Source organism: Pseudomonas sp. ANT_J28, assembly GCF_008370005.1.
GTDB lineage: Bacteria > Pseudomonadota > Gammaproteobacteria > Pseudomonadales > Pseudomonadaceae > Aquipseudomonas > Aquipseudomonas frigoris.
Map to the genome: position 1 here is coordinate 56,013 of NZ_VOBM01000014.1, position 56,986 is coordinate 112,998.

Sequence of the window (56,986 nt, forward strand, 5' to 3'; positions counted from 1 at the left end):
TGGGCTTCATGCTGCTGGGCTTGATGGTCCAGAGCACCGTGGCCGGTTTGTGGCTGCTCAAGGTCTCGGGATGGAACCCGAAGGACTCCCTGTTAGCCGTGTATCCGGGTGCACTCGCCGCCGTGTTCGATTTGCTCGAGTCCGAGCGCGCGTCCAGCAAGGTGATCGTCGTGCACCTGGTGCGACTGCTGTCGATCACCGTGCTGGTCAGTTTTTGCATTCCCGGACAGACCGACGTGGCACTTGCCGAGAGCAGCCCGCTGCTCATGAGTACCGCGCTGACCCTGCTGTCGCTGATCGCCTTGTGCCTGTTGCTCGGCCGCTTGCTGTTGCGCGCCGGCGTTCCGGCACCGTTCATGCTCACCGCGATCATCGTCACCGGCGTCTATATCAAGCTGGGCTATCTCCAGGCCTTCCTCCTGCCGTCATGGAGTGTCGACACCGCCGTGGTCCTGCTCGGTGTGCTGATTGGCTCGAAATTCAAAGACATTAGCCTCGCAGAACTTGTCCGCCACGGACGGGCCGGGCTGATGGCCGTCGCCTTGATGTTGCTGATCGCAGCGGCGTTTGCCGCAGTGGCCGCGCGGGTTCTGGGCAGCGATCCCCTGTCGTTGTGGCTGGCGTACATGCCTGGCGCCATCGAAACCATCGCCCTCGTCGCCTTCAGTGGCGGGCTGAACGTGGTGTTCATCCTGACCCATCACCTGGTGCGAATGGTCGTGCTGCACTTTGCGCCAGCGTTGGTCGTACAGGCACGGCGCTGGCGGGAGGATGTTTGAACGCTGGAAGGACTAAGTGGGAGAGATCGTGGCCAGGGCACCAATCAGAATGGTCAACACCAGAAATCCACCCAGGAAAATCGCCATCTTGCCCATTGGGCCTCCTACATTTTGAGTTTGCGGTGCAGCGGTTGCCGCGACTGCGGAGCGTGCCGTTATTGTGAGCCAGCGGCGGTGTGCGTTACAGATGCAGATAGCGCGGGAAAATACGGATCAGAGCACCGAATTGGGGCTAGATCGCCTTTAAACGCCGGTCAATTCAGCCAGGATTTATTTATGCCGCTGAGCTTTCATAAAATGCACGCCAATGGCGATGACTTCGTTATTGTGGACTCGCGAAACGCGGCCAATCCAATGACAAGTACCCTGGCTCGGCGAATGGGTGATCGGCACCGAGGAGTCGGATTCAATCAACTCGCGGTGGTGCTCGATTGCGATGATGCAGATGCGCGTTTGATGTTTTGGAATGCAGATGGCTCCACGCTGGACGTTTGTGGCAGCGCAACGCGGGGCGCCGCGGATATGCTGATGCGCGAATCAAATACCACTTCGATAGCGCTCCGAACCAACCGTGGTCTACTCACTTGCGAACGAACCTCTACCGGCGCAATTTCCGTCAACATGGGGGAACCGCTCTTCAGCTGGTCAGATATTCCCCTGGCTCTGGAACTGGACACTGCTGCTTTGCCTCTTGCTGGTGACCCAACAGCTTGCAGCATGGGAAATCCTCACTGCACCTATTTTGTGGATGATCTAACAGCCCTTGATATAGCGACAATCGGCCCGACAATCGAAACCCATCCCCTATTTCCCCTCAGGACGAACGTGCATTTCGTCCAGATCATTAACCGGAAGCACATTCGGTTGCGCATCTGGGAGCGCTGGGGTGGTATTCCGCTCGGTTCGGGTTCCTGCTCTTGTGGCGCCGCTGTTAACGGAATTCGTCGTGGCTTGTTAGACCATTCCGTTGAGGTTGAATGTGATGGCGGGACCGTAACGGTTCAATGGGATGGTGTGGGACCTGTCTTTCTTATCGGACCGGTAGAGACAACTTTTTCGGGAATGATCACGGATAACTTATTGCAAGGCTTATAGCGGCTATATCGTGGCAAACAGTGGATTTAATATTCCTACAAAGGAGTCGACAAAGGACAAAAGTACACCTTTCTCCCCTGCCGCCACCGACGTCAGCTCAACAACCAGCGCGACATCAGACGCGTCGTCAACGGCATCAACCCGTAGACCATACTGAATGACACCACCCCGGCAACCGCCACCTTGAATAACCAGATCGGCAGACGCAGATCGGACAGTTCAAGCAGAGCCGCCAACACCCAAGGCACAAAAACGGTCAATGGCAATACGATCATCCAGGACAATAACCATTGCTTCCATCGCTCGACGGGCACCCGTCCTTGCAGCGGCTCAAACCAGAATTTTGAATCATCGTCGGTACGGTGGTAGTCCTGCCGCAGCCAGGGCAACGACTCGCGCAACAAGGCATGACGGACCCGGGATTCCAGCCAGGCCGTGACATGCCCCTTGCTGACAAAGCGCAGGATGATTGCGTAGCGCAAGTGCGAGCCGACCGGTTTGACCACATCCGTCGCCAGGTAACCCGGAAACTGCTGATGGGCGTCGATGGCCTTGTTCATCCATTGCTCATACAACGCCTGATACTGCCGATTGACCTCATGCACAATCACACTGACACCGATTTCAGCGTCCATGCTCATGGTTGCTGCCGCCGGAGCATGGCCCGCTGGTAGAGGCGTTCGCGCGCCAGAATCATCGGGTCGCGACTGGGGGCGATGCCATCGGGCAACCGCCCGGGGTTAAAATCAAGGCGCTGCTGGGCGAGCTGTTGTTTCTCGGCCGGGACAAGCGTATCGAGGGTCAGAATCCCCAGCTCGACTTCCTCATGGCTGCGTGACCAAGGGATCGAACCATTCTCGATGGCATCCCCCGGCGCCGCCAGTTGCACCACCAGACGTAACTTCACTGCCCCCCTGGCCAGTCGTGCGCCGATTTCGTCCTGCAAATAATCGGCTGGCATCGCGGCGGCTTGCTGATCACTCAATGCAGGCTCTGCCCGCAACGGTTCAATACGGTAGCGACCGATAAATACTTCACCCTGACGGTTGCTGAACACCAGGGCATTCACGCCAAAGTACTCGACACTGGAGTAACTGCTGGGCGCGGGCTTGGGTGCCTGAAGAAAATGCTCTGCGCGTGGATGACTGGCCAGAAAGGTTTGCAGCGGCAGCGGATCCGGCGGTGTGGCGACGTTGGCGGCAATGCCTTGCAAAAAACTCAGGAAGTCTTCGGGCGTGTCCACTGGAAAGCCGTTGAACGAGTGCGTCACGATATCCGTGAACTCACCGTCCGGCAGCGTAAAGCGAACGGCCAGGCCGTGAGGACTGGCCTGCGGATCGCCGTCCTCGGTGGCGGGCACGCCGCTGAAGTTGGAGAACCTCAGCACCACCGGCACCGGTTGCCCCTGCAAATGGGCAGCCCGGCTTAACATCGGGGCTGATGGAGAAGCCGCAAAGGTTCCGCGTAGCAATACACCCTTGGCATGGGTCGTGCGAAATCCCGGGTGATGGCCGAACGTCGCGGCGAGTGCGTCAAGTAAAGCGTCGTAAAGTCTGTCCTGGGACATGGGGGCACTTCTCATGGGCGACACATTATTCTGGTTGGCGGCAAAGGCAGAGGACGCGGCAAGCGTCCCTGCCAGCAGCATGCCGATCAATAATCGGGGTGGCTGCATTGGATTCAGCCTTGACGCAGGCCAGGATTGAGGGCGATGTGTTTGTACTCGACAAAGTCATCCATGGCCGCCACGCCGTTGAGGCGCCCCTGCCCCGACTGTTTAAAACCCCCTTCTTCGAACTCGTCGTAGACCACGGCCCAATCATTGACCCACACCGTGCCCGCCTCCAGCTCGCGGGCCACCCGCAGCGCGCGGTCGACATCGCGGGTCCAGACACTGGCCGCCAGACCGAACTCGCTGTTGTTGGCCAGTTCGATCCCCTCGGCTTCGCTGTCGAATACCTGCAGCGTCAGCACCGGGCCGAAGGTCTCGCGCTGGACGATGGCCATCTCGGGGTCACTGACCCGCAGCAGTGTCGGGCGATAGAACGCGCCCTTGGCCAAAGGCCCCTCGGTCACCGGGCCACCGCGAACGATGACCTGGGCACCGGCGGTAATCGCCTCCTTCACGATTTGATTGACCCGTTGCACGTTGGGCTTATCGATCAACGGACCCATTTCGCTGGCCGAATCCGCGGCGGGCCCCACACGCACGGCTTCCAGTCGCTCGGCCAGACGATCGGTCAACGCCGTGGCGATATCGCGTTGCACCAGCAGCCGCGAACCGGTCATGCAGAACTGACCGGCGAATACCGTCAGGGCTTTCACCAGAGTGGGTACTGCGGCATCAAGGTCGGCATCGTTAAACACCAGCATGGGCGTTTTTCCACCCAACTCCAGGCCAAAACGTTTGAGGTGCTGCGCCCCCACGGCTGAAATCGCCCGACCTGTGGTGGTGCTGCCGGTAAAACTGATCACCGGGACCCGGGGTGACTCCACCAAATGGATGGAGCCGGCCGCGCCATGCTCGCTGAACAGATTGATCACGCCGCGCGGCAGCGACAGCGCCTCGCTCATGATCCGGGCCACCAGGCAGTTGGTCTGGGCAGTTTGCCCGGGCATTTTGATGACCGTGGTGCAACCGGCCGCCAGCGCCGGTGCCAGCGAGCGAATCATCAGCACCACCGGCGAGTTCCACGGCACGATGATGCCCGCCACGCCTACCGCCTGACGAATCACCAACGATATCTTGCCGGGTTTTGGCTCGGCTGCTCGACCGTATTCGGCACGCGCCAGGGAGGCGTAATAGCGCAATTTGGAGGGCACCATGCTGACCTCGAACTCGGCTTCGGGTCTGATCTTGCCGTTTTCCAGCGCCAGGGTATCGATCAGCTCATCGGCGTTGCGCTCAAAGGCGTCCGCCAGCTCCAGCAAAACCTGAGCGCGCAATTGGCGGTCATCTTTCCAGGGTGTTTCGGCAAACGCCCGTTGCGCCGCTTCTATCCCTTGTTGCGCTTCGTTCAAGCCTCCTTCGGCGTATCGACCAATCAGCTCGTAGGTCGCAGGGTCGATGGATTCTTTGTAAACACCGGAGTCCAGCCATTGGCCGTCGATCCAGTTCAATACCGGAGTGCTGTTCATAGAGGCAGGTTCCTGAAGGTCAAACGTAAAGACGGGCAATGTGCTCGGCGGTGGCAATCACAGTGATGTTGGTGGCGACCGATGGCACGTCGGGGAAGATCGACGCGTCCACCACGCGCAACCTCTGCACACCGATGACCCGCGCTTGCAGGTCGACCACCGCCCGCGCATCCCCAGGCTTGCCCATCGGGGCCGTCGAGGTCGGGTGGTGATAGGTGTCGAGACTGGTTTTGACACTGGCCAGCAAGGCCTCGTCCGAATCGTTGCCTTGACCGGGGTTGAGCTCGGAATGGATCAACGAATTCAGAGGCCCCGTGGTGCCGATTTTGCGGGCCAGGCGGATGCCATCCAGCAGGCGCTGGCGATCCTTGGGCTCGGCGAGAAAATTCAAGTCGATGTTCGGTGCCACGAACGGATCGCGACTGGCCAGCGTCACCTTGCCCCGAGACAGTGGCCGGGTCAGGGCTACCGCGAGCACGAAGCCGACGCCGGTCGGGCTCTGATCATGGGGAAACAAGTGAGTGGCCGTGATATGCAGATCCAGCTCGCCATTCTCGGCAGAACGGCTGTGGGTCCAGAGTTTGGCCCCGATGGCGGGCGATTGGCTGCCGATCAGGTCAGGCCTGGCGGCATAGGCGTTGTAATAGAACGGGTGATCCACCAGGTTCTGCCCGACTGCAAGCTCGGCGACTTGTGGAATCTGCAAGGCACGCAGGTCCTCGCCAGGACCAATACCGGAACGCAACAGAATCGCGGCGCTGCCGTAGCTGCCAGCCGACAGGATGACTTCCCCGGCCAGCAGCTTCTCACCGTTACCCAGTTGCACACCGACCGCACGAGTACCGTCGAACAGCACTTTGTCCACCAGGCTGTCGGTACGGATATGCAGGTTGTCGCGGGCGCGCACCTCTTCGGTGAGATACGCCATGCCAGTGTTAACCCGCACGCCGTTGACGATGTTCATCGGGTACGGGCCCACGCCGTGGGCGTCAGCGCCGTCAAAATCCTCAATCACCCTGTAGCCATTGGCGAAGGTCGCGTAGATGAAGGCCCGCTGCATGGGAGTGACATCGGCCTTGCCGAGTTGATGCACCGGAAGCGGCCCTTCATGGCCGTGCAACGGGCTGGCACCACCGCTGTGGGTTTCCAGTTTTTTGAACGACGGCAGCAGCTCTTCATAGCTCCAGCCAGGCAGATCCCAGCGCTTGAAGTCGCTGGCACGGGCGCGGATGGCCACCGCTCCGTTGATCGCCGAACTCCCTCCCAGCACCTTGCCACGCAAGGTGCCGATGGGATGATCGATGTAACCCGGTCGGCTCTTGTAACCCCATTCGAACTCAGGATTGGCATTGGCACCGACGATGTCACTGCTGGCAATGATCTCGGGGTAGTTGTGTGGACTGTAGCTGTGGCCCGCCTCAAGCAATACCACCTGACGCTGGTTGTTCTCGCTCAAACGGCGAGCCAACACCGCGCCTGCCGAGCCACCACCGACAATAATCACATCAACCGCAGTGCCATGAGCGGCACGCTTGCCGGTACTGCCGCTTGACTCCAACGCCTGCGCCAAACCACTGCCCGTCGCCAACGTAGCGGCGGCCACAACACCGCCGGCCAGAACAGCACGGCGAGCAGGATTGTTAAGGGTACTCTTCATCCGTCTTCTTCCCTGTCAGACGCCAGGATGCGTCTGTTGGGAAAAAGCATATGGGAGGGTGCGCAGACTCATAAGCCGGCAAAAGACGATTCTACGTTTCGTTATTCTCGAACGAATCAACGCTGTGGTTGCGAGTGAGCCGTCAGCATTTGCTCCCACACCGGCGGGCTGCCGATCTGCTCGATGAGGAAGTTGATCAGCGCCTGAAGTTTGGGCGAAGCTCTCTGGGATCGTCGGTAAACCGCCGAGATGTTGCCGCCGCGTGGGGCATAAGGCGCGAGTACCTCCTTAAGTTCACCGGCGACAATCGCCTGCGCCGCCAGGAAGGTCGGCAAAATCGCCAGGCCCATACCGGCCTTGGCGGCTTCCAAAAGTTGATGGCCATTATTGGTGCGCATACGGCAACGGACACGGAAAGATTCCAAGGTGTTGTTCACCGGCAGCGTCCACATGCCGTGGGGTTCGCGATTCACATAGAGCATGGCGAAATGCTGGGCCAGCTCTTGCGGTGTTTGCGGTGTGCCGTGAGCGGCCAGGTAATCCGGACTCGCACAGATGATGTGACGGTTGGGCGTAATGGTCTTGGCGACCAGGGAGGAGTCAGGCAACTCGCCGATGCGGATGGCCGCGTCATACTGCTCTTCGTGCAGGTTGACGTGGCGGTCATCAAACTCGACATCCAGCCGCAACTCGGGGTAACGCACCGCGAAGGACGACAGAATCGGCGTCAGGTAGCGAATGCTGAAGGCCATCGGCGCGGCAAGCCGCAGGACCCCGCGCAAACTCGATTGAAACGCCAACACTGCATCTTCGGCATCTTCGACATCGGCCAGAATACGCACGCAATAACGGTAAAACACCTCGCCCGACTCAGTCAGCCGGGCCTGACGGCCACGCTCCAACAAGATGCTGCCCAGGCGCTTTTCCAATTGCTGGATCCGCAGGCTGACCATTGACTTGGCGATACCCAAACGCCGCGCGGCTTCAGAAATACTGCCGGTGTCCACCACCATGACGAAAGAATGCATCTCGGACAGTTTGTTCAAGTTTTAGTAATCCAGAGAAAGTCGGGAGCATGCCTTCCAGATGGCATGCCCCCTCAAGGTTTTTTATGCGGACTGGCGGGATTTTTTAATGGCATCGGACAACTTTTCCGCCGTCATGATGACGGTCGGGTTCAAGTTGATCAGCGGGATCTCGGGGAAAATAGACGCATCAATAACGCGTAGCCCTTCTATGCCGTAAACACGCCCCTCCTCATCCACCACGGCGTTTGGGTCATCCGGCAATCCCATCGGGGCCGTCGAACTAGAGTGCTGCAAAGTGCCCACACCTTTGGCCAGCGCGGCACGAATTTGCTCATCACTGTCGTCAGTGGATGAGCCTGGATAGAGTTCTTCCACGATCATGCTTTTAAGCGGCTCCGTGTTGGCCAGTTTTCTGGCCAGACGGAAGCACTCGATCATCCTGTTCATATCATCCTCACTGGTCAGGTGATTCAGTTCGATAACCGGTGCCTCTTCGGGATCGCGACTTTTCAAACGCAGGCGACCGTGGGACGTGCAATGCATCAGTTCCAGACCCAGCGAAAACGCGACACCTGTCGGACTGCTGGCGGGATCGAGTAAATGCGAGGGAGAAATAGCGATATCCAGTTCCTTATCCGAACCGGCATAGGATGAGTGGGCCCACAACTGCGCACCCACCACCGGATGATCCTGCCCCTTCAACGCTTCAGTTCCACTGAAATTCATCCAGAAGAACGCATGATCGAGCAGTCGAACACCGACCGGCGCCTCTTTGACCAAGGGAATATCCAATGCTTCAAGATCTGCCCAGGGACCGATGCCTGAACGTAAAAGAATGGCAGCAGAGCCATAGGCGCCAGCGCTTAGAATAACTTCTTTGCCGTGGACTTTTTCACCTCCGGCCAACAACACGGACTGAACCTTGCCGCCTTCAATCAACACTTTGTCGATGAGGCTTTGATCCAGGATTGTCAGGTTTTGGCGAGCGCGTACTTCACGGGTGAGATAGGCCATCCCGGTGTTAACGCGCACACCGTTGATGACGTTCATTGGAATGGGGCCGGCGCCGTTATTGGCCTCTGGGTCATTAAAGTCGTCAACTTTGTTGGCTCCGCAAGCCCATGCCGCCTCGACCATTGCGCGCTGTACAGGAGTGATGTACTCCAATGACATTTGGTGAATCGGCAGCGGCCCGCTGCGGCCGTGCCATTCTTCTTCACCGTGCGGGGTGCGCTCCATTTTTTTGTAATAGGGCAGCACCTCTTCAAAGCTCCAGCCTTTCAGGCCTTTGGCAGTGAAGCGCGCAAAGTCAAAAGGCAACGCACGGCAGGCAACGGCGCCATTGATGGCGGAACTCCCGCCCAATACTTTTCCACGCGGAACGTAGACCGCTTGTGGTTGATCGACCGGCGTTGCGAAATACCCCCACTCATAACGTCCATCCGCGTTGGCGGCGATGATATTGCTGCTGTAGATCGCTTCTGGATATTCATCGGGTTCAAAGGCTCGACCCGCCTCAACCAACAGAACACTAAGTTGTTGGTCTTCCGACAAACGTGCCGCCAATACGGCGCCGGCAGAACCGCCACCCAGAATGACAAAGTCGAATACCTTGCTATTTACAGTCATCTTTCATATCCCTATTTATTGATCTAGCGACTTTGATTTACATCGCAGGTCATGTTCAGCGCGTGGTGTTCAGCGCTTCGGTAATGACCTTGGCCACGTCTGCCGGGCGGGACTGATGCGGCACATGGCTGGTGGGCAGCGCCGTCGTTGTGGCATTTATTTTCCTGGCGAGTGCGCGCTGAAGTTCAGGTGCAATCATGCGATCGCGCTCACTGACGATGTACCACGATGGCTTCTGCTTCCACGCGGCCACGCTGATGCGTTCGTCGAACGCTCGGGTATTGATGGCGCCTTGCGTGGAGGCCATCAATCGGGCCTGCGCGGCGGGCACGTCCGGGGCAAAATCCTGCTCCATACCATGCTGCGTGAGCGACAGATACCCGGCCTTGTCGGCCACAAATTCGCGCATGCCCGGCGACGGCGGATAGTCTTTACCGAGCTCACCCGTGGTCTGCCCGACGTCCGGGGCGAAGGCGGCCACGTAAACCAGCGCCGCTACCTTGTCACTGGCACCGGCTTCAGTGATCACACTGCCGCCCCACGAATGCCCGACCAGCACCACTTTGCCCGGCGCCGCTTCAATAGCGCGACGGGTTGTGACCACATCATCGGCCAGTGAATTCAAACCGTTCTGCACGGCCCGTACTTGCACACCCTTGGCCTGTAACAAGGTGATCACCTTCGCCCAGTCAGAACCGTCGGCAAACGCACCGTGGACCAGCACCACGGAAGGATCGTTTGCAGCATTGGCGCAACACACCGAACCCAGTGCGGCCAACCCCAACGACATGGCGAGAACTGTCCTGCGTAACATCTGTATCTCCTTAAGTGAACCAACCAAACAGCGGCAATCTAGCCGCCGTGTTGCCTGGTCAACTAGGCCCCAATAGTTGGTTTCTCTTTCCCATACAGTGGACGATCCTTCTTGTATAGTTGGCCTCCTTTGGCTGATTGAATGTTGCCCAGTGCTCGATCTCAATGACCTTCAGTACTTTGTTATGGTGGTGGACCACGGCGGCTTCGCGCCGACCGCACGCGCGCTAGGCATTCCAAAATCCAACCTCAGCCGACGGATCGCACTGCTCGAAGAAAGACTCGGCGTGCGCTTGATCATCCGTAACACCCGCAGTTTCAAAGTGACGGAATTAGGGCTGACGTATTACGCCCATTGCCGTTCAATGCTGAAAGAGGCCGAAGCTGCTGAAGCGGCCGTTGCCATGACCCGCTCCGAACCTGGCGGCTTGCTGCGCGTCACCTGCCCGACGGTGTTACTGGAAGAATGCGTAGGCAGCATGATCACGCGATTCATGGCCATGCACCCGCGAGTCGAAGTGCATCTGGAAGCCAGCGACCGTCAAGTCGACGTGGTGGCCGAGGGTGTTGATCTCGCACTGAGAGTACGCCCGCCGCCCCTTCAGGATTCGGACCTGGTGAACCGAGTCATGTCCCAGCGGCCACAATGTCTGGTCGCCAGTCCCGCGCTATTGCAGCGCCTTGGCGAGCCCCTGGAACCGGAAGACCTGTCACGCTTCCCCAGCGTCCATCACGGCAGTCCGCAACGTGATTACAGCTGGACGTTGTTCCACCAAGATGGCGCGGAATTTACGATTCAGCATCGTCCGCAACTCATCACCAAGGGACTGCCGATGCTGCGTTGCGCAGCGATGGACAGCGTGGGTATTGCGCAGATGCCTATGTCGCTGGTGCACGACTACATTGATCGCGGGCAACTGGTGGTGGTTTTGCCAGACTGGGCGCCGAGGACTGAAATGATCTACGCCGTGTTTGCGAGCAGGCATGGGATGCTGCCCTCGATGCGGATGCTGATTGATTTCATGGTGGAGCAATTCAAATTGCTGGATGACCCGGCGCGAGGGATGCGGGTGAGTTCGCCGGTTTGAAGGACACAAAAAAGGCCACTGGCCGTCACTGGCTCAATGGCCTTTTCTTACAAGTAAATCCGCCCCCTTTTTCTCCTTAACCGCTACGCCACAAGCTCGACGTAACTCGACTCCCCACCTCCAGTCGCGCCCGACAGCCAACCCCATACGAAGGTCAGCGTGGTACGTCCTGCGTGATCAACGCCAACTGTGCCCCGGGACCAGCCGGCAAGAATCTCACCATCCGTAGTCAGGCACTGATAAAGAAGCTCAATAGTATCGGGGCCTGTCACGCGCCCGACTTGATTACCCATGCGGATATGGCCGCCCTGGTAAGTACCCCAAATAGCACTTTCCTCGACATGGTAGTGAAATACTGTGCGTGCATCGGATAGCCCGTGGGCGTTGTCTACTACCGAAAATCGGCGATTGTTCAAACGCTCGCTGATTTGAGAAAAGGGGATTTCCATAAATGTCGCGTCCTTTAGTCGAGATAATCCATTCCAGCCTTCGGTGATCTTAAGCCATTTTGTCGCGATGGATGAAGGCACTACTTTGGCTATCTCTGGAGCTGTGAACTCAGGAAACACCACCGTTTGTCACTTTCTCAGCACCTTCCCCGTCCCGGTTTTTCCAACGCTATACACCCCTCACATGGCAGACCTAAATGATGAACAGGACAATGGCTGCTTTCACGATCGCGGGCCTGTTCGCCTGCTCGTTTTTCGCACTTGCTGCCGAAAAGACGACTGGAGAATCTGCTGTGCCGCCTGCCGCGGTTCCCGGAGCCAACCAGGCTCAGGGCACTGAATCCAAGGAGGACAAGGCTGACAAAAAAGGTGAGGAAGCTGCGGGTTCAAACTCCGGCGCAGAGTCGGAAGCGACGGCCAAAGATGCGGCCACCTCTAGCGGTTCGGAGGACGTTGAGCAAAAACCAACGCAGTAATGAGTTAGCGGTCCGCCCGCTTCGGCCTTAGTGTTGCGTAATCTGTAAAGCTGAATTCGGGACACAAAAAAGCCCACTGACCGTCACCGGTTCAGTGGGCTTTTGATCAGGCCTCTAGTTACAGAGCCATATCAGTAGCAGCATTAGCTTTTGGCGCCTTAGCCGGAGCAGCAGCCGGAGCCACCATCTGACCAATCGCCGGCGGCGGAGTGAGCTGCAACACCTTGGCGGTGTAAGCCCACTCCTCAGCCACTTTCTCAGGGCTGCCATTCAATTGAGTGCCATAGCTAGGCACGATCTGGTGCAGCTTTTCCTGCCAGGCTGGCGAAGCAACCTTGTCCTTGAACACTTTCTGCAGCACGGTCAGCATGATCGGCGCAGCCGTCGAAGCGCCCGGCGATGCGCCCAGCAAACCGGCAATGGTGCCGTCCTGCGAAGCAACAATCTCGGTACCCAACTTCAGCACGCCACCGGCGGCTTCATCACGCTTGATGATTTGCACGCGTTGGCCGGCTTGCCACAGGCGCCAGTCTTCGGCTTTGGCGTTCGGGAAGTACTCTTTCAGGGCGTTGAGGCGGTCTTCGTCAGACAGCATCAGTTGGCCGGCGAGGTACTCGACCAGCGGGTATTCCTTGATGCCGACTTTGGTCATTGGCCACACGTTGTGCGTGGTGGTGGTGGTCAGCAGGTCCAGGTACGAGCCTTCTTTCAGGAACTTGGTGCTGAAGGTCGCGAATGGGCCAAACAGGATGACGCGCTTGCCGTCCAGGACACGGGTGTCCAGGTGCGGAACCGACATTGGCGGTGCGCCAACGGAGGCTTTGCCGTAGGCCTTGGCCAGGTGTTGCTCGGCGATAGTCGGGTTTTCGGTCACGAGGAACGAGCCGCCTACCGGGAAGCCTGCGTATTCCTTGGCCTCAGGAATGCCGGACTTCTGCAGCAGGTGCAGTGCACCGCCGCCCGCGCCGATGAAGACGAACTTGGCGTCTGTTTCGGTTTTGGTGCCGTCTTTCAGGTTTTTGTAGCTGACGCGCCAGCTGCCGTCTGCGTTCTTGGTGATGTCTTGCACTTCGCTAGACAGCTTCAAGTCGAACTTTGGCGTGGTTTGCAGGTGCGCGACGAACTGGCGGGTGATCTCGCCAAAGTTCATATCGGTACCGATCGGGCTCCAGGTGGCCGCGACTTTTTGGTTCGGGTCACGCCCTTCCATCATCAGCGGAACCCACTTCTTGATCACAGCCGGGTCTTCGGAGTACTGCATGCCGGCGAACAGCGGGCTCGCTTGCAGGGCTTCGTAGCGCTTTTTCAGGAACTTGATGTTGTCATCGCCCCACACAAAGCTCATGTGTGGCGTGGAGTTGATGAACGAACGCGGGTTCTTCAGCACGCCTTGCTGAACCTGCCAGGCCCAGAATTGACGGGAGATCTGGAAGGCTTCGTTGATTTCAACGGCTTTCGGGATCTGAACGTTGCCTTTATCGTCTTCCGGGGTGTAGTTCAACTCGGCCAGGGCGGAGTGACCGGTACCGGCATTGTTCCAGCCATTGGAGCTTTCCAGGGCGACGCCGTCGAGGCGCTCGACCATTTCCATCGACATACCAGGTTCCAGCTCATTGAGCCAGACACCGAGGGTCGCGCTCATGATGCCGCCGCCGATGAGCAGCACATCGACTTTCTTTGCCTCTTCCGCTTGCGCGGACGCGATCCCCATCGACAAAGCCAGCCCCAGCAGGGCCGTGTTCATTTTTTTAAACATGTGTAGCACCTATGATAAAACGCCATCCGCCCTTCCATCCTCATGCATGAGGCCCCCTGGTTCACGGCATGCAGGCAGCATGCTGTGGGTTGCGCACTGATCAGGATTGGAGGGTGGGCACACAAGGCCGACTTATGCATCGACCTCAGTTTATATGTCCCTACTGAACTGACTTTTTATCATTATTGGCTTCAGCTACTTGAGCGACAGTGATTCTGTTGGCGCGTCTCAAGGACGCGCAAACTGAATAGGTCAAAGCAAGTTGGGGCGAAGAATATCACGACACGACAAACCCGCGCGTCTGTTCCCGACTTGATAGTCCGGGCACGGGCGCTGAGCCCACTATACTCATCGTGATTTTCTCGACGAACCTGTGAGGAGCAGTCATGAGCGACAAAGACGATTTGCGCAAATATTCCTCCCAAGTGGTCGACGGCGTGGAGCGCGCGCCCGGCCGCGCGATGCTGCGGGCCGTGGGTTTCACGGACGAGGACTTCAAGAAACCGCAGATCGGCATCGCCTCCACGTGGGCGATGGTCACGCCCTGCAACATGCACATCGACAAGCTGGCGATAGAAGCCGAAAAAGGCGCGAATGCCGCTGGGGCCAAGGGCGTCATTTTCAACACCATCACCATTTCCGACGGCATCGCCAACGGAACCGAAGGCATGAAGTATTCGCTGGTGTCGCGTGAAGTGATCGCCGATTCCATTGAAGTCGTGGCCGGCTGCGAAGGCTTTGACGGTCTGGTGACCGTGGGCGGTTGTGACAAGAACATGCCGGGCTGCCTGATCGGTATGGCGCGGCTGAATCGCCCGTCCATCTTCGTGTATGGCGGCACCATCCGGCCGGGCGCCGGCCACACCGATATCATCTCCGTGTTCGAGGCCGTGGGTCAGCACGCGCGGGGGGATATCAGCGAGATTCAGGTCAAGCAAATCGAAGAAGTGGCGATTCCGGGCCCGGGCTCCTGCGGCGGCATGTACACGGCCAACACCATGGCTTCCGCGATTGAGGCGCTGGGCATGAGCCTGCCCGGCTCCAGCTCTCAGGACGCCGTCGGCAGCGACAAGGCTTCGGACAGTTTTCGCGCCGGCCAGCAGGTCATGGAGCTGCTCAAGCAAGACATCAAACCGCGCGACATCATGACCCGCAAGGCCTTCGAAAATGCCATTCGCGTGGTGATCGCCCTCGCCGGCTCAACCAATGCCGTGCTGCATCTTCTGGCCATGGCGCATGCCGTGGATGTCGAGCTGACGCTGGATGATTTCGTCGAGCTGGGCAAGGTGTCCCCGGTGGTGGCCGACCTGCGCCCCAGCGGTCAATACATGATGAGTGAACTGGTGGCCATCGGCGGTATCCAGCCGCTGATGAAGCGCATGCTCGCCGCTGGCATGCTGCATGGCGATGCGCTGACGGTCACCGGCAAAACCCTCGCCGAAAACCTGGAAAACGTGCCCGATTACCCCGAGGGTCAGGACGTGATCCTGCCCTTCGACCAACCGATCAAAAAGGACTCGCACCTGGTGGTGCTGCGCGGCAACCTTTCGCCCACTGGTGCCGTGGCCAAGATCACCGGCAAGGAAGGTTTGCGCTTTGAAGGCACGGCGCGGGTCTACCACGGCGAGGAAGGTGCGCTGGCCGGCATCCTCAACGGCGAAGTCAAGGCCGGCGATGTGATCGTGATTCGCTACGAAGGCCCCAAGGGCGGCCCCGGCATGCGCGAAATGCTCTCGCCGACTTCGGCGGTCATGGGCAAAGGGCTGGGCAAGGACGTTGCGCTCATCACCGACGGCCGTTTCTCCGGCGGGTCACATGGGTTTGTGGTGGGCCACATCACGCCCGAAGCCTTTGATGGCGGGCCGATCGCGCTGATTGAAGACGGCGACAAGATCACCATCGATGCTGAAACACGGCAGATTTCGGTCGATGTTTCCGACGCCGAACTGGCCGAGCGCAAGACCCGTTGGGTGCGCCCGGAATCCAAGTACAAACGCGGGGTGTTGGCCAAATACGCGAAGACCGTGTCCAGCGCCTCGGAAGGCGCGGTGACGGATAAGTACCTCTAACGCCTCAAAGCCGAAACCGATCCACCGACTGCGACAGCTTGCTCGCCAAAGTGGACAACTCATCGGTGGTCGAGGCGGTCCGGCCGATGATCTTGCTGTTGCCTTCGGACATGCCGGCAATCATTTCGACCTGATGGGCGATTTCGTTGCTGGCCAGGCTCTGCTCACCGATGGTGCGGGTGATGTCGTTGACCAGTTGCGTGGTGTTCAGCGTGGCGTCGAGGATTTCGCGGATGGCGCGCTCGACGTCGGCGGTCACGGCCATGCCTTTGTCGACCTGCGCCACGCCCGCCTCCATGCTGGTCACCGCCTCACGGGTGCTTTGCTGGATGCGTGACACCATCGTGGCAATTTCCTGGGTGGAGGCACTGGTGCGTCCCGCCAGACTGCGCACTTCGTCGGCCACCACGGCAAACCCACGCCCTTGCTCACCGGCACGAGCGGCTTCGATCGCGGCGTTGAGCGCCAGCAGGTTGGTTTGGTCGGCGATGCCCTTGATCACCTGGATGATGCTGAAAATCCCTTCGGACTCCTTGTCCAGCGTGCGGATCACCTGGGCCGATTGCTGCGCCGAACGCGCAATACCGTCCATGTCGTTGACCACCTGATGGATCACACGACCGCCATCCTTGGCCAGTGCCTCGGCCTGATTGGCCATGTTCAGCGCACGCTCGGCGTGCCGAGTGATTTCCTCGATGCTCGCGGTCATTTCGCTGGCCGCCGCCGCCATGGTGCTGGCAGCTACGCTTTGCTGCTGGCTGCTGCCGGCCACTTCGTGGCAGCCACTGCTCAATTGCTCGCTCATGCCGCTCACGCCGTGGGCGTTACTGCGCACGACTTCGATCATGCCGCGCAAGTCACGCTGCATGGTCGCGAGGCTGCGAATCAGGGCGCTCGCTTCGTCGTTGTGAGTGGGCTCGACAATCGGTTCGCTCAGGTTGCCATGGGCAATGCTGTCGGCGATGCGGCTGGCGGTCTGCAACGGCCCCATGATGCTCAGCATCACCCAGCGCCCTTGGGCCAGCAGCAATAACAGGCTGGCGATCAGGACGCCGCCGAGGGTGAAGTTGGCGTTGCTGATGACTTTTTGGGTGCCGGCACTGGTCTGTTGGGTGTTGGTTTCGATCAGTTCGCTGAGGGCGGCCATCTGATCTTCCAGCTGGCTGAATACGCTACTGAAACTGCCCAGTTGTTGCTGCGCGGCCTCCGGATTTTCCAGCGCCAGCGCGACGATGCGTTCGGCTGCGCTGATGTAGGTATCGAGGCTGGGCTTGATCTTGTTCAGACTCGCTTTAAGGGTGTCGTTGACCGGCAGCTTGAGGTTTTCACCGAGCATTTCACGAAAATGCGCTGCATGTTCCTCGATGGAACTGCGCACCTCCGCTTTGCTGCTGGTGCTTTTGCCCAACCCGACCAGCATCGCGGACAGCACGTCGGCGCGTAATGCGTCGTGCATCATGTCGGCTTCGAGGTGATTGCGCAGCACGGCCATACTGACCTCGTTGTCATTCACCGCAGCAGCCATCTGGGCGTTTCCCAGGTAACTGACCAGGCTCATGATCAACGCGGTAATCAGCCCGGTGCCAATCAGCAGAATCAAACGTAATTTTATGGACACTCTGTGGATCCTCTCTCAGCACGTTTGTCAGTGGCGTAAAGCCAACTGCGGATTGGTTTGCTGAAAAGGTTATCGACTGGCACGAGTGGTTATTGAAGCGAATATCCATACGCGCATGTCTTTACGACATGCGGTATGTTTTTTCGGTTTTGATGGCGCCCGAATCAGGCAGCCGAGAAGAAGTATCGCGTCAGGTGAAAGAAGATCGGCGCTGCGAAGCAAATCGAGTCCATCCGGTCGAGCATGCCGCCGTGACCTTTGATCATGGTGCCCCAGTCCTTGGCGCTCAGACTGCGTTTGATCGCCGACATGACCAGACCACCGAGGAAGCCCATCACCACGATGACGAACGACATCATCAGTGACTGCCAGAAGCTGAAGGGGGTCATCCAGAACATGCAGCCGCCAATCAGCGTTGCGGACAGGCCGCCACCGACCAACCCTTCCACCGTTTTTGACGGACTCACCAGCGGCGCAACTTTGTGCTTGCCGAAGAGCTTGCCGAACACGTACTGCAACACGTCACTCAATTGAACGACGAACACCAGATAGAACAGCAGCAGCGCGTTCTGGCCCGTGAATCCTTCCAGATCCAAAAGCAAAAGTGCGGGCGCATGGCTGATGCAATAGATGCAGATCATCACGCCCCACTGGATTTTTGCCGTCCTTTCCAGAAAGCCGTCAGTGTCCTGACTCAGCACGGCAATCGCCGGCAACAGCAGGAATGAATACACCGGAATCAGCAGCGTAAACATCGAATACCAGTGCGTACCGATCAGAATGTATTGCAGCGGGATCAGGATGAAAAACGCCGAAAACAGCGCGTTATGATCACCCCGTCTGGTCGGAGTCAGGGTGATGAACTCCCTTAGCGCGAACAGTGAGATGAATCCGAACAGGACGACCGTTGCATTGCCGCCCAGCAGGTAGGAAGCGAAGAAGATGATGACCATCCCCCACCAGGCATTCACGCGCTGATTGAGGTTTTCGATGGTCGAGACAGCGCCTTCCGTTTTGGCCCGCCGGGCCAGCAGTCGACCGGCCAGCGAAGCAATCGCCAGCAAGCACGCCAATCCAAAAAAGAACCACAAAAACTTTGCTTCAAGACTCATTTCGACAGCCCCACAATGGCGTTACGCGCGCGGTCCAGAAACACCTGTTTATCCTCGCCAGCAATCCTTTCCATCGGATTGCCGATACGGATCGTGCAGATGATCGGCAGAGGGACGTGTTTGCCTTTGGGCATGGAGCGATGAAGGTTTTCCAGGTAGATCGGCACCAGGTCGACATCGGGGAAGGTTTCGCTCAACCGGTAAAGACCTGATTTGAATTCCCCGGGCAGGGCCTCGGTTGAGCGAGTGCCTTCCGGAAAGAAGATGATCGAATGACCCGCCTGCACCACATCGAAAATGGGCTCCAGCGCGTTTTTACCGGGCGCCGGTTTACGGTCAATCAACACGGCATTAAGGCCTTTCTGGGAGATGTACGACAGAAACCGGTTCTTTCCCCAGTAATCGGCAGCGGCGATCGGCTTCACATTTAACCTGGCCTCGGGCGGCAGGGCCGCAATGATGGCCAAGGTGTCCATGTGGCTGGTGTGATTGGCGAAATAGATTCGCTGACGCGTGAGATCCGGCGGGCTCTCCCATCTGGCCGTGACGCCAATAACCAGTCGAAGCACAGAAATCAGCGCATTACTGATCCACATGGTCGGTCCCCTTCAGCTGCCTGGCGATCGCCAGCGTTCGCGTGACGCAGGTTGCGACTGAGCCAATGGCGATGACAGCCAGCGCGATCAACAGTACGTAGTGAGTGCCATAAACGTTTGCTTCGACGGCATTCAGCAGAAGCCCTGCGGTCATCACGGCCATTCGATGCTGCTTGGCCATAGGGCCGATGAAGGTCTGCTTGAGACCGATCGAGCCGCCGAACACCCGGACATAAGCAGTAAGTGCCGCCGCCAGGGCAGCAAACCATCCGAGGTCGGATTGGCCAATGGCATACCCCAACCCTACGATCAGCAGGCTGTCGGCAATCCGGTCCGGGAATTCGTTGTAGAGACTGCCGATATCGGACTTCTTGCCACCTTCTATCGCCACCATCCCATCGAAGAGGTTGCACAGCAGGCGCAACTGAATGCCGATCGCGCAGCAGATCGATCCAATGACACCGCTATCGATATTGAGCGCCACGACGCCGGCAAACGCGAAGGCGATGCTGGCGACGGATATCTGATTGGGGGAAATGTCTCTTTTTACCAGAATGTCGGTGATGCGTTTTGCCCAGCCCGCAGAGCGCGTCTTGATGGGCCTTCTGTTGTCATCCACTGGCCAATATCCCTATAAGTGATGAGTTACTACGTGTTGCATTGTAATGGCGAGTCGCGCTGACTACACCCCGCAATTGCAGACTTTGCTTCGGTTGTGGTTTTGGGGTTTTTCATTAGCGATCAGGAACCCTAGGCAATACCGAACTTGTCGATGCACGCCTGTAAAGTCAGGGCATTGACCAGTGCAAAACCGCTGGCGGTGTTATCGAAGATGCACCAGGTGGGGATCCCCTCCTGTGCCGCTTTTTGCATTTGTTGCGCCAACGCCTGCAATCGATCCGGCTCATAGTCACTGTGATAAATGCGTGGCGAGCCATGCAGTCGCCAGTATTGAATGCCAGGCCAGCCACCCGGTGTCCCACCACCTGGCATCGGCGACGGATCAGCCGCGACTCGCCCGACTTTCTGCTCCACCAATAAAGCGTCTGCGTTCAGCCAGGTTTCATGCCGAGGCTCGAGTACCAAAGCCCCTGCATATCGCTGCCGCAAAGCCAGGAAGAACTGTGTGGCGGTGCCCTCGTCGTAAGACAGCGACGGCGGCAACTGAACCAGAAGACAACCCAACGAATCGCCAAGCGCCGTGCACTGGGAAAGAAACTCGTCCAGCAGCTGCTCGCAACCCTGCAATCGCTGCACATGAGTGATGAGTTTGGGCACCTTCACCGAAAACCGAAACGGCACCGGCACCGGCACCGATTGCGCCCAGCGTAAATACGTTTGTGGTCGATGCGGTCGATAAAACGAGCTGTTGATTTCTACCGCTGTCAGCTGCGATGCATACCGCTGCAAATGCGTGCCGTGGGCAGGAAACATCGGCCAGTGCTCACGAGGCAGGTTCCAGCCCGCACAACCGATGTGAAACAACGAACCCAGCGTCGTCCCGGCCAAGAGTTTTCACCTTCATTTTTTGGAACAGCGTCCCGACCTTTAACTTCGAGACAGGGTCTCAACGCAAGTTCGTTTTTTCCTTGGTCGCATGCTAGGTTGTACGACGACCGACGAGTGACGTTTTCACTCTCGCTCCGACGACCCAAAACAACAAGGAAACACCCATGAAAAAAGTGAAACTGCTGATTGGATTCTTGTGCCTCTTCAGTGGCTACGTAGCCGCCGCTCCTGCTTCCGGGGACAAGGAGGTTGCGCAAGCCGTCGACCATCTGACGCAAGCCATGTTGCACAAGAACATTGCTGATCTGAAAGCGCTGACCGCCGAGAACCTGACCTACGGGCATTCCAGCGGGAAGATCCAGGACAAGAAAGCATTCATCGACGATATCGAAACCGGCAAAAGCGCGTTCAAAACGTTAGAGATGCAAAACCAGACCATCACCGTATCGGGTGATGTAGCGTTGGTCCGCCATCACTTCTCAGCACAAGCGCTCAAAGGCACCGAAGTGGTTCCGACCGAAATCGAGAACTTCCAGATTTGGCAAAAACAGAAGGGCCACTGGTTGCTGGTAGGCCGACAAGCGTTCAAGTTCTGATTTTTGTGTAACGAAGGGGACGCCGGTTAGCCAGGCTACGGTGTCCCCTACTCTCTCCTTTTACCTGCAAGACAACCGTTGATCCGCGAGTGCGCGGCGGCAATGTCTGTCGATTCAAACTGCGACCACTCGTAGAAAAGGCCAGCGAGCCTGATAACTCCGGGCCTTCTGATCGAACAGATCGGGCTGATGATTCACCGGATTGATCCGTAAAAGCCCTTCTTCGACATCGCTCAAACCGTAAGGCGCATACATCTCGCCGGTCACCACATCCAGACCGATACACGTCCCGGCAATCAGATACCGATCAATGCCGTCCTTTGCCGAATGAAGCTTGGGATAAGCCCTGCCAAATCGCTGACCGTACCAAAGGTGAACCCGTGCCTGGTTCTTGATTTCGATGTTTACGTCGAAGTCGTGAAAGAGCTTCCGGGCGGCGATGATGACTTCATTCTCGGCCTCCCACGACACGTCTTCATCAAAGTAGAAAACGTCGTAATCCTTGATGCCCCAAGCGGCGGGAAGCCCGGTTTGATGATTCCAGACCGCCTGAAAAAGGCAGCCCGCCGTCAACATGCATTGGTTCAAGCCGAGTGAAGGCAAACGCCGGGCAATCTCGGCGTTAGCCGGATTGGCCATCGCGATCTCAATCAACGTTTCAGCGGTTAACGTCATGCTCTCTCCATGGGGTGCATTTCATCCTGGGGCTGACGATACCTTAAAACTGCCTGACGAAAGACCGGACACCTGGGTTTCACTCAACTCGGCAGACCGCTAGAGTGGCGCGACCGACACCTGAGAAACGATGAACATGGATGCGCTTCACCAAGGAAGTTGCCTGTGCGGCGCAGTGAAATATCGAGTGGCCGCCGAGCTGAAAGCGGTTACCCATTGCCATTGCAGTAAATGTCGCAAGGGCCACGGGGCAGCGTTCGCTACGTATGCAAGCGCACCCAGGTCGGCGATTACGATCATTGTGGGGCTCGATACGCTGAAAACCTATCACTCGTCTGAAGGTGTCGCCCGACAGTTCTGTGGCGATTGCGGCTCTTCGCTGTTTTGGTCTGATTCCAAAGGTGAGTTTTCGGATGGGATGTCCGTGGCGATAGGCACGTTGGACACGCCGTTTCTGAGTAAAAAACAGAAACACGTGTGCGTTGCATCGAAAGCGCCGTGGTATGAGATTGAGGATCGCTGGCCACGAATTGAGTGAACTTTTTCGGCCAAAAGGCGAAACCACTTGAGGTACATTGATACCTGATCAGCCAAACCAGACAAAAACCCTCAAAACCTCCTGGGATGACACCGTGAACGCCAATCAGAAGCTGCGGACTTTCGACTTGATTCTTGAGGCCGTGTTGCCGGAGTTCCGCGACCGGGTCGCCGAGTACCTGCCGCTCTACGAGGAAGCGCTACACGACGATAATGCCTGCATTGACGAGCTGCGCGCATCGGCCCATCAGCTCAGGGGCTACCTGCGAGGCCTGAACACGACCAGGGTATTGGGCATGGCGGACTGGGAAGAACTGGACCGCCGTGTTGCCGAATCGTGGTTATGACCGATGCGACGACCCGCGGCCGGACGCTAAACTCACTGATGGGAGGAACCGTACTATGACGACGCGAACTGAAACTGCCATCCTGGCAGGTGGCTGCTTCTGGGGCATGCAGGATCTGCTGAGACGCTACCCCGGCGTAGTGTCCACGCGGGTAGGCTACTCGGGCGGCGATGTACCCAATGCGACTTACCGCAACCATGGCACGCACGCAGAAGCGATCGAGATCGTGTTCGATCCGGACCAGATCAGCTATCGCCAGATCCTCGAGTTTTTCTTCCAGATCCACGACCCGACGACGAAGAATCGTCAGGGCAACGATGTGGGTATGAGCTACCGCTCGGCACTCTTCTATCTCAACGAAGAACAGAAGCAGGTGGCCGAGGATACGGTGGCCGACGCAGATGCATCTGGCTTGTGGCCCGACAAGGTCGTGACTGAAATCGTGCCCGCAGGCCCGTTCTGGGAGGCAGAGCCGGAACATCAGGACTACCTCGAACACTATCCCAACGGTTACACCTGCCATTTCATTCGGCCAGACTGGAAACTGCCTAAACGAGCGTGATGGTCAGGCCAAAAACGGTCTCGCCGACGACTGTCGGCGAGACCGCTTCACGCCGAATACCCATCTGGTTTACCCAAAGCACCCCGTGCAGCCTGCCTTCCCGGCAGGCTGCGCTGGCCACTGCGCTCAATCGTCCTCATGCAACTTGATACCGCGGGCGTGAAGCAGGTGCGGAACCACCAGCACCAGCAGCGTCAGCGCGAGGAACGCGGCCGATATCGGTTGCGTCACAAACACCAGCCAGTCTCCCTCGCTGATGGACAACGCATTGCGCAGCTGTTTTTCAGCCATGGGCCCTAGCAACATGCCGACGATCACGGGGGCGACGGGGAAATCGAAACGACGCATCAGCACCCCGCCCCAACCGATCGCCAACATCAGCAAAAGATCGAAGGAAGAGTGACGCATGCCGTACACGCCAATGGTGGCAAACACCAGAATGCCGGCGTTCAGGTACGGCCGGGGAATCTGCAGGAGTTTGACCCAGAGGCCCACCAGTGGGAGATTCAACACCAGCAGAATCACGTTGCCGACATACAGCGAGGCCACCAGGGTCCAAACCAGTTCCCCTGACGTCTGGAACAGCATCGGCCCCGGTTGCAGGTTGTAGTTCTGGAACGCGGCCAACAGAATCGCCGCGGTGGCGGACGTCGGTATGCCAAGCGTCAGCAGCGGCACCAAAGAACCCGTCGCGCTCGCGTTGTTGGCCGCCTCGGGACCGGCAACCCCCTCGATCGCCCCCTCGCCCTTGCTGCCCGCAAACTCTTTCGGGTACTTGCTCAATTTGCGTTCCGCCGAATAGGACAGGAACGTCGGAATTTCGGCGCCCCCTGCCGGAATCGACCCGAAGGGAAAACCGATCAACGTGCCTCGTAGCCAGGCGGGGACCGAGCGTTTCCAGTCAGCGCGCGTCATCCACAACGAGGTCAAGCGGTGCCGACCGGACGCTTCTTCTTTTTGATAAAGCAGGCTGTATAAGGCCTCGCCCACTGCAAACAACCCGACTGCCACAAGCACGACTTCGATGCCATCGACCAACTCCGGCACCGCCAAAGTGTAGCGGGCAATGCCCGAGGTCGAGTCCAGGCCGATCAAGCCGATGGTCAGCCCAATCCCGAGCGAGGCAAAACCGCGCAGCATTGAAGCGCCGAGTACCGCAGACACCGTCGTGAAGGACAACACCAGAATCGCGAAATACTCGGCAGGACCAAACTTGAGCGCCAGCGTGGCAACAATCGGGGCAAACAACGTCAGCAACACCGTCGCGATGGTGCCGGCAACAAATGAGCCTATCGCGGCGGTGGCCAGGGCCGGTCCTGCCCGGCCGTTGCGCGCCATGAGATTGCCTTCAAGGGCCGTGACCATGGAGGACGATTCACCGGGTGTATTGAGCAGGATGGAGGTGGTCGAGCCGCCGAACTGCGCGCCGTAATAGATACCGGCGAACATGATCAGGGCGCCCGTAGGATCGACCTTGGCGGTGATCGGCAGCAGCAGCGCCACCGTCAGCGCCGGTCCAATACCCGGCAAGACACCAATGGCGGTACCGAGCAAACAGCCGATAAAGCCCCACATCAAATTGATCGGTGTCAGCGCAGCGGAAAAACCTATGGCCAGGTTCGCGAGAGTTTCCACCTTGTTACCTCCTTCAGCCCGGGTCAGATCCAGGCGTTGACAAGGGGCGGCAGGGAAACCCCTAGCCCGGCGTTGAACAGCCAGTAAATCGGCAGGGTCAAGGCAATGCCGATAGCGAGGTCCTTCACCGGATGGCGACTGCCAAAACCCCGCGCCGAACAGGCAAACAGCAGCCCGGCGGCTAATACGAAGCCGATGAGGTTGATCAGCACGGCCACCCCCACAAGCCCCGCCGTCACCCAGGCTGCGCCGGACTTGCCGCCGGGCAGCGCTTTGTCAGCTTCGTCGCTGTGGTCTGCCAACTCGCGGAAACCACCGGTGAAGGCCTGATAACACAGCAACAGACCGACGACGCCCAGGAACACTGCGACGGCATACGGATAGACATGGGCCCCCAGGATGACGAACCCCATCTCGGGAGGAAATAGAAAAGCGCCGTACGCCAACACGGCGCTGATGGCAATGACTCCGGCGCCGATCGCCAGTTGTACCGGCACGATTGCGCGAGGCTGAGTCATTTCGAAACCAGCCCGACCTCGACCAACATTGCACGCAGTCGCACATGCTCTTCGTCGACGAATGTGCCGAACTCATCGCCGGTCAGGACGTTGGGTGACCATTTGTTGGTGTCGATATTTTCTTTCCAGACTTTGCTGTTGGTGGCGGCGACGACGGCGTCAGTGACTTCTTTGCGCTGCTCGGGCGTGAGGTTCGCGGCACCGTAAACACCCCGCCAATTACCGATGGTCACGTCGTAGCCTTTCTCCTTGAGGGTCGGTGCATCGATGCCTTCAATGCGTTCAGGCGCGCCGATGGCGAGTACTCGGAACTGGCCGTTCCTGATGTATTGGCCCAGCTCGGCATAACCACCGGTGATCACCTTGATCTGGCCGCCCAATGCCTGAGCAACGACTTCCCCCCCACCCGAGAAGGCGACGTAATTCACCTTGTTGACCGGGACACCCATTTTCGCGGCCAACTCGGCAATGCCGATGTGATCGATCGACCCCTTGGAGCCACCGCCCCAGGAAATACTGGTCGGTTTGTCCTTGAAGACTTTCAGCAGGTCCTCCAGGGTTTTGAACTCGGACTCCTTGCGAACGGCAATCACGTTGTATTCGGTAAACAGCCGGGCAATCGGCGTCACGTCCTTCAAGGTGATTTGTGGCTTGTTCTGTTCAATGGCAGTGACCATGATCGCACCGACAACCAGCAACGCATTTGGATCGCCCTTGGTGCTGTTCGCAAACTGCGCCAGCCCCAACGTCCCCCCTGCTCCGCCCTTGTTCTCGAAGGTGGTGGATTTGGCCGTGTTGGCCTCGATCAAGGCTTTGCCCAGAACCCTGGCGGTCTGGTCATAGCCACCCCCCACAGAACCCGGGGCCATGAACTTGACGGTGTCCAGCGCAAAGGCCGGTGTCGCAAGCGCAGCAGCGGTAACGGCCGTTGCGATGCAGCGGCTGAATAGACGGAACAAAGCGGACATTAGTTGTCTCCCGATTGCATTATTTTTATAGGTGCCGGGTGAAAATCGATCAGGAAGCGAACCCTGCTCAATGAACATTGGCCTGCGGATTAGCGTAGGCCATGGTTAGGGAGACAGCATTTAACGAATTCGCTATCGTCACGCGATGATTGAACCGGACCCGCTCGAGCCAGGAAGGTGAACACATGGCCAACCCTCATGCCGATGACCGCCGCAGCGCATGGTCGGTGTTTCTGATCTTCCTGCGCCTTGGGCTCACCTCTTTCGGTGGGCCCATTGCGCACCTGGGTTACTTCCGCGATGAGTTCGTCACACGACGGCGCTGGCTGAGTGAGCGCAGCTATGCGGATCTGGTCGCGCTCTGCCAATTCTTGCCGGGGCCGGCCAGCAGCCAGGTCGGCATTGCGCTGGGTCTGTCTCGGGCGGGATACGCCGGGGCGCTGGCTGCCTGGTCGGGCTTCACGCTGCCTTCGGCCCTTGCCCTGATCCTGTTTGCACTGGGCATTTCCCATTACGGCACTGCCCTCGCGCCCGGCGCACTGCATGGCCTCAAAGTGGTGGCCGTCGCGGTGGTTGCGCAAGCGGTCTGGGGCATGGCGCGCAACCTGTGCACGGACGTGCTGCGAGTCACCCTCATGGCGATTGCGGCTTGCGTCGCGTTGCTTGAACCGTCCGCCTGGGGACAGGTCAGCGTGATTGCCGCCGCGGGCGTCGCCGGCCTGCTGTTGTTCAAACCCGATCAGCGTGCCGAGCACGATCCACTGCCGGTCACGATCAGCCCCCGGGCCGGGGCGTTCTGGCTGTCGCTGTTCCTGGCATTGCTGGTTGGCTTGCCTCTCTTGTCGCAGTTGCTGCCCAGTCAAACCGTGGCGATGGTGGATGCCTTCTACCGGTCCGGCTCACTGGTGTTCGGCGGCGGGCACGTCGTTTTGCCACTGCTGCAAGCCGAGGTGGTGCCCTCTGGCTGGGTCGACAACGAAACCTTTCTTGCCGGGTATGGCGCCGCGCAGGCCGTACCCGGCCCCTTGTTCACCTTCGCCGCGTTCCTCGGCGCCTCGATGAACTTCGCCCCGTCGGGCTGGATCGGCGGCATGATTGGCTTGCTGGCGATCTTTGCGCCGTCCTTTCTGTTGATCGTGGGGGCCTTGCCTTTTTGGGAACGCTTGCGCCGCAGTTTGCGCACACAGGCCGCGCTGGCCGGCGTCAATGCAGCGGTGGTCGGCCTGCTGTTGGCCGCGCTGTATCAGCCTGTCTGGACCAGTGCCATTTTCAAGCCGCAAGACTTCGGTTTGGCACTGGTCGCCCTGGTTGCACTGATGTTCTGGAAACTCCCACCGTGGCTAGTGGTTATCGGCTGCGGGGTCGCGGGGTGGCTGTTGCCCCTTATATAAGTCTTGCCAACGCACTCAAGAAAGGGGCAATCATCAGGTATTGGTTTTCCACTGCTGATCTATTTGGAGGCGTGGAAATACTGGACGTAAGGTCTGATTTTGAGCCGCGCCTGCTCGTGACTATGGGACGGCAGCCCCAGGTAATTCAAGGTGATCGGGAGGATCTGCGTAGGGTTATCGATAATCGCCACGCCGCACTGGCTCAGTTTCTTGATGTTGTTTTCATCAAAAAACAGATTCCAGGAATGAGTGACATCGGTGTTGCCGAAGATCGCCTTGATCTTCTCGACGTTGTAGCCAATACCCGCCGTGCCCCACATGTACGGATAACCGTATTGATTGCCCGGATCATTGATCCTCGAGTTTTTTCATCAGTGCCGGATCAAGGTTTTTTCAGTTGGACAGCTGGCTTTTATCGAGTTTCTGAACCGCCCCGGCCTTTATCAATCGGTACAGAAAATGGTTCGAAGGGCTCACCACGTCATAGCCGGTGTTGCCGGTCATCAACCTGGATTCGAGCACTTCGTTGCTGTCGTGAATGTCGTACGTTGCCTTGACCCCCGTTTCCTTGGTGAACGTGGTCAAGGTGTCGTCGGCGATGTAGCCGTTCCAGTTTGAAATATTGACGACTTCGTCAGTGTAAGTGGCAGCCGACAACGTCGCCAGCACGACCGCCAGGGAAATGTTATTGACGCGCATGTTCAATCACGGCGTGTTTGATGCGGCGGCGCGAGGACTGGGGGTCGCCATGACTGACCTGACCCTGGCAGGCGAATCACTTGAACGAGGCGTGCTGGTCGTTCCGTTCGGCCACCCCTTGAAGACCCGCGGCATTTAAGCCTTGAACCTGCAACCTTCCGCCGCCGCTCATCCAGCCTCTTCGCTGATCATGCAGTAGTTTGCCCAACAGGCCGAACAGCCAGCAGGCGAAGTTTGACCACCAGGGTTTGAACACTACGTTCCGCGCCCCAACCCTTGTGTCGCATTGGCAAAAGCAGCGCTCGCCTCTTGAACCAGCTTGCGCCATTCAACGCTGTTGATGAGTCCGGTGCGCTCCATCTCATCGGCAGCCTTGAGCAACTCGTCATATTGCTCTTCGGCATCCATCCGGATTTCGGGCACTTTCAGGAGCTGATACCAGGCCGCCAGGGCTTCGCTCTTTTGATCATCACTCATGCTCAAACTCCCAAAGACACTCTTCGCTTTGAAGTTTTTTCATGGGTGGCGTTCCTCGCTCCCGACATACGGCAGGCATACAGACAGGCGCGCCGTGCATTACAAACTTGTCATTGAGTTTCGAGCTGCCGTCGAGCCACCTGTCTTTGGTCTCTCACTCCAAAAAAATCGCCGACCTGATCCTCGAAGCCGCCGGTCGCCAACCGTAACGTCGGCGCCGTTTCATCACACAATTGTCATTCAACTGTGGGTCGGCTGTGCGGATCGCCTGGTTAACCTGAATTCACTGCCAGGCAACCCATCGGCAGCCAACCCGCCCCTGAATAGAGGGAATCATCATGAAAATGTTAATCCTCGGTTTTGCTGCTCTCCTCGCCACCGGTTCGGCGTTTGCCGGCACCCAGCCCGTCGAACCTGTCATCCACGACAAGACCGGTTTCTTCGTCAACCTGGATATCGCCAAAGACCTGTCCAGCAATATCATCTCGCAAGATTGCGGCATCGTCCCCACGCAGCTGATTTACCTCGACCATCAGGGTCGCAAGCACGTGCTGGATTACCAGGTCCAGGGCATGGGCTGCATTGGCGATAATTGATCACACGCCTGCACTCACAGAGGATCGGGCTACACTGGCGCCACTGGCTGACCTCTGTAGCCCGCCGCCGCGACATGTATGTTGTTGCTGACACCGAACCAGGCAAATCCCCATGAACAACCTCGTAGTCGAAGACGAACCCAAGGCCGGTAACTACCTGCTCAACGGCCTGCAGGAACTCGGCCGGATGCCGACGATTACCTGATCAAACCGTTTTCCTTCGCCGAACTGGTGGCGCGTCTGCGTACCCTGACCCGACGCGGTCCCACCCGGGAAGAAGAACAGTTGCAAGTCGCCGACCTGCAAATCGACGTGCTCAAACGCCGCGTCACCCGCGCCGGCGTGCGGATTTCCTTCACCAACAAGGAGTTCGCCCTGCTGCATCTGTTCGCCACGCACCAGGGGCAGGTTCTGTCGCGCTCGATGATCGCTTCGCGAGTCTGGGACATGAATTTCGACAGTGACACCGACGTCGTGGATGTCGCGGTGCGGCGTCTGCGGCTGAAAATCGACAACCCGTTCCAACTCAAATTGATTCACAGCGGGCGCGGTGGACGAATGATGCCGGACCGGCCTGTCGTATGAACTGAATCTACCCGTCGCTGCTCCGCTACATGTCTCATTTTATTTCCCTGCTTTGACAATCGGTGCTTGAGCTTTAGTCTGTCGCGACCTATAAATACTATAGATAATCATGAGCGACCTACTGCCGTTTCCGCTGCCCAAAAAGAAAGCCTTGGAAATCATTAGGGAGCTTTCGCATAGATCTGAGCGTGTCTTTTACTCTAAGCACTCACGGTCTCGCATGATTGAGCGAGAGATATCCATGCCTGACGTAAAGGATTGCCTCTGCAGAGGACAGATCACTGATGGCCCCTATCAAGCACCCGGGGGCGATTGGAGATTCACTATTTCATGGTTCAGGGCTGGGTCACCCCTCTAAATTGTCGGCGCAATCGATGTCGACGAAGACGGGAGATATCTCGTCATAGTGACCACGATGCAAAGGGAGAGATAATTTGATGTACCACTACGTTGAAAGCGGGCTACCGAACGTCTGGCTTAGCAACGGCTACAGGGTGAAAGAGACTGCCTATGGCGAGTCGGTTGCTATCACGGATGTTGAGGGCCTTCACGACTTTATCGGCAAGACGATTGCGCAAAAACCGGCAGCTCTGACCGGTGCAGAGTTTCGGTTCCTGCGTAAAGAGCTGGGTTTGTCTCAAGAAAGGCTGGCCAGTATTGTCGGGCTGACCTCCCAAGCGGTGGCGATCTGGGAAAAGACTGACAAGATTCCGACTGTAAATGATCGCTACCTGCGCGGGCTTTACCTGGAAGCCAAGACTGGCGAGGCGGAGCTGATGGCCGCCATTAACTCGATCAACGAACTGGATCATGAGCTTCATAAGCTCAACCTTCAGTTTGAAGATGGATGGCACAAGCAAGACCAAACGTGCGCCTGACAAAGACCTGAATTACAAAGCCCGGACGCGTACCGGGCTTTTTTCTTTTCTGCGCTTTTGACCGGATCAGACGGATTAAAAAGCGACTTCAACTGAAATGGCCAAAAACGCCACCCCCCTTGAGCAGTTTTGGCATAGGCCAAAATCATCACGGTGTCTAGACTCACCCCCATATAACAGTGCAAAAGCACACTTGAATCCAGAGCTGTTCCAGGGGAACCCGCATGAACCCATCCGACATTTTTGTTATCAGCGCCGTCCGCTCGGCCATCGGCAGCTTTGGCGGCTCGCTCAAAGATGTGCCGCCCATTCAATTGGCCACTGACGTTTGCCGTGCCGCCATTGAACGTTCGGGGCTGGCACCTGAACACATCGGTCACGTGGTGATGGGGCATGTGATCCCGACGGAAGCACGTGACGCCTACATCTCTCGTGCCGTGGCGATGAATGCCGGCCTGCCGAAAGAGACGCCCGCCTTCAACGTCAATCGCCTCTGCGGTTCTGGCTTGCAGGCCATTGTCAGTGCAGCACAAAGTTTGATGTTGGGAGACGCAGGCGCTGCGCTGGCGGGTGGCGTCGAATCCATGAGCCGCGGAGCCTATCTGTTGCCGCAGGCACGCTGGGGCGCACGCATGGGCGATATGCAAGCCATCGACTACGTGCTCGGCGCTCTGCAAGACCCGTTTGGCGGTTTCCACATGGGCATTACTGCGGAAAACATCGCCGAGCGCTATGGCATCACTCGTCAGGCTCAGGATGAGTTGGCGCTGCTCAGCCAGCAACGGGCGGCCCGGGCGATTGCCGAAGGGCGGTTTACCGACCAGATCGTGCCGATCGAAGTGGCGTCCCGCAAAGGCACCGTGACGTTTGCGACGGACGAGCATGTCCGCGCGGAGGTTAATGCCGAGCAATTGGGCAAGATGAAACCAGCCTTCAAAAAAGACGGCAGCGTCACCGCCGGCAACGCGTCGGGTCTCAATGACGGTGCCGGAGCACTGATCATGGCCACGGGTCAGATGGTTCTCGACCAAGGCCTCAAACCCATCGCACGACTGGTCGGTTACGCCCATGCCGGGGTGGAGCCAGAGCTGATGGGGTTGGGACCGATTCCCGCCACCCGCCTGGTCCTCAAACGCGCCGGCCTGACCGTTGCCGACCTGGATGTCATCGAGTCCAACGAAGCATTCGCTGCCCAAGCGTGTGCCGTGGCGCAGGAACTGGGCTTCGACCCGGAGAAGGTCAACCCGAACGGTTCGGGGATTTCTCTGGGCCACCCGGTGGGCGCGACCGGTGCGATCATTGCCACTAAAGCCATTCACGAATTGCACCGTGTTCAGGGTCGTTATGCCCTGGCAACCATGTGCATCGGCGGCGGCCAAGGCATCGCCGTGTTGTTCGAACGCGTCTGATCGGCCCAAACGAAGACAGCGCCCATTGTGGGCGCCGTCTCGTTTTACCGCGATGGAATCAGTGCGCAATGCACACAAATTTCAGCTCGGTGTAAGCCTCGATCACTGCGCGACCAAACTCGCAACCCATACCCTATTACTGACCAGGCACGACCTTGCTGCAGACACCGCAGACGGCCCTGGGGCAGACCGGTCTGACATCTCGATGGGCTTCATTTTTTCAGGCCCGGTTCTACTAAACTACGCAGAACTTCGCAGATTCCGTGAATGATTTCACAGTACTGCTAAAGTGAAGGTGGGTGGCTAATCGCGGTGACGCCAACGCCCTCAAGCGAGGGCAGCATGAACTGAATCGCGTCATCATCGAGCGCGAGGGGCAGCAGACATGAGGTCTAAATATGATATTTGAGCCCAACAGTACCCGTTCCGTTCTCCAGCGAAGAAGCAGTACCAGTATCGTTATTCAGGCTGGTCTCGATTGTGTTGCGGTGACCGGTGTTGCGTGGTTTTTGATCAATTATCATATCGGCTTCATAACGCAGTCCTATGTCATCCTGCTCCTGTTGCTGCTGGGGGCGCTGGCCGTCGTGTACGACCACTATGCTATTTACCGCAGCAACGTTGGTTTTACCGTCAAAGCCTTCAAGCTTTTGAAAGCGTGGACAGCCACGTTTGGCTTTCTCGTTGCCATGGCCTTTCTTACCAAGCAAAGCGAACAGTACTCGCGCTTATTGGTCGGGCAGTTATTTGTTGTTGGATATTTTGCTCAGTTGCTTTTGCACCTCGCGACACGCGAGATGCAAAAGAAGTTTTTGACCCACCCGACTCAATTGGAAAACTCGCTCATCATTGGCTCGGGCGAACTGGCTAGCTATCTTCACAAGAAAATCAGCAATAATCCCTGGCTCGGTGAGCGCATAGTCGGCTGTGTGTTGATCGGCGCGAACGATGATCGGGGAAAGGAAAGTCTGGAAGGCGCGCAACGTCTGTCGATACTGGGCGATATCTCCGACCTTGATGAGTTAGTTGTTAAACATGCCATTCGAACCGTCTATTTCGTGACCCCTCTGGGTGGCTCAGAGATCATCCAGGATGTTTATTTAAAGCTGTTCGATAAACACATCTCTGTTAACTGGGTGCCTGACATTTTCTCGTTGCGCCTGATCAACCACAGTGTTCGCGAAATTGCCGGCATTCCCGTGCTGACCTTGTCTGAAACTCCGCTGATGGGGATGCGTCTGTTTCTGAAGAATCTCGAGGACAAAGTCGGGGCCTTTCTCATTTTGGTTCTTGCAACCCCCTTCCTGGCAGCCGTCGCCATTGCGATCAAGCTCGATAGCCCCGGCCCCATATTCTTTCGTCAGCAGCGTATGGGGTGGAGTGGAGAAGCTTTTAGGATCTGGAAGTTCAGAAGCATGGTCGTCCATCAGCCGGAAGACGGCATCGTCAAGCAGGCGCAAAAGAATGACCCGCGCATGACCAGGGTTGGCGCCTTTATTCGCCGGACCAGCCTCGATGAGCTACCGCAGTTGTTCAACGTTTTGATGGGGGAAATGTCTCTGGTGGGGCCTCGCCCGCACGCTATTCAACACGATGTGCAGTACTCGCCTGACGTCTCGGGCTACTTTGCGCGTCACAACATTAAACCGGGCATCACAGGCCTGGCTCAGGTACGTGGCTATCGTGGTGAAACGAGGGATATAGAGCAGATGATCCGACGCGTTGACTCGGACATCGAGTACATCAACAACTGGTCGCTATGGCTCGATTTCGTCATTCTTGTACGAACTGTGTTTGCCTTCTCTGGCAAACATGCCTACTAGCCTGACATTATCCAGAACACCGGGGTCGCATGCTGCCCCGGTATGAATTCAATATCGTTGTTGCACTTAACCCCAGCAAACACCCCCTTTATAAACCTATGTGACACTCACTCGACCACGGCCTCAAGAAACCCCAAGAAGCGATCATGACGGAAATAAATCCAGCGTACGCTCAACCTCATCAGGGTCGATACTAAAACCATTCCCCTCTGGTGTACCGACCACAAAACCGAAGTTTTGGTGATCGCGATCCGTTAGATATTTGAAAAAACAGAGGAAACGATTCGGGGGCTGCAATACCAGCAGCGAACCACCTGGCTGCAGCACATTAACGCCATGTATAAGATGGCTCCCCTCAATCCCTACCACGATTCTTGCGCCGGCACAGGCCGCCACGATGGTCGGCACGTCAGATTTCGCAGGATCGATAATACGAAACCCTCTGCTATCACGCAGGCGCTCGGCAAGCTCCATTTCATTGCGTAACAATCGCAATTCACCCGTGCCACCTCGCAGAATGAACACGCCAGGGTGAGAGCAAACGTTTACGTGTGAAAGCAACTTTTCCCCCATCGCACGAAAACGCAAATGCTTATTTCTGTTTTGACATAGATCGTCAAAGATCACGAGTTCACGAAAAAATGCATTACGTAAACGGACCGGTGTCATGCCAAGCCAGTCCTCATAGCCGGGGGCATGAAGTATGCCGGTCGTGACAGTGGAAACAAGGTTGGCAGACGCTGCCGTGGTCACCGGAACGCCCTCCTCACATGCCATTGGATAGGTTATACAATCATCCATTAACCACGAGCCAAACCATTTATTCCCCCCCGCCGTGCAATACAATGCCCCGCGATCAATTTCGTTTTCTACGCGAATCTTTGGTAGCCATCCTGATCTAGGCGACAACGATGCTTTGGCATTACCTTTGTAAAGAGCGCCATCAATTAACCAGACATCTTTAAGCAGGTAGCCTCGTGTTGCGCCATGCTCAACACTACCGATGCCTTCCATTGTGCGACGGGGATGTTCGTAAGGATAAAAAAGCTCCCCTGCCCATCCCGTCACACGTTCGAGCTGGTTGGGAAGGAAAAAAGCCGGCGGAGCATTTGAGATCTCGCCTGGAGCAATTTCCCAGGTTTTCACGGCTTGGCTTTGCAGGGTTAACGACGGTTTGCGTGTGAGCCGTGTGTTAAACATGTGTTTATACGCAGCAAGGCTCCACTTTGATGGGCCGTCACTCGTCAATGCATTGAATTCCGACATATGCACCCCCATCCCAGTGTGATTACACAGAAACAGCCTTCATGGCCAAAACTGCTCTTCTTTAAAATCAGCAACCTGTTCAAGTGGATACGATACCTTCCAGGACAGGGGGCGACTTCAGATGAGCGTAGCGACCACGCAACGTGTCGAGAAGCGTTTCTCCCGGAGTTCTGGAACAATGGATATATATTTTGAACAGTCCGCCAAAACCCATTTCGCGATATCGATTAGCGACGTCCTCATCACTCGGACCGTCCGGCAACCCAAGGTGAAGTGTCAACTTCTTGCCTTCGACAGCAAATAGCGGCGTCTCCCAAAGAAATTGCGCTGCGCCCACTTTGGGGAGTCGAACAAATAAATAGCCGTCATTGCCCAGCGTATCAACATCACCTCCACGCCTTCTTTTCCACTCAAGAAGCCCATCGTCCGGGCGTGCCAGGCAAGTTCCGATATCATAATAGTCAAAACCGTTTTCTATCGCCCACTCAAGTGCCATGAACGTAGTAATTGAGTTAACTTCACGTAACTTTTTAGCATCTGAAAATACAGCGTCGGGATAACCGAAACGGACCGTACTCCAGTAGCGCTTCCCTGCCCGGGTAATTACACACCCAAGATGACATGCAACAATCTCATCCTCCAACAGTACTAAATCGAGCCGCCCGGCATTTTTTGCCACCCTTTGAACCTCATGCGATTCAATTTGGGAGGCGGCTGCGCCATGCCTTGCGCTGGCATAAGGTTTAAGCATTTCCCGATCTGCGATGTCGATTTCGTCATCGTTCAACGCCTGTTTCATACGGTAGCGCAGCCGGTTTTTGCGCAGATTTCGACGTAACTCGGTGTTGTATCTGGCGGTGATATCGTCAATTGACCTGCTCAGCGGCACGACAGCACTCAAATATTGAGGCACATACAATGCCCCCAAAGTCGGTATTTCGCTGATCAACACCGTCCGGCTGGAGTTATCTAGTTTTAACGTGCTATCCGCCACGTGAGCGTCAGCGCCCATGAGAACCTTCACAAATTCCCGTTGTGATTTCCTGCCCACATAAAGGATGTCGTAAGGGCTATCTTCCCGCAGTCGGAATCTGACAATTTCCCAGCGCCAAAAACAGGCTCGCCCACCTATATCCCGCAACCAAGCGACAGCTTTTCTTAGCTCAAATCGCATCGAAGGAGATATTAGCTTACGCAATAATTCTGCTATATATTCTTTCATTTGGTTATTAGCACAATTCAAGGAAGGGGCATTTTAGTTTACAAACCAACAAACTAAATATTTGAAATTAGCGCTCGAAAGCTGAGCACTTTTCTTCAAAATATGTGATGAGTCCTAATTACAGCACCGATACAAACCGCCCTCTATTTTGAACACGTCACCTTTCCTTCTTGAGAAAAACTCGCTACTCCCTCCCTGAAATCAAGATTGTTCGACACCATTTCGTTGACGCCAATCTCAATGAAGAAAACAACCTCGAACACACCCGTCAAGTCGATAAATTCAACATGAGTAAAGGTGCTAAGTCGGGGTTTTGCAAGATATTTCAGCCGTGTTTTTTATGACGCTGGGAAGTCCAGCCAAGTGTCAAATTCCTGTAATGTCAGGAATCCCTGTAGATCAACGTGCGTAACAAGAACATCGGATTACCCACCACATAGCGACTGAATAATCGCTTTGGCTCACCTATTAGCCTGAACAGCCACTCACAACCGAGACGACGCACCCATTGCGGAGCACGAGTCACCTTGCGGCCGAGAAAATCCAGAATCGCCCCTCCGCACACGACCAGACAGGGCACGCCACTGTCGGCTAACCTGGCAGCAACGGCTTCTTGCTTGGGCATGCCCATACCCAACACAACCAGTTCCGGCTGAAACTGCCGGGCAAGGTTTATGTAAGCATCCACTGGCGCGAAACCATGGTGAGCAGAGACTACATTGACCCCAAATAGCGCTTCGCTACGCTGTACTGCATTGGCTAGAAAGGGCTCTTCAGTACCCCAGAAAGCCACGCGTCGCCCCTTGAACGCGGCCAGTAATTTGGGGATGAAATCGGTGCCGTTCATATTTAGCCCAGGCGCCAAGCCGAGGCGACGAAACAGGATGGCCATGCCGGAGCCATCCCGCAATAACACGTCCGCAGCCAGCAGCGCGTTAAAGTAGTCGGTATTGGACGCCACCAGATTCATGGCATGGGCATTCGCGAACCCGAGCACTGTCGTCACGTCAGGTCTGGATAACGCATCAATCAATGCTTGCTCGTCATCAACATCGCTAATCACCCTGAGTTTCTGGGTAATCGTTTGCCAGCTGTGCTGCCAGGATAAAGCACGCATTAGTTGTCATCTCGCTTCGAACGCACCCATTCAACCTGGCGCTTAAGCAAAAATCCGAGATACAGACGGATTTTCTTCACCGCGTAGAACGGCGCATACAACAAGGCTGAAAAAGAAATAATCCCGCGACCAAATTGGCTCCATGCCAGCAAGATAGTCACACCCAATATTGCCACCCCGCATGAAGCTATCAAGGCTGGCGCCAAAGCTCCGGACAGAATAAATACCAACCATGCCAGACCAAATACCGCCCCCAAGGCCAACGTCAATAAGGCTAACGGAGGGACCAGCAAATCCAGCGTCATCGCCAGCAGACTCCAGTTACGCTGGCCAATCGACTCCACCAGCAACTTTGGCGTATCCCCAAGGATCACCCCTAGGTGACCATGTTCCCAGCGCGTACGCTGGGTAGTTAAGCCTTCATCGCTACGCGGAAAATAACTGGTTACCAGAGCATCGGGGCAGAACAAAGGCGGCTTGCCGCTTCGGCATAAATCCAGGCCCATCTTCAAATCTTCAACGATGTGGCCACTTGCTAAATTGATCGACGTCAGATCCCGCCAGACGAAAGCCATTCCCGTGCCCATTAACTGACAGGGCAAACCAAGCCGGGTCCAACCCTGCGGCCGTACCCGATTCTTCACACACCAGGCAAACTCGGCAAGCCGCACTTTTAGCCCGGAACCTGCTGGAGCACGCATTAAATTAAGTGCTTGTGCTGGTCGCCCTGAGTCGATGCAACAGATTGCCAAACGCTCAATAGAACCCTCGGCCACTTGGCAATCCGCATCGACAACAATCATGACGTCCGGCGCATCGCTCGCCAAATGACGCACCCCGCAGTCCAGCGCATAACCCTTGCCACGCTGCTGATCATTGCTGCGCTCCACCACCTCGGCGCCCGCCGTGCGGGCCAGCGCCGCGGTGTCGTCAGAACAGTTATCCGCCACCACCAACAGGCGATCACCCAAAAGCAACTGCGGCCGAATGCTATTTAACGTCGCGACGATGATCGAGGATTCATTGTGTGCCGGTATCAACACCGCCACCTGCGGTCGCGATCCTTGCGCCGACGAGCGCGGCCGTGCAGGCACGCAGGCCATCAGCACCTGCACAAACAGCACCAACACCGGCAGGAGGATGAGTACCAGCAGTGCACTGAACAGCCAATTTAGTAAGGTGATCATGCTTGCGCCTTAAACAATTCAGCCAATTTGGCCGCTTCGGTATCGATATCGTGTCGCTCCAGCACTCTCTGATAAGCCGCCTCACCCATCCGCTGCAAAACCTCGACAGGTTGCGCGAGGCAGTCCGCCAGTGCCGCCGCCAACTCATCCACGGCTCCAGCGGGAAACAACCAACCGTTCACACCCTGTTGCACTAACTCGGGAATCCCTGCCACATAGCTCGTCAATACAGGCCGGCGCAACGCCATGGCTTCCATGATGACCACCGGCAACCCCTCGGCGAAGCTCGGCAACACCATGGCCCGCGCCGCCAGAATTTCCGCCCGCACCTGTTCGCTGCTGATCCAGCCGGTAATTCGCACCCGCGCCTGCAAGCCATGCAGTGCAATCAAGGCTTCGATTTCCGCGCGCATTTCTCCATCGCCGGCCAGTACTATCTCGAACTCCACCTCTTGTGCTGCCAGAATGCGGGCGGCCTCAAGCAGCAAAAGCTGACCCTTCTGCTCACACAAACGACCTACGCAAACCAACCGCGGCGCGAATGGCACGGCAACGGCCGGCACGTCGTGAAACGCCCGCTCCAGCCCACAGTGCACCACCTTTACCCTTGGCCAGTGCGCATGAGCCACCCAGCGAAACAGCTGGCTACGCCCATAAGAGCTGATCGCCGCGACAAAAGCTGCGCGCCGAACTTTTTCGCCCAAATGAATAAACTGCGGTTTGTCGAACTCTTCCGGCCCGTGCACGGTAAAACTGTACGCTGGCCCACCGAGTACATTGGCAAGCATCACCACCTCGGTTGAGTTGGTGCCGAAATGCGCATGCACATGCTCCGCCCCAAACGCCTGCAACCAGGTCAGCACGCGACACGCCTCGGATAAATAAACCAAATGGTATGGCCAGGGGCGATCGGCACGCTGGCCCATGCGTAGCGCCAGCCACAGCGCCGAAAAAAAGCGTCGCGGCTGGGCGCGCAGCACCTGCAGCACAGGCACTAACAGCTCTTTGACTCCGCCCTGCAGCACATACTGGGTTTTATCGCGTTCGGACACGTCCTCGGCATCCACCAATTCGGCATCCCAGCCACGCAGGGCAATGCGCTGCACCACAAACCCCTGCCGTTCCAACGCCAAAATCTCGCGACGAATGAAGCTATGGCTGACTTTGGGGTATTGATTGATGAAATAAGCGATACGCATAGGAACCAGACTTAGTTGTCGTTGCGGTGGATTATTACTGCAAGCAATCCCACAGTAGTACAGGTATCAGGAACGTCAACTTGCCACACGACAGCTGCTATAACTACCTATCAACACATTGTCTATCTTTTTAAAGGTGTCATCCAGCAGCTCATAGCGCCTGCGGTACATGGCACGTTTTTTTGAAGCAATACTGTCGAGCGGCTTCCTGGACAGAATCATGGGAATCTCGAAAAAATCTTCGCGCTCTGATGGAGTCGCTCCATGCTCTAACCAGATCACATCATAATTTGCCGCCAGTTCTAGAGCTTTGTGAGCGCCAAAATACGGATGACGATGGTGGCGATACCCATCCCCTACCGCATAAATTTTTTCAACACCGATATTGATGGCAATGTATTTAATAACTTCGATCAGAAAGCTTCTTGGCCGAAGGCCTTCAAAGTCTTTTGTCAGGCCCCTGTAGATACTCAACGACAGTTCACTCTCAACGCCTTTATGTATCCCTTGAACGGCACCGATAAAAATACATAACTCGGTGTCCGTGCGACACAATGTGAAAGCTATTGATGCAATACGCAGATCACCCTGAAACAAGTTCAACACCAACTCCCCTTCGCGCATAAACCAGAAGGGACGATCCAGCACCAGGGAACAGCCAGCCGCAAACTCCGACAAATCACTCAGCAGCAAACTGTCATTTCGCCCCAACAGCAATAGCTGCGGACAGCTTTTGGTAACCACTTCGTAATGCGAGGCCAACACGCTAAGTTTATTCTTGGGGCTCCAGTTTCTACTGATGTATGGCCAATGAACAACGCCCACACAATCCCCGCCTAACTTTTCAACACCGGACTTGCCCAGAGCGCTCGACATCCGCCCGCAAAACAACTTTAGCTCGGACCAGTTTTTTGCAACTAAAACCAGCATTTTAAACTTATTATTCAATGCCCTTAAGGAATATCCTGCATGCAAAAAAAACACGCTTTTTAATATCACCCAATTATTCATATAAGTCTCACTTGTATTCGATCAACGCCGTCTTGCCGGCACCGAATCTGTTCAGTAGAAACTTGACTTGCCCCAGCATTTCGGGAAACTTCCCCAGCACGAGAAAGAAAGCCCGCAGCCAGTTTTCGCGCGTGGATCTGTCGCCCCCACGGGCGAGGCGCACGACCTGCAATGGATAGACCAGCAGCACAAGCAGCCCAAACCATCCCAACACCAAACTCGCGATAACAGTCGCCAGCGGGACACCTAATCCCCAGAACCAGACACGGCGCGACTCACGCAACCAATGTTGCTCCGGTGCAGCCCCATGTAAAAATGCGCCCTCGGCAAAGGCATAACCACCGCGCAGGGTACGCTGCCACCATTGGCCGAACCGGGTCATGGTTGCATCGTGCAAGGTCATTTCCTCGCCCAGACGCCAGACCTTCCAACCATTCCCACGCAGACGCACGCACAATTCAGGCTCTTCCCCGGCAATAAGGCTCGGTCGAAACCCGGACGCCTCGGCGAAGGCGTCAGCCCGCATCAGCGCATCTCCACCACATGCCTTGGCCTCACCTAGCGGCGTATCCCATTCGAAATCACACAGTAAGTTGTAAACCGAGTGCTGCGGAAAACGTTCACGGCGCCGTCCACAGACCACCGCGACGTCAGGATGCGTATCAAGAAAGGCCTGCGCCTGGGGCAGCCAACCACCAACAACCTCACAATCACCGTCGACGAACTGCACATAACGCATCGCCGGCAATAAGCGTTGTATGCAGGCAAATCCTTCGTTGCGCGCACGCGCAGCCGTAAAGGGAATCGTCATGTCCAACTCGACCACCTCGACCCCAAGCCTCAGTGCCACGTGCACTGAACCGTCCGTTGACCCAGAGTCGACATAAACAACCTTCTCCGCCGAACCGACGAGAGAAATCAGACAACGCTCAAGCCGCAGGCCTTCGTTGCGACCGATAACAACGACACCAATACCCATAGCCATGACGTTCACTCAGCGACGCGATTGAAGTAATCCATCGGGTGGTTCATGAGAATACCCTCGATTCTGCGTACTTCCTTTTCTTGATAGTCGCAGGCACGCCCACTGCCACCGAGTCGTCCGGTACATCGATCAGCACCACGGCATTGGCACCAATCACGACATTGTTACCAATGCGGATATTGCCCAGCACCTTGGCCCCCGCACCGATATCAACATTGTTACCCATCACCGGAGCAATCGGCTCACTCACATTCTTGAGGCCCACGACGACGCCATTGCGAATACGGCAATCATCGCCGAACTGCGCATAGCCACTGATCACGATTCCGCCGAAGTGATCGATAACGAAGTTGCGCCCGACTACAACTTCACACGGCAGCTCGATACCCGTGACAATCTGCACCAGTTTGAAGAGTACTTTGTATATAAAGGAGAACACCTTACGTAACAGTGCCGGTCGCACACAGTAACGCCAGCGCCCAAAGCGATAAACCACCATCACCCAAAACCCCTGAGCCCCCCAGTCTCCGGCGTATGCACGCAAGTCCGCACGTATGTTTTCGAACATAACTGGCTCTACCGTGTTGGTTGGCTAGCGAATTTGGTATCACGCAGCAACGCCCAGGTCACACGAGTATGCTGCCAACACGCCCCTAAAGCGGCCAGACCGCGGCCTTTCAATAGCGCCTTGAGCGCCAAAATCAGATCACCCAAACTCACCAGTAGCATATGTGAGGCCAAACCAGGCAGACCATGGTGCTTGCGGAAGTACAAAAGCTCACTTTCGATTTGTAACGTGGGTAGCTGGCGACCAACCGCATTGAGCTTGTCAACAGACTTGGCACTTTCACCGCCGATATGCACCACCGTGGTATGCGGGTAATAAACCACCTTCCAGCCCGCCTGTTTAACGCGTTTGCAGTGATCTATCTCCTCGAAGTAAAGGAAGTAGCGCGGGTCGAACAAGCCAACCTGGTCGATGACTTCACGGCGGATCAGGTAATAGCACCCGGGCACCCAGTCGCACTCACGCACCGAAGCATGATCCCAGGCCATGTCGTCGACTCTTTTCACCATAGGGAAAAAGCGTTCAAGCCCTGTATGCGAAAGGAAGACATTCAACGGCGTTGGAAAATAGCGACAGGAGGGCTGTAAATCTCCCTCTCGTCCCACCAACCGAACGCCGAGGACACCGCAATCGGGATGAGTCTCCATGTACTCGAGGGTCTTGCTCAGGGTATCCGCAGCAACAAAGGCGTCGGTATTGAGAAGCAACGCATACTTGCCCTGCAGGTGTTCAACCAATTGATTATTGGCACGCCCAAAGCCAACATTGTTTTCATTGGCCAGTTGCAATGCCTCTGGACAAATAGTTGCCATACACTCCAGCGAATTATCGGCAGAGGCATTATCCACCACTAAATAGCGCGTGTGATCCACACTATTTGACTGGCGTAACGCATTAAACATCGGTTGCAACAGCGCCGCTGTATTGTAATTAACTACCAACACGTCAAGGGGAGCGCTAACCATTGGGTTGCTCGCCAAAAAAGTGTTGCGCTCTCATTGCTATAAGCTTCGGTTCAAGTGCCGGGTCGTATACACCACTGCGCTGCCTGATAAGGTCAATCCACGGATAAGTGGCGCTACGCTCTTCTACTTTCGCCAACACCTCTTCCATTGTACAAATAACCTTGGCTGGATTACCCGCAACCACTACTCCAGGCGGAACATCTTTTACGACTACAGCACCGGCTGCAACAATCGAATCAGGACCAATAGTCACACGCGGCATGATGATAGAACCATAGCCGATAAAACAATTATCACGTATATCGATAGCGCCGACAGAGTCAAGTTTTTTACCATAGCGCACCTCGAGCAAGCCGACTATTCCATCGTGACCGAATAGCGTGCAACAAGATAAACCTACATTATTTCCGAGTCGTACTAGCGAAGGGTCAGTTATATTGGCAGCAGGATTGATCCATACGCCTTTACCGATGGAGTGCAGCCCCCCCCACCGAACCATATGTTTAGCCCATTCATATCCGTCCGGCTTACAGAATTTTTTATAGAGCGAGGTCCCATGCCCCGTTGTTTTTGCAATATGAGCAATAATACGCTTTAGTAGACCAATCATCCTGTCAGCCTCAATAATTCAGCGATAGACATCTGTGCCAGAGTTAGATACACCCTGATTCTTCATTACCACTACCCTAAGAGTAGACGCTTCCCTAAAATCCAACACTCAAATAATCCACACATGCTCCCCCCTTCATGAATATCTGCCCACCCCGGGCCCCATCTGATGGTTGAGATAATCTGCCAGCCTTAGAGCGAGTTGCAAAAGAGGCATCGTGGGGTTACAGGCACCGCCTGTAGCGAAAACACTGCTTCCCGCAACGTAAAGATTCTCAACACCAAACACTTTGCAGTTCTCGTCGACCACACCAAACTCAGGCGAAGTCGCCATCCGCGTGGTCCCCATATGATGAGCATGGGGATTGAGCTTCAGTGGTAAATCGACGTCATACACAAACTCTTCCAACTTGACGAAGCCCAGCCCTGTGTCGGCAAAACACTTTGCCACTTCGAGCCCTATAGACTTGACGGTTTCCCTGTCTGCAGGAGTTAGCTCCCAATGAATCTTGACCTTCCTCATCCCTAACGCATCTCGCTCGTCGAGCAATGAGATGCGGCTATCAGGGTTGGGAAACTGCTCGATCAGCGTGCCGAGCACACCATCTCCAGGGCAATCGAACTTGGCAATAAATTCAACCTTGCGCTCCGCACCCACTTCGCAAACGAGGTTCTCGAAAAAGCTCTTGATGGAAGCCATTCGCCCATAGGATTTCACTTCAGCTACAAGCGTGGCCGTCACATTCCCTTTACCTGACTTGTGCTGCATCACGAACGCATCGGTCGTGAAGTACTGCCGAGCATCTGTACCCTGCCCGTCTTTCAGGATGAAGTTTCCCATTTCGACGTTCAGGTGTTCCATGAAACATCTACCGACGAAACCATCCTTGCTTACGATACCGCCAGCTGCCAGGGACTCGCTGTTGAGCAGGTGCCTGGCATTCTCGATCGCGCCTGTCGCCAGAATGAATTGTTTTGCCGTGACTCGCTCTCGATGCAACTCGTAGTCCGAGACGACTATCGTTGTTATGCGGCCGGTCTCGCTGTCGAATTCAAGATCGACGCAATTGCAATGGATGAAGACATCCAGCCCCTCGGTCTCATTAAGTTCCCTGGCATATTTTTGTGCAAATCGCGTCGGCGGGCTTAGCAGAAAACGATCAGCGTCAAAGTCGGTGCCATCCAAAGTCGCATTGATAGCCTTGAATCCGGAGTGCGGCGGAAGATCGACAATATCCATGGCCGCCGACAGATTGCGCTCGATCTCGGAAAACGCGATGGGCCAACCGGGCACGGGCACCGGAGGGCCTACGGTAAAGTCCGACTTTTCGAATGGACGGCATCGCCCGGCCCAGTGATTGGAGGTCCCGCCAAGAAAGCGCAGGCGTGTTTCATGAGCGTAGACCTCGAGGCCTGACGATGAGACCGTGTAGAGGCTCTGCGAAGCCGGCGAATACTCGTGCCCGCCGCCCTCAACAAGCACCACACGCCGACCATTACCGGCTAAACGCAAGGCCAGCGTAATACCGGCCGGCCCACCGCCTATGATGCAGACGTCATAGTGGTCGCGGAGTTCTTTCTGCGATTGGTAGTCTTTGATCATGCTTGTGTTTGCCGAAAATGCCGGGCAGGCAGCACCCATCCGTTGATGACAACAAACTCGGATTTAGCAGCAGAAGGCCGGGCAACGGCTTTGGAAAATCCGAATATGAGCCCTCCAATACTCAATAAAGCAGAAGCCTGGAGGAAGCCTCTGCGCCCCATCACAGAGGTATTCAAATCAGTTTCTCTCATGATTCAAAGCTCCACGACATCAAGATTACGTTGGAAATTTCAACCACACATCAAGGCCATATTTTTTTTGGCGACCGCCATCAATACCTCAATGGCGACGCTGTGCCACAGCTTTGGAAACATCAAGAGAAACAGATCAGATCAAAGCCATTTAAAAAGATCCGTCAATAGTTCCCCACACAAAGCCCCCACCGCCAGCATAGGCAGCACTACCAGCTCACGCTTGAGACTGAACAGCCCCAGACGACAATTGACATAAAAAACCAGGATAAGCGTAGGGAACGTGTACAGGGCAGCGCCCCAAATCGCATATTTGACCCCACCAATCGCCAGCAGCAGAGGCAGCAGCACCCACAACGAGACCACGCGAATAATGTTATCGATAGCCTGGTACTTGGTGAGTCCCAAGGCAATCCAGACCTGATTCGCCAGCAGGTAGCGCATGGTGAAAAAAGAGAGTGAAAGAATGGCCATCATGTTGCCGGCCTCAGCGTAACGCTCATCGTACAAGATGCTGATGAGCAGGGGACTGCCGGTCAGGAACAGTCCACAGAGGAACAGGCAGGCAAGATCGAGCATCAATTTCAAGCGGTAGTACAAAGCGTGGAGCCGTACGGTGTCATTAGTTCTTGAGGCCTCACTGAAGGCCGGCAAGGCCACGGCCCCGACTATCTTTTGCAACGCAAGCTGAACAGCTCCCAAAATCAGCACGGCAATGGAGTAAACGCCCAGTTCAGCGGGCGTCATGCTGCCGCCGAACCAGACACGATCACCGTACATGGCCAATACGCCCACTGCCGACGACAACAGTATCCAACGGCCGAAGCCGACTAATTCATCGAGCGCAGAACGCTCCCACTGCAGACGGTTAGAAGGGCCCTCAAACCAGAAATGCCCCAACAGCGTGTTGACCATCGATTGGATCAGACCTGCAATCACCAGCGACCAGATGGACCTGGTGAAGTAACCGATGCCCAGCATGACCACCAGCCCCACGACCTGAGACCCAAACTCGGTGAGCACCACTTTTTTTTGCTGGAAAGCGCGCACTGCCAGGTCGATTTTGGTCGACTGAAAGCCAACGATGATTGCCGAGAAACCGGTCACGGCCAACACCAGCGGCAACTCGGGTGCGGCGTAGGTGGAATTGGGCGACCACAGATTAATGGTCTGTGCATACCAGGCGAGGGCCGCGAGGAGAAGTGTCGAAGCAAAAAGGATAAAGCCGCGCACGATCTGCACGGTCCAGATGGTATTGAGAAACACCGGATCGTCGCCCCGCGGGCTCTGGATGATGTTCTGGCGCAAGCCGACATCGGAAAGCATGTGCAGAACCAGAGAAACGGTGATGGCGATCATCATGATGCCGAACATCTCCGGCATCAGCAGACGGGCCATTATCAGGTTGCCGCCCAAGCGAAAGGCTTGAGACGTAACCAGCGCCCCCAGATTCCATGCCCCGGCAGAAATCGCTCGCTTACGAAGGCCCAACGTTGGCGACAAATCAACTAACGACATAACATCATCCCCGGACTCAATGGCTCAAAAGGAACTATAGTCGCGTCTGGCCATTCCACTAGTCGTCGCTCATCAATCAATAAGTCCAATCATCCATGCCTGAGCACTTCCGCGCGTTAATCGTCATTCTGGTCCTTGCTGGCATCGTTTTTGCCATGGCACGTCGACCAGCAGCAGACCTGATTCCCGACCGTAATTTCACTCGTCGGCGCAATCTGTGGTTCGTATTGACGCTACTGGCATTTGTTTCGCACAGTTTCTGGGTGTACGCAGGCATTGCCGCGATCATTCTGACCTTCGCACGAAAAAACGAACGCAATCCCGTGGCGTTGTTTTTCCTGCTGCTGTTTCTCATCCCGCCGTCCCCGGCGGAAATTCCCGGCTTCGGCCTGATCAACTATTTTGTTGTCCTTAACCATATTCGTCTGCTGGCACTGTGTGTATTGCTTCCGGCTTTTTTGGCTCTGCGCAAGCGCGCCGACACGGTCCCTTTCGGGCGCACCTGGCCTGACAAACTGTTAGCCGCCTACCTCCTGCTGACGAGTTTGCTTTTGCTGCGCGAAACCACCGTCACCGACACCTTGCGCCAAATGCTCTACCTGCTCCTCGAAGTTTTTTTGCCTTACTACGTTGCCAGCCGGGCGCTGAAGAACCGCAGCGACTTCAAGGACGCTCTGTTCGGTTTTGTACTCGCCGCCATGGTGCTGTCGCTTATAGGTCTCTTCGAATATTCCAAGCGCTGGCAGCTGTACAGCGCGGTTGTCAACGCCATGGGCATGCAATGGGATCCCGGCTACTTGAGCCGTGGTGGCTCATTACGCGCCAGCGCCACTACCGGCCAGGCCATTGCGCTGGGCTTCGTCATCAGCGTGGCCATCGGCTTTTACCTGTACATACAGGAGGAGGTACGTAGCAAATTGCAGCGCAGCCTCGGCGCACTGTTGCTCGCCGGTGGTCTGTTCGCACCGCTGTCGCGTGGCCCCTGGATCGGTGCAGCCGTCATCATCGTCGTGTTCATCGGCACCGGCCGTAAAGCGATTAAACGCCTGATGCTGCTGGCCGCCGCCGGGGGGCTCGCCCTTCCCTTGCTGGCCGTCGTACCGGGCGGGCAAAAAGTGCTTGATCTGCTACCGTTTATCGGCACGGTGGAAGTGGAAAATATCACCTACCGGCAGCGCTTGATTGATAACGCCGTGATCGTTATCCAGCGCAACCCTTGGCTGGGTTCTTTCAATTTCCGCAGCACACCGGAAATGCAGTCCATGATTCAGGGCCAGGGGATCATCGATATCGTGAACACCTATATCGGCATAGCGCTGTCGTTCGGTTTGATTGGTTTGACGCTTTTCGTGGTTTTTTTCGTCAGTGTTCTGCAGGGCATCCGCAAGGGGATGCGTTCGTTCCCCAACGAAGACGATGAGGCACGCCGACTCGGACGTGCACTTCTGGCGACACTGGCCGGGATCCTGATCACCATCGTTACCGTTAGCAGTATCACGGTAATCCCCGTGGTGTATTGGTCGGTGGCTGGACTGGGCGTCGCCTACGCTCAGATGGCACGCAGGCTCAAGCACACCTCGACGGCCGTCACGGCGAGCGCCCACCTCCAACTCAGGTAGAACCCATGATCCAGTTGTTTCGTCGCCCCCGGATACTGCTCCTGCCACTGCTGTTTTTTGCTATTTGGCCGTTTCGTACCTGGGCGTCGGACTGGGTCGTCAGTGTGGATGAGCGCAATGGCCTGCCAATGCTGGCGCGTGGTGGCAGTCCGGTAATTGCTACGACATTCTCGTTCTTTGGGCGCAACTGGGACTGGACGTATTTGCAGACCGAATTCAAGGTACATACCCCTTATCGATACTCCCTTGCAGGCAAAAACAAAGCGCTGGATTTCGACTTGACTGCGCAGATTCAGAAGCAAGACGAGCAAAAGCTGACCTGGACCTTTGCCCTGGATGCACACAGCGGGATGTCGGGCGTTTCAGGTGGCGGCATCGTCTTCGAATTCGACCCCGCTCTTTTCGCTGGAGAAATGGGCGAGCCCACTTTGCTACCCGACAACCGCGGCTGGACCTGGGGCAATGCACAAGGACGACGCATCGAAATGCGCTTCGAGCCCGCACTGGCGGGTGTGTACTTTGAACCGGGCAGTAAATCCGAGGTGCGTGCTTTTTTCTACAAGAACACGATCAAACCTGGCCGCCAGGACTTCACAGCCACCTTGAGCGTTTCTGGCGATGTGGCGGTCGGCCCGACCACAACCGAGCGCTTCGGATTGTCGGACCCAAAGAGCTGGCCGACTGACAAGCTCGACTGGAAAACCTCGCCGGTCGACCTGTCCTTTCTCAACGCTCAGGAAAAACCTGCAGGCAAGCGCGGCTTCATCAAAGCCTCGGGCGAGCAATTGCTATTTGCCGACAACACAGCGGCGCGTTTCTGGGGCACCAACCTTTCGGCCTACACGCTGTTCCTCACATCAGACGATGCAATCAAGCTGCAGGCCAAACGCCTGTCGGCACTGGGCTTCAATCTTGTACGACTGCACCACCATGACTCGCCATGGGTCTTCCCGAACATCTTTGGCGACGGCAGGGTCACGCGCAGCACCACCCAGCAATTGAGCCCGGAATCGCTGAAAAAAATCGACTGGTGGATCAAGTGCCTGAAAGACGAAGGCATTTATGTGTGGCTCGATCTGCACGTCCAGCGAGTCTTTACTGAAAACGACAACATTTATGGCTTCGATGAATTGCCAAAAGAAGAACAGAATTTTACCTATCTCAAGGGCTATTCCTATGTGAATCTCACCATTCAGAAAGCCATGAAGCGCTTTACCGAAGCCTACATGACCCATGTAAACAGCTATACCGGTCTCGCCTACAAAGACGACCCGGCGATTGCCGCCGTACTGATCACCAACGAAAACGACGTCACCAACCACTTTGGCAACGCCCTGTTGCCAGACAAGAATGTGCCGAAGCACAACCGCGTCTACATGGCGGAGGCCGAGGCTTTTGCCAAACAGCACAATCTGTCTGCAAACCAGACCTGGCGCTCCTGGGAGCCAGGCCCCTCCAAGCTGTTCCTTAACGATCTGGAGCGACGTTTCAACGTCGACATGATTCAAAACCTGCGTGGAATAGGCGTGAAGGTTCCCATCGCCACGACCAGTAGCTGGGGCCGCAATGGTCTGAACTCCCTGCCGGCCCTTACTGCCGGCGACGTAATAGATGTCCATAGTTACGGGGGCTCGGGGCAGATAGAGAAAAACCCGCTCTACAGCGACGGCATAGTGAATTGGATTGCCGCCGGCCAGGTCATCGGCAAACCCTTGACCGTCACCGAGTGGAACAATGAGCCCTTCCCGACACCAGACCGCCATTCGCTGCCACTCTATATCGCCGGCACCGCCCGCCACCAAGGCTGGGATGCACTGATGCAATATGCCTACAGCCAGGAGCCATTGGGGGGCCAAGGGATGAGTGCCAACAACTGGCACGCCTATAACGACCCTGCAATGCTGGCCACCCTGCCCGCCGCCGCCTTGCTTTATCGCCGTGCAGACGTTCGCGAAGCAACAACGACCTACGTCTTCGCGCCGACGCCAGGCACCCTGTTCAACCAAATGATCACACCGGCCAACTCTGCTCTACTGCGCACAGCCATGGAGAAAGGCAAGCTGGAAATCGCGATGCCACAGACGCCGGAATTGCCTTGGTTGCAACAGAGCGTTATCCCAAGCAATGCACAGGAATTTCACGACCCTGACCAGTCGCTGCTGGACGCCAATGCCATCGAGTCCACGACCGACACGGGAGAGCTAAAGCGCAACTGGAAACAAGGCGTCTACACCATTAATACACCGCGTACCCAGGCCGCTACGGGCTGGATCGGCGGCGAATCGATCAGCCTGGGCAACATTAAGGTTCAAGTGAAGACTGCCAACGCCAGTGTGGTGGTGCAAAGTCTGGACGACGCGCCTTTGGGCCGATCGCAGGATTTACTGATTTCGTTAGGCACCCGCGCCATTCCCCAAGACGACGACAAAATACCTTTTTACGTTGAGCCCCTCGAGGGCACGCTAACCATCCAGGCGCCGAAAGGCTTGACACTGTTCACCCACGGCATTCTGGGGCAAATGAAGAAGCTGCCCGCGACCTACCTTGATGGCCGCTACACAATCAAGTTCGACGGCTTGCAGGCGTCGAACTGGTTGTTTTTGAAAAAAGACGTCACGCAAGCACAACCTTAGGCGATGCGCAGCCGACCTCAACCTGATGGAACAACGCCTTGCGGCGTTGTTCCGCGAGGGCTATTTAAAGGGCGTCAAAATCAAACGATGGAACATAGCCTGCGCCGAGCAGATGTGGACATTTCGACGATACAAAATCATCACTTAATAAGTCATCCGAACTTCTGTACTTACTCGTGAAAACCCCTGTGATATTTAAAAGAGTATGTGGCAAGGAGGATATGCTGATTTTCTGACTTTCTCTTTCCTTCAACTTTAAAAGCTTGAGCGATTGTTGGCTTGAAACATTATCGGATGCCCAGATAAATGCCGAAACCGAAAGATCATATTTATTGCCAATTCCATGACCCAAGAGCCCTCGACTGTCGTCCATCATGTTTTCACCATGATCCGATGAATAAAATAAGACGGATGGTTTTTTGCTTGACTTCAATCGATCAATAATTGTGCTCAATAGCCAGTCCGTATACAAAATACTATTGTCATATTCCGCGGTAATTTTGTCTTTGAAGCTGTCTGTTGATGGCTTGAATTTATCGACGTTTTCCGGGTATCGGCGTGAATACTCGAAATGACTGCCCTTGACATGAATGAATATGGCTTTCTTTTCTGTACCGCTTTTATTCAGTATTTTTTCATATTCTGAAATCAATGCTCCATCATAGCTTCTCTCAAAATACTGACGGTATTGTGCCTCTGCGGCTATTTGTGGAATTATTCCGGCAAAACTATCAACCTCCTGCACAGACAACCAATAGGTCATGTACCCGGCTGCGCGATAGATACTCACCAATGATTTTGTTGACGCAATGGCGTCCCAATCCGATATAGGCTCAAGGCTAAGCATTGAAGGAACCGCAAACGAGGTATAGGGAGCTGTCGTGCAGATCTGATTAAATTTGAAAAGCCCCGCCTGCTTACCGAGATTCGGGGTTGTTTCCTTGTTATAGCCGTAGAGGGACCAGTTCTGCGGCCGTGATGACTCACCGATTACAAAAACGATGGTTTCTATATTGGATTGATTCGACAGGCTGGTTATTTTTACACCGGATTCCCGACGGCGCTTGATAAGCTCCTCCGTCCCCAAATACAAATTTGCAGTCAGGGCAATCTGCGATAAATAACCTACTGGCGTGCTTTGATCTTTTGCAAGGAGATCCATGACTGCAGATTTCCCGAAAAAATTAAGTTTGACGGTTTTATAAAAATACGCCCCATAGCCCACTAACAAGGCGCTAACAACCAAAACAAAAATACCCTTGTTTTTATATAATTCGCGCTTATGCAGGCCGATTAATCCAGCCCCATAGCAAAATATGAAAATCACCAGAACGATACTAATTGGCTGCCAATAGGTCGGCAGAAATTCGCTTGCCTCCTGATAGTTTGTCATGCCAATAAATATATAGGCAGCTGTTAATCTCGAGTTGAAATTCAACACCAAAAAGAGATCAACAGCTGCAACCAAATAGAACGGCAGCAGAATGATGTGAACTTTGAATTGATTGGATGAAATAAATCTAATTGCCAAAAGCCACAACATCGAAATACCAAGGGTGTAAAAGACCAATAAATCAATTTTAGAGTATTGATAGCTTGTTAGCGCTCTAACAATCAACGGTGATAGCAGAAATGACCACAATACTAAATTTGGCCATTCTGCTTTAAATATTTTTAATGAGTAATCGATAATTTTGGCAGGATTTTTCATTTGATTATTATTCTCGCAGGATGCCCATATGCTTCCTCAGAGGGTAGCTCCAATTGGCGCTCTCGCGGTATCTTGTTCAAAATAATCTCTCCTTTGGCGCTCCAAACGTAGCGAGTCGCAAGGCTTGGCACAGTTCACCCTTGGCATTCTGGAGCAAATGAAGAAGCTGCCCGCGACCTGCCTTGATGGCCGTTATACAATCAAGTTCGACTTGCAGGGTTCGAGCTGGTTGTTTTTGAAAAAAGGTGTCACCCAGGGCAAGCTTGCACAGCGATAGTGCCCCGGAAAATCGGAGATCAGGATGAAATTTTTGGTGGTGGGTGGCGCGGGTTATATCGGCTCGCACATGGTGAAGCAGCTACTGAGTGCGGGTCACGATCTTGTGGTGGCAGACAATTTCTCAACGGGTTATCGCAGCGTGTTGAGGGGCGGGACGTTGGTCGAACTGGACATAGCCGACGAACAGGCGCTGGACGCCCTGTTTGCGGGACACCATTTTGATGCCGTGTTCCACTTCGCCTCCTTTATACAGGTGGGCGAATCCGTCGCTGAACCTGCCAAGTACTATCAAAACAACTTCGCCGCCACCCTGACGCTGCTCCAGGCGATGGTTCGCGCCGGGGTTAAAAACTTCATTTTTTCCTCGACCGCCGCCGTCTACGGTGACCCGGTGTATGTACCCATCGACGAGGAGCATCCCAAGGCCGCAATCAACCCTTATGGTCGCAGCAAGTGGATGGTGGAGCAGATGCTTGAAGATTTCGACCGCGCATACGGGCTGAAATCGGTCTGCCTGCGCTACTTCAACGCCGCCGGAGCAGACCCTGAAGGACAGTTAGGTGAACGCCATGAACCGGAAACCCACCTGCTGCCCCTGATCTTGCAAGCAGCCTCCGGACGGCGCGCAACCATCACCGTCTATGGCCGTGATTACGACACGCCTGACGGCACTTGCATTCGCGACTACGTCCACGTTGTCGACCTCGTTGCCGCTCACGCGCTTGCCGTGGATTATCTGCTGGCAGGGGGTGCAAGCACGGCGTTCAACCTCGGTAACGGTCAAGGTTTCTCAGTACAGCAAGTGATAGATACCGCGCGCTACGTGACCGGCCAGGCTATCACTGTCAGCGAAGCGCCACGTCGCGCGGGCGATCCACCACGCCTTGTGGCCGATCCCCGCAGGGCCAACACATTACTTGGCTGGCAACCGCAATTTGGCTCACTTGAACAGATAGTGACGCACGCCTGGAGCTGGGAGCAGAAGTACCCTTGGCACTGACCGTCGGCGCTAGCCAATAGCGCCGATCTCCTGCGGGTGATGCTCTAGTAGTAAGAGCGGTTTTCGGGCTCGGCTTTGTTCAGCACCGTGCCAATTAGATTGGCTGTCCCAAGATGATGCAGGCTTTCCTCGATCTCTTTCTTGCTGTTCAATCCGTTAGCGACAACGAGCAGGACGCAGTCGAACCTGGGCAGGACGTTAATCACATCATCCGAACTCAACAACGGCGGCAAGTCGAAAATCACGATGCGTGAGTTGTAACGCTCGCGCAGATCAGCAATCAAATGGCTCACTGCAGGCGATGACAACACCTCGGTGGAAAGAGGAATTGGCTCACGCGTCGGCAGGACCACAAAGCGCGGCAAGGTCGGATTGACCAGTACTTCTTGCAGTTCAGCTTCATCTGCCAACAATTCATTAAGCGATTTATCCATCGGCAGACCCAGATACTCACCCACCTTCGGACGACGCAAGTCGAAGTCCACCAGTAACGCCGTCTTGGTCGTGTGATGCGCGATACTCATCGCCAGGTTTATAGCCAACACCGTCTTGCCTGCCCCCGGAGTCGGCGAGGTGATGGCGAGCGTGCGCCAGCCATTTTCTTCCATGATTTTCAGCACTTGCGTACGCAGTAGATCGAATGCTCCGCCCATATTCGAATTTTTGTTGTAAGCCACAATGCGGTTGCGCTCAAGGTGATCTGGTCGCAAAGGTACAACCTTGGTTTGCACATAACTGAGAGCATTCAGACCTGTGGACTGCGCGGTCGGTGTCATGGCTTTTGACGAGGTCTGTTGCTCGGCTTTTTCGGTATCTAGATTGATTATTTCCATGGTTATATTCCTTATGCAAACCGGCCCAGAGCTTTAAACATCAGAAGATCCAGAGGCATGTAGAGGAAGTGCAGGAGCACCAGAAAGATCGCGATTATCGCGACTCCACAGACGATCAATAGCATTCGCCATTTCCTGCGGCGTGCCAGTTCAGCCTTGGTGTGAATGTAGGGAATGGAAACCAATACGCGTCTACCCAGCACGCTGGCCAAGGCCTGGGCACCGCGCACACGCTGACTCATCATCTCGAGAAGCATCACCAGCGCGCCAGCACCCACCGGGGCAAGCAAGAAACCCATGGCAACCACTTTTTTACGGTTCGGCCGTACCGGCTTTTCGGGCATCAGCGGCGACTCCAGAAGAACAAAACGCTCGGCTTTGTTTTCCTGCTCCAGGCTTTCGGAAATTTTCGCACCCATTTCCTTCGTGCGAATCTCCTCATATTTTTTTCGAGCGTTATCATGGTCACGCATCACCGTGACCAAGCCGCGCTCGACTTGCGGCGTCTCAAGAATTTGCGCCTCGTATTCGGCTATTTTTCCGAGTATTTGCTGCTTTTGATCGGCCAGCGACTTGATACGTGCTTCTGCTGCGGAGATCCGTGTCTGGGCCTTGGCAATGTCCAGATTGACCGAAGCCGCTGCACCATCAGCACCTTTGCCAGCCTTAAGTGCAGCAATTTTGCGTTTGACGGCACGCACGTCGGGGTGGGCTTGCGTATACAGCGACTGCAACCTGGTGTACTCCGCTTTGAGGCTAGCCAGATCCTGTGGTTTATCAACTGCCGCACCGGGTGCTCCAGGCTTGGTCGATAGCCCGGCATTCGCGGCGGAAAGCTCCAACTCATTGAAGCGCAACTCCTCACGGGCAGTTTTGTAGTCACGGTCGACCTCTTTAAGCTCGGTTTCTGCGCGCGTCAACATATTCATGCGCAGCTCCTGATGCTCGGGCAGCGCGTTGCT

The 56,986-nt window shown here is 56.0% G+C and carries 54 protein-coding genes and 5 pseudogenes (2 of these 59 only partly in view); 22 read left to right on the forward strand and 37 right to left on the reverse strand.

Annotated features, from left to right (window positions below; genetic code table 11):
- Both FQ187_RS12110 and dapF read left to right on the forward strand, forming a co-directional pair.
- Window positions 1–779, forward strand: the 3' portion of a protein-coding gene (locus tag FQ187_RS12110; protein ID WP_149629647.1) for an AbrB family transcriptional regulator. The gene continues 241 nt to the left of window position 1, outside the view; 779 of the gene's 1,020 nt are visible here — the last part of the coding sequence; its start codon lies off the left edge, out of view; its stop codon occupies window positions 777–779.
- A 276-nt stretch (window positions 780–1,055) separates the two neighbouring features.
- Window positions 1,056–1,874, forward strand: coding sequence for a diaminopimelate epimerase (gene dapF / locus FQ187_RS12115; RefSeq protein WP_149629648.1), 819 nt, complete (start codon window positions 1,056–1,058; stop codon window positions 1,872–1,874).
- A 92-nt stretch (window positions 1,875–1,966) separates the two neighbouring features.
- Here dapF and FQ187_RS12120 read toward each other — a convergent pair whose 3' ends face one another.
- The 7 genes from FQ187_RS12120 to FQ187_RS12150 all read right to left on the reverse strand — a co-directional run bounded on the left by FQ187_RS12120 (window position 1,967) and on the right by FQ187_RS12150 (window position 10,140).
- Complete coding sequence (locus tag FQ187_RS12120; protein WP_149629649.1) at window positions 1,967–2,515, reverse strand: hypothetical protein; 549 nt, start codon at window positions 2,513–2,515, stop codon at window positions 1,967–1,969.
- A complete protein-coding gene (locus tag FQ187_RS12125) occupies window positions 2,512–3,441 on the reverse strand; it encodes a catalase family peroxidase (RefSeq protein WP_149629650.1) in 930 nt (309 codons plus the stop codon). Before FQ187_RS12125 ends, FQ187_RS12120 begins: the two co-directional genes overlap by 4 nt.
- Before the next feature lie 113 nt (window positions 3,442–3,554).
- Window positions 3,555–5,012, reverse strand: a complete 1,458-nt coding sequence (locus FQ187_RS12130) for an aldehyde dehydrogenase family protein (RefSeq protein WP_149629651.1) — start codon at window positions 5,010–5,012, stop codon at window positions 3,555–3,557.
- Window positions 5,013–5,031: 19 nt separating this feature from the next.
- Window positions 5,032–6,669: a GMC family oxidoreductase gene (locus FQ187_RS12135; protein WP_149629652.1), complete on the reverse strand. Its 1,638-nt coding sequence runs from the start codon at window positions 6,667–6,669 to the stop codon at window positions 5,032–5,034.
- A gap of 116 nt (window positions 6,670–6,785) precedes the next feature.
- A complete protein-coding gene (locus FQ187_RS12140) occupies window positions 6,786–7,715 on the reverse strand; it encodes a LysR family transcriptional regulator (RefSeq protein ID WP_149629653.1) in 930 nt (309 codons plus the stop codon).
- Window positions 7,716–7,778: 63 nt separating this feature from the next.
- Window positions 7,779–9,326: a GMC family oxidoreductase gene (locus FQ187_RS12145; protein WP_149629654.1), complete on the reverse strand. Its 1,548-nt coding sequence runs from the start codon at window positions 9,324–9,326 to the stop codon at window positions 7,779–7,781.
- Between the two features lie 55 nt (window positions 9,327–9,381).
- Window positions 9,382–10,140, reverse strand: coding sequence for an alpha/beta fold hydrolase (locus tag FQ187_RS12150; RefSeq protein ID WP_149629655.1), 759 nt, complete (start codon window positions 10,138–10,140; stop codon window positions 9,382–9,384).
- A gap of 151 nt (window positions 10,141–10,291) precedes the next feature.
- On the opposite strand from FQ187_RS12150, the gene FQ187_RS12155 reads away from it, so the two are divergent.
- On the forward strand, window positions 10,292–11,227 hold the full coding sequence (locus FQ187_RS12155; RefSeq protein WP_149629656.1) for a LysR substrate-binding domain-containing protein: 936 nt from the start codon (window positions 10,292–10,294) through the stop codon (window positions 11,225–11,227).
- Between the two features lie 83 nt (window positions 11,228–11,310).
- Here the strand turns inward: FQ187_RS12155 and FQ187_RS12160 are convergent, their stop codons facing one another.
- Window positions 11,311–11,676, reverse strand: a complete 366-nt coding sequence (locus FQ187_RS12160) for a hypothetical protein (protein WP_149629657.1) — start codon at window positions 11,674–11,676, stop codon at window positions 11,311–11,313.
- Between the two features lie 200 nt (window positions 11,677–11,876).
- Here FQ187_RS12160 and FQ187_RS12165 point away from each other — a divergent pair, with 200 nt between their 5' ends.
- Entirely contained in the window at window positions 11,877–12,152 is a 276-nt protein-coding gene (locus FQ187_RS12165) for a hypothetical protein (protein WP_149629709.1), read from the forward strand.
- Window positions 12,153–12,270: 118 nt separating this feature from the next.
- Here the strand turns inward: FQ187_RS12165 and mqo are convergent, their stop codons facing one another.
- Window positions 12,271–13,908, reverse strand: a complete 1,638-nt coding sequence (gene mqo, locus FQ187_RS12170; protein WP_149629658.1) for a malate dehydrogenase (quinone) — start codon at window positions 13,906–13,908, stop codon at window positions 12,271–12,273.
- A gap of 386 nt (window positions 13,909–14,294) precedes the next feature.
- Between mqo and ilvD the strand changes: the two genes are divergently transcribed.
- Entirely contained in the window at window positions 14,295–15,977 is a 1,683-nt protein-coding gene (gene ilvD, locus FQ187_RS12175; RefSeq protein ID WP_149629659.1) for a dihydroxy-acid dehydratase, read from the forward strand.
- A 4-nt stretch (window positions 15,978–15,981) separates the two neighbouring features.
- Here the strand turns inward: ilvD and FQ187_RS30875 are convergent, their stop codons facing one another.
- From FQ187_RS30875 to FQ187_RS12200, 6 genes and pseudogenes are all read right to left on the reverse strand, one after another.
- A complete protein-coding gene (locus tag FQ187_RS30875) occupies window positions 15,982–16,845 on the reverse strand; it encodes a methyl-accepting chemotaxis protein (RefSeq protein ID WP_371925541.1) in 864 nt (287 codons plus the stop codon).
- Window positions 16,840–17,595 (reverse strand): annotated as a pseudogene (locus FQ187_RS30880) (MCP four helix bundle domain-containing protein); the annotation flags it as partial. The gene FQ187_RS30875 and the pseudogene FQ187_RS30880, both read right to left, overlap by 6 nt.
- Window positions 17,596–17,759: 164 nt before the next feature.
- A complete protein-coding gene (locus tag FQ187_RS12185) occupies window positions 17,760–18,707 on the reverse strand; it encodes a phosphatidate cytidylyltransferase (protein WP_134418514.1) in 948 nt (315 codons plus the stop codon).
- Window positions 18,704–19,303 carry a 1-acyl-sn-glycerol-3-phosphate acyltransferase gene (locus FQ187_RS12190; protein WP_149629661.1) on the reverse strand — a complete coding sequence of 200 codons (600 nt, stop codon included), beginning with the start codon at window positions 19,301–19,303 and terminating at the stop codon, window positions 18,704–18,706. Before FQ187_RS12190 ends, FQ187_RS12185 begins: the two co-directional genes overlap by 4 nt.
- Window positions 19,290–19,922: a CDP-alcohol phosphatidyltransferase family protein gene (locus tag FQ187_RS12195; RefSeq protein WP_149629662.1), complete on the reverse strand. Its 633-nt coding sequence runs from the start codon at window positions 19,920–19,922 to the stop codon at window positions 19,290–19,292. Before FQ187_RS12195 ends, FQ187_RS12190 begins: the two co-directional genes overlap by 14 nt.
- Before the next feature lie 131 nt (window positions 19,923–20,053).
- On the reverse strand, window positions 20,054–20,737 hold the full coding sequence (locus FQ187_RS12200; protein ID WP_149629710.1) for a DUF72 domain-containing protein: 684 nt from the start codon (window positions 20,735–20,737) through the stop codon (window positions 20,054–20,056).
- Between the two features lie 239 nt (window positions 20,738–20,976).
- Here FQ187_RS12200 and FQ187_RS12205 point away from each other — a divergent pair, with 239 nt between their 5' ends.
- Window positions 20,977–21,408 (forward strand): nuclear transport factor 2 family protein, encoded by a 432-nt coding sequence (locus FQ187_RS12205; protein WP_149629663.1) that lies wholly within the window; start codon window positions 20,977–20,979, stop codon window positions 21,406–21,408.
- A 114-nt stretch (window positions 21,409–21,522) separates the two neighbouring features.
- Here the strand turns inward: FQ187_RS12205 and FQ187_RS12210 are convergent, their stop codons facing one another.
- The gene (locus tag FQ187_RS12210) at window positions 21,523–22,083 is read right to left on the reverse strand and encodes a nucleotidyltransferase family protein (protein WP_149629664.1); all 561 of its coding nucleotides are present in this window, start codon (window positions 22,081–22,083) and stop codon (window positions 21,523–21,525) included.
- 136 nt (window positions 22,084–22,219) lie between these two features.
- Here FQ187_RS12210 and FQ187_RS12215 point away from each other — a divergent pair, with 136 nt between their 5' ends.
- The 3 genes from FQ187_RS12215 to msrA all read left to right on the forward strand — a co-directional run bounded on the left by FQ187_RS12215 (window position 22,220) and on the right by msrA (window position 23,529).
- A complete protein-coding gene (locus tag FQ187_RS12215) occupies window positions 22,220–22,621 on the forward strand; it encodes a GFA family protein (RefSeq protein WP_149629665.1) in 402 nt (133 codons plus the stop codon).
- Window positions 22,622–22,733: 112 nt separating this feature from the next.
- Window positions 22,734–22,967, forward strand: a complete 234-nt coding sequence (locus tag FQ187_RS12220) for a hypothetical protein (RefSeq protein WP_371925542.1) — start codon at window positions 22,734–22,736, stop codon at window positions 22,965–22,967.
- A 55-nt stretch (window positions 22,968–23,022) separates the two neighbouring features.
- A complete protein-coding gene (gene msrA, locus FQ187_RS12225; RefSeq protein WP_149629667.1) occupies window positions 23,023–23,529 on the forward strand; it encodes a peptide-methionine (S)-S-oxide reductase MsrA in 507 nt (168 codons plus the stop codon).
- A 126-nt stretch (window positions 23,530–23,655) separates the two neighbouring features.
- Here the strand turns inward: msrA and FQ187_RS12230 are convergent, their stop codons facing one another.
- The 3 genes from FQ187_RS12230 to FQ187_RS12240 are packed head-to-tail and all read right to left on the reverse strand — an operon-like array spanning window position 23,656 to window position 26,650.
- On the reverse strand, window positions 23,656–25,164 hold the full coding sequence (locus tag FQ187_RS12230; RefSeq protein WP_149629668.1) for a tripartite tricarboxylate transporter permease: 1,509 nt from the start codon (window positions 25,162–25,164) through the stop codon (window positions 23,656–23,658).
- Between the two features lie 23 nt (window positions 25,165–25,187).
- The gene (locus FQ187_RS12235; RefSeq protein WP_149629669.1) at window positions 25,188–25,682 is read right to left on the reverse strand and encodes a tripartite tricarboxylate transporter TctB family protein; all 495 of its coding nucleotides are present in this window, start codon (window positions 25,680–25,682) and stop codon (window positions 25,188–25,190) included.
- Window positions 25,679–26,650 carry a tripartite tricarboxylate transporter substrate binding protein gene (locus FQ187_RS12240; protein WP_149629670.1) on the reverse strand — a complete coding sequence of 324 codons (972 nt, stop codon included), beginning with the start codon at window positions 26,648–26,650 and terminating at the stop codon, window positions 25,679–25,681. The genes FQ187_RS12235 and FQ187_RS12240 overlap by 4 nt, the downstream gene beginning before the upstream one ends.
- Window positions 26,651–26,835: 185 nt before the next feature.
- Here FQ187_RS12240 and chrA point away from each other — a divergent pair, with 185 nt between their 5' ends.
- Window positions 26,836–28,041: a chromate efflux transporter gene (chrA, locus tag FQ187_RS12245; RefSeq protein WP_149629671.1), complete on the forward strand. Its 1,206-nt coding sequence runs from the start codon at window positions 26,836–26,838 to the stop codon at window positions 28,039–28,041.
- 62 nt (window positions 28,042–28,103) lie between these two features.
- Here the strand turns inward: chrA and FQ187_RS12250 are convergent.
- A pseudogene (locus tag FQ187_RS12250) lies at window positions 28,104–28,740 on the reverse strand (extracellular solute-binding protein); the annotation flags it as partial.
- Window positions 28,741–28,759: 19 nt separating this feature from the next.
- Here FQ187_RS12250 and FQ187_RS12255 point away from each other — a divergent pair.
- A pseudogene (locus FQ187_RS12255) lies at window positions 28,760–28,939 on the forward strand (LysR family transcriptional regulator); the annotation flags it as partial.
- 56 nt (window positions 28,940–28,995) lie between these two features.
- On the opposite strand, the gene FQ187_RS12260 reads toward FQ187_RS12255, so the two are convergent.
- Entirely contained in the window at window positions 28,996–29,217 is a 222-nt protein-coding gene (locus FQ187_RS12260; RefSeq protein ID WP_149629672.1) for a hypothetical protein, read from the reverse strand.
- A 116-nt stretch (window positions 29,218–29,333) separates the two neighbouring features.
- Here FQ187_RS12260 and FQ187_RS30735 point away from each other — a divergent pair.
- The 7 genes and pseudogenes from FQ187_RS30735 to FQ187_RS12295 form a co-directional block, all read left to right on the forward strand.
- Window positions 29,334–29,426, forward strand: a pseudogene (locus FQ187_RS30735) (alpha/beta hydrolase); the annotation flags it as partial.
- Between the two features lie 129 nt (window positions 29,427–29,555).
- Window positions 29,556–29,813, forward strand: coding sequence for a DUF2790 domain-containing protein (locus FQ187_RS12270; protein ID WP_149629673.1), 258 nt, complete (start codon window positions 29,556–29,558; stop codon window positions 29,811–29,813).
- Window positions 29,814–29,925: 112 nt separating this feature from the next.
- Window positions 29,926–30,398 (forward strand): annotated as a pseudogene (locus FQ187_RS12275) (winged helix-turn-helix domain-containing protein).
- 109 nt (window positions 30,399–30,507) lie between these two features.
- Window positions 30,508–30,756 carry a DUF4258 domain-containing protein gene (locus tag FQ187_RS30885; RefSeq protein WP_149629674.1) on the forward strand — a complete coding sequence of 83 codons (249 nt, stop codon included), beginning with the start codon at window positions 30,508–30,510 and terminating at the stop codon, window positions 30,754–30,756.
- Between the two features lie 79 nt (window positions 30,757–30,835).
- Entirely contained in the window at window positions 30,836–31,276 is a 441-nt protein-coding gene (locus tag FQ187_RS12285; protein ID WP_149629675.1) for a DNA-binding transcriptional regulator, read from the forward strand.
- Between the two features lie 224 nt (window positions 31,277–31,500).
- The gene (locus FQ187_RS12290; protein WP_149629676.1) at window positions 31,501–32,685 is read left to right on the forward strand and encodes an acetyl-CoA C-acyltransferase family protein; all 1,185 of its coding nucleotides are present in this window, start codon (window positions 31,501–31,503) and stop codon (window positions 32,683–32,685) included.
- Between the two features lie 398 nt (window positions 32,686–33,083).
- A complete protein-coding gene (locus tag FQ187_RS12295) occupies window positions 33,084–34,508 on the forward strand; it encodes an undecaprenyl-phosphate glucose phosphotransferase (protein WP_149629677.1) in 1,425 nt (474 codons plus the stop codon).
- Between the two features lie 144 nt (window positions 34,509–34,652).
- Here FQ187_RS12295 and FQ187_RS12300 read toward each other — a convergent pair whose 3' ends face one another.
- From FQ187_RS12300 to FQ187_RS12360, 13 genes are all read right to left on the reverse strand, one after another.
- Complete coding sequence (locus FQ187_RS12300; protein ID WP_149629678.1) at window positions 34,653–35,774, reverse strand: glycosyltransferase 61 family protein; 1,122 nt, start codon at window positions 35,772–35,774, stop codon at window positions 34,653–34,655.
- Window positions 35,775–35,853: 79 nt separating this feature from the next.
- On the reverse strand, window positions 35,854–36,996 hold the full coding sequence (locus tag FQ187_RS12305) for a hypothetical protein (protein WP_149629679.1): 1,143 nt from the start codon (window positions 36,994–36,996) through the stop codon (window positions 35,854–35,856).
- Window positions 36,997–37,378: 382 nt separating this feature from the next.
- On the reverse strand, window positions 37,379–38,113 hold the full coding sequence (locus tag FQ187_RS12310) for a WecB/TagA/CpsF family glycosyltransferase (RefSeq protein ID WP_149629680.1): 735 nt from the start codon (window positions 38,111–38,113) through the stop codon (window positions 37,379–37,381).
- Window positions 38,113–39,300, reverse strand: a complete 1,188-nt coding sequence (locus FQ187_RS12315) for a glycosyltransferase family 2 protein (protein ID WP_149629681.1) — start codon at window positions 39,298–39,300, stop codon at window positions 38,113–38,115. The genes FQ187_RS12310 and FQ187_RS12315 overlap by 1 nt, the downstream gene beginning before the upstream one ends.
- Complete coding sequence (locus tag FQ187_RS12320) at window positions 39,297–40,499, reverse strand: glycosyltransferase (protein WP_149629682.1); 1,203 nt, start codon at window positions 40,497–40,499, stop codon at window positions 39,297–39,299. Before FQ187_RS12320 ends, FQ187_RS12315 begins: the two co-directional genes overlap by 4 nt.
- Window positions 40,500–40,574: 75 nt before the next feature.
- On the reverse strand, window positions 40,575–41,510 hold the full coding sequence (locus FQ187_RS12325; RefSeq protein WP_149629683.1) for a DUF535 family protein: 936 nt from the start codon (window positions 41,508–41,510) through the stop codon (window positions 40,575–40,577).
- A 7-nt stretch (window positions 41,511–41,517) separates the two neighbouring features.
- Window positions 41,518–42,495, reverse strand: a complete 978-nt coding sequence (locus FQ187_RS12330) for a glycosyltransferase family 2 protein (protein WP_149629684.1) — start codon at window positions 42,493–42,495, stop codon at window positions 41,518–41,520.
- Between the two features lie 43 nt (window positions 42,496–42,538).
- The gene (locus tag FQ187_RS12335) at window positions 42,539–43,063 is read right to left on the reverse strand and encodes a serine O-acetyltransferase (RefSeq protein WP_149629685.1); all 525 of its coding nucleotides are present in this window, start codon (window positions 43,061–43,063) and stop codon (window positions 42,539–42,541) included.
- A gap of 8 nt (window positions 43,064–43,071) precedes the next feature.
- A complete protein-coding gene (locus tag FQ187_RS12340) occupies window positions 43,072–44,028 on the reverse strand; it encodes a glycosyltransferase family 2 protein (protein WP_149629686.1) in 957 nt (318 codons plus the stop codon).
- On the reverse strand, window positions 44,021–44,638 hold the full coding sequence (locus FQ187_RS12345) for an acyltransferase (protein ID WP_129436671.1): 618 nt from the start codon (window positions 44,636–44,638) through the stop codon (window positions 44,021–44,023). The genes FQ187_RS12340 and FQ187_RS12345 overlap by 8 nt, the downstream gene beginning before the upstream one ends.
- A gap of 135 nt (window positions 44,639–44,773) precedes the next feature.
- Window positions 44,774–46,240, reverse strand: a complete 1,467-nt coding sequence (locus tag FQ187_RS12350) for an FAD-dependent oxidoreductase (RefSeq protein ID WP_149629687.1) — start codon at window positions 46,238–46,240, stop codon at window positions 44,774–44,776.
- Window positions 46,237–46,431, reverse strand: a complete 195-nt coding sequence (locus tag FQ187_RS12355) for a hypothetical protein (RefSeq protein WP_129436673.1) — start codon at window positions 46,429–46,431, stop codon at window positions 46,237–46,239. The genes FQ187_RS12350 and FQ187_RS12355 overlap by 4 nt, the downstream gene beginning before the upstream one ends.
- Window positions 46,432–46,572: 141 nt before the next feature.
- On the reverse strand, window positions 46,573–47,949 hold the full coding sequence (locus FQ187_RS12360) for an oligosaccharide flippase family protein (protein WP_129436674.1): 1,377 nt from the start codon (window positions 47,947–47,949) through the stop codon (window positions 46,573–46,575).
- Window positions 47,950–48,044: 95 nt separating this feature from the next.
- On the opposite strand from FQ187_RS12360, the gene FQ187_RS12365 reads away from it, so the two are divergent.
- Together FQ187_RS12365 and FQ187_RS12370 are read left to right on the forward strand one after the other, a co-directional pair.
- Window positions 48,045–49,568, forward strand: coding sequence for an O-antigen ligase (locus FQ187_RS12365; RefSeq protein ID WP_149629688.1), 1,524 nt, complete (start codon window positions 48,045–48,047; stop codon window positions 49,566–49,568).
- A 5-nt stretch (window positions 49,569–49,573) separates the two neighbouring features.
- Complete coding sequence (locus FQ187_RS12370) at window positions 49,574–52,201, forward strand: glycosyl hydrolase family 5 (protein ID WP_149629711.1); 2,628 nt, start codon at window positions 49,574–49,576, stop codon at window positions 52,199–52,201.
- Window positions 52,202–52,265: 64 nt separating this feature from the next.
- Here the strand turns inward: FQ187_RS12370 and FQ187_RS12375 are convergent, their stop codons facing one another.
- Window positions 52,266–53,912, reverse strand: coding sequence for a phosphoethanolamine transferase (locus FQ187_RS12375; RefSeq protein WP_149629689.1), 1,647 nt, complete (start codon window positions 53,910–53,912; stop codon window positions 52,266–52,268).
- 124 nt (window positions 53,913–54,036) lie between these two features.
- On the opposite strand from FQ187_RS12375, the gene FQ187_RS29955 reads away from it, so the two are divergent.
- Both FQ187_RS29955 and galE read left to right on the forward strand, forming a co-directional pair.
- On the forward strand, window positions 54,037–54,189 hold the full coding sequence (locus FQ187_RS29955; protein ID WP_178122713.1) for a hypothetical protein: 153 nt from the start codon (window positions 54,037–54,039) through the stop codon (window positions 54,187–54,189).
- Between the two features lie 24 nt (window positions 54,190–54,213).
- Entirely contained in the window at window positions 54,214–55,191 is a 978-nt protein-coding gene (gene galE, locus FQ187_RS12380; protein ID WP_149629690.1) for a UDP-glucose 4-epimerase GalE, read from the forward strand.
- Between the two features lie 44 nt (window positions 55,192–55,235).
- Here the strand turns inward: galE and FQ187_RS12385 are convergent, their stop codons facing one another.
- Window positions 55,236–55,967: a CpsD/CapB family tyrosine-protein kinase gene (locus FQ187_RS12385; RefSeq protein ID WP_256667305.1), complete on the reverse strand. Its 732-nt coding sequence runs from the start codon at window positions 55,965–55,967 to the stop codon at window positions 55,236–55,238.
- A 68-nt stretch (window positions 55,968–56,035) separates the two neighbouring features.
- Window positions 56,036–56,986, reverse strand: the 3' portion of a protein-coding gene (locus FQ187_RS12390) for a lipopolysaccharide biosynthesis protein (RefSeq protein WP_149629692.1). The gene runs 612 nt beyond the window's last position; the window shows 951 of its 1,563 coding nt (coding positions 613–1,563); the start codon falls outside the window, past its right edge; its stop codon occupies window positions 56,036–56,038.

What these genes read in the sequence shown, in the direction of transcription:
- dapF (WP_149629648.1), top strand. Translation starts at nt 1,056, where the DNA reads ATGCCGCTGAGCTTTCATAAAATGCACGCCAATGGCGATGACTTCGTT.
- FQ187_RS12120 (WP_149629649.1), bottom strand. Translation starts at nt 2,515, where the DNA reads ATGAGCATGGACGCTGAAATCGGTGTCAGTGTGATTGTGCATGAGGTC.
- FQ187_RS12125 (WP_149629650.1), bottom strand. Translation starts at nt 3,441, where the DNA reads ATGTCCCAGGACAGACTTTACGACGCTTTACTTGACGCACTCGCCGCG.
- FQ187_RS12130 (WP_149629651.1), bottom strand. Translation starts at nt 5,012, where the DNA reads ATGAACAGCACTCCGGTATTGAACTGGATCGACGGCCAATGGCTGGAC.
- FQ187_RS12135 (WP_149629652.1), bottom strand. Translation starts at nt 6,669, where the DNA reads ATGAAGAGTACCCTTAACAATCCTGCTCGCCGTGCTGTTCTGGCCGGC.
- FQ187_RS12145 (WP_149629654.1), bottom strand. Translation starts at nt 9,326, where the DNA reads ATGACTGTAAATAGCAAGGTATTCGACTTTGTCATTCTGGGTGGCGGT.
- FQ187_RS12150 (WP_149629655.1), bottom strand. Translation starts at nt 10,140, where the DNA reads ATGTTACGCAGGACAGTTCTCGCCATGTCGTTGGGGTTGGCCGCACTG.
- FQ187_RS12160 (WP_149629657.1), bottom strand. Translation starts at nt 11,676, where the DNA reads ATGGAAATCCCCTTTTCTCAAATCAGCGAGCGTTTGAACAATCGCCGA.
- FQ187_RS12165 (WP_149629709.1), top strand. Translation starts at nt 11,877, where the DNA reads ATGAACAGGACAATGGCTGCTTTCACGATCGCGGGCCTGTTCGCCTGC.
- mqo (WP_149629658.1), bottom strand. Translation starts at nt 13,908, where the DNA reads ATGTTTAAAAAAATGAACACGGCCCTGCTGGGGCTGGCTTTGTCGATG.
- ilvD (WP_149629659.1), top strand. Translation starts at nt 14,295, where the DNA reads ATGAGCGACAAAGACGATTTGCGCAAATATTCCTCCCAAGTGGTCGAC.
- FQ187_RS30875 (WP_371925541.1), bottom strand. Translation starts at nt 16,845, where the DNA reads ATGCAGCGTGACTTGCGCGGCATGATCGAAGTCGTGCGCAGTAACGCC.
- FQ187_RS12185 (WP_134418514.1), bottom strand. Translation starts at nt 18,707, where the DNA reads ATGAGTCTTGAAGCAAAGTTTTTGTGGTTCTTTTTTGGATTGGCGTGC.
- FQ187_RS12190 (WP_149629661.1), bottom strand. Translation starts at nt 19,303, where the DNA reads ATGTGGATCAGTAATGCGCTGATTTCTGTGCTTCGACTGGTTATTGGC.
- FQ187_RS12200 (WP_149629710.1), bottom strand. Translation starts at nt 20,737, where the DNA reads ATGTTTCCTGCCCACGGCACGCATTTGCAGCGGTATGCATCGCAGCTG.
- FQ187_RS12205 (WP_149629663.1), top strand. Translation starts at nt 20,977, where the DNA reads ATGAAAAAAGTGAAACTGCTGATTGGATTCTTGTGCCTCTTCAGTGGC.
- FQ187_RS12210 (WP_149629664.1), bottom strand. Translation starts at nt 22,083, where the DNA reads ATGACGTTAACCGCTGAAACGTTGATTGAGATCGCGATGGCCAATCCG.
- FQ187_RS12215 (WP_149629665.1), top strand. Translation starts at nt 22,220, where the DNA reads ATGGATGCGCTTCACCAAGGAAGTTGCCTGTGCGGCGCAGTGAAATAT.
- msrA (WP_149629667.1), top strand. Translation starts at nt 23,023, where the DNA reads ATGACGACGCGAACTGAAACTGCCATCCTGGCAGGTGGCTGCTTCTGG.
- FQ187_RS12235 (WP_149629669.1), bottom strand. Translation starts at nt 25,682, where the DNA reads ATGACTCAGCCTCGCGCAATCGTGCCGGTACAACTGGCGATCGGCGCC.
- FQ187_RS12240 (WP_149629670.1), bottom strand. Translation starts at nt 26,650, where the DNA reads ATGTCCGCTTTGTTCCGTCTATTCAGCCGCTGCATCGCAACGGCCGTT.
- chrA (WP_149629671.1), top strand. Translation starts at nt 26,836, where the DNA reads ATGGCCAACCCTCATGCCGATGACCGCCGCAGCGCATGGTCGGTGTTT.
- FQ187_RS12260 (WP_149629672.1), bottom strand. Translation starts at nt 29,217, where the DNA reads ATGAGTGATGATCAAAAGAGCGAAGCCCTGGCGGCCTGGTATCAGCTC.
- FQ187_RS12270 (WP_149629673.1), top strand. Translation starts at nt 29,556, where the DNA reads ATGAAAATGTTAATCCTCGGTTTTGCTGCTCTCCTCGCCACCGGTTCG.
- FQ187_RS30885 (WP_149629674.1), top strand. Translation starts at nt 30,508, where the DNA reads ATGAGCGACCTACTGCCGTTTCCGCTGCCCAAAAAGAAAGCCTTGGAA.
- FQ187_RS12285 (WP_149629675.1), top strand. Translation starts at nt 30,836, where the DNA reads ATGTACCACTACGTTGAAAGCGGGCTACCGAACGTCTGGCTTAGCAAC.
- FQ187_RS12290 (WP_149629676.1), top strand. Translation starts at nt 31,501, where the DNA reads ATGAACCCATCCGACATTTTTGTTATCAGCGCCGTCCGCTCGGCCATC.
- FQ187_RS12295 (WP_149629677.1), top strand. Translation starts at nt 33,084, where the DNA reads ATGATATTTGAGCCCAACAGTACCCGTTCCGTTCTCCAGCGAAGAAGC.
- FQ187_RS12300 (WP_149629678.1), bottom strand. Translation starts at nt 35,774, where the DNA reads ATGTCGGAATTCAATGCATTGACGAGTGACGGCCCATCAAAGTGGAGC.
- FQ187_RS12305 (WP_149629679.1), bottom strand. Translation starts at nt 36,996, where the DNA reads ATGAAAGAATATATAGCAGAATTATTGCGTAAGCTAATATCTCCTTCG.
- FQ187_RS12310 (WP_149629680.1), bottom strand. Translation starts at nt 38,113, where the DNA reads ATGCGTGCTTTATCCTGGCAGCACAGCTGGCAAACGATTACCCAGAAA.
- FQ187_RS12315 (WP_149629681.1), bottom strand. Translation starts at nt 39,300, where the DNA reads ATGATCACCTTACTAAATTGGCTGTTCAGTGCACTGCTGGTACTCATC.
- FQ187_RS12320 (WP_149629682.1), bottom strand. Translation starts at nt 40,499, where the DNA reads ATGCGTATCGCTTATTTCATCAATCAATACCCCAAAGTCAGCCATAGC.
- FQ187_RS12325 (WP_149629683.1), bottom strand. Translation starts at nt 41,510, where the DNA reads ATGAATAATTGGGTGATATTAAAAAGCGTGTTTTTTTTGCATGCAGGA.
- FQ187_RS12330 (WP_149629684.1), bottom strand. Translation starts at nt 42,495, where the DNA reads ATGGCTATGGGTATTGGTGTCGTTGTTATCGGTCGCAACGAAGGCCTG.
- FQ187_RS12335 (WP_149629685.1), bottom strand. Translation starts at nt 43,063, where the DNA reads ATGTTCGAAAACATACGTGCGGACTTGCGTGCATACGCCGGAGACTGG.
- FQ187_RS12340 (WP_149629686.1), bottom strand. Translation starts at nt 44,028, where the DNA reads ATGGTTAGCGCTCCCCTTGACGTGTTGGTAGTTAATTACAATACAGCG.
- FQ187_RS12345 (WP_129436671.1), bottom strand. Translation starts at nt 44,638, where the DNA reads ATGATTGGTCTACTAAAGCGTATTATTGCTCATATTGCAAAAACAACG.
- FQ187_RS12350 (WP_149629687.1), bottom strand. Translation starts at nt 46,240, where the DNA reads ATGATCAAAGACTACCAATCGCAGAAAGAACTCCGCGACCACTATGAC.
- FQ187_RS12355 (WP_129436673.1), bottom strand. Translation starts at nt 46,431, where the DNA reads ATGAGAGAAACTGATTTGAATACCTCTGTGATGGGGCGCAGAGGCTTC.
- FQ187_RS12360 (WP_129436674.1), bottom strand. Translation starts at nt 47,949, where the DNA reads ATGTCGTTAGTTGATTTGTCGCCAACGTTGGGCCTTCGTAAGCGAGCG.
- FQ187_RS12365 (WP_149629688.1), top strand. Translation starts at nt 48,045, where the DNA reads ATGCCTGAGCACTTCCGCGCGTTAATCGTCATTCTGGTCCTTGCTGGC.
- FQ187_RS12370 (WP_149629711.1), top strand. Translation starts at nt 49,574, where the DNA reads ATGATCCAGTTGTTTCGTCGCCCCCGGATACTGCTCCTGCCACTGCTG.
- FQ187_RS12375 (WP_149629689.1), bottom strand. Translation starts at nt 53,912, where the DNA reads ATGAAAAATCCTGCCAAAATTATCGATTACTCATTAAAAATATTTAAA.
- galE (WP_149629690.1), top strand. Translation starts at nt 54,214, where the DNA reads ATGAAATTTTTGGTGGTGGGTGGCGCGGGTTATATCGGCTCGCACATG.
- FQ187_RS12385 (WP_256667305.1), bottom strand. Translation starts at nt 55,967, where the DNA reads ATGACACCGACCGCGCAGTCCACAGGTCTGAATGCTCTCAGTTATGTG.